At 44.8% G+C, this 57,671-nt stretch carries 58 protein-coding genes, 1 tRNA gene and 2 pseudogenes (2 of these 61 cut by a window edge); 18 read left to right on the top strand and 43 right to left on the bottom strand.

The features are described 5' to 3' along the window. A protein-coding gene (locus V7O63_RS11950) for a thiamine pyrophosphate-dependent enzyme (RefSeq protein ID WP_340818779.1) crosses the window boundary here: on the top strand, positions 1-1,255 show its 3' portion. Its footprint begins 287 nt before the window's first position; 1,255 of the gene's 1,542 nt are visible here — the last part of the coding sequence; the start codon falls outside the window, past its left edge; it ends in the stop codon at positions 1,253-1,255. Between the two features lie 137 nt (positions 1,256-1,392). On the opposite strand, the gene V7O63_RS11955 is transcribed toward V7O63_RS11950, so the two are convergent. The 20 genes from V7O63_RS11955 to V7O63_RS12050 form a co-directional block, all read right to left on the bottom strand. Beyond that, complete coding sequence (locus V7O63_RS11955; protein ID WP_340818780.1) at positions 1,393-2,373, bottom strand: methanogenesis marker 12 protein; 981 nt, start codon at positions 2,371-2,373, stop codon at positions 1,393-1,395. Between the two features lie 54 nt (positions 2,374-2,427). Next, complete coding sequence (locus tag V7O63_RS11960; RefSeq protein ID WP_340818781.1) at positions 2,428-2,775, bottom strand: DUF2103 domain-containing protein; 348 nt, start codon at positions 2,773-2,775, stop codon at positions 2,428-2,430. A 151-nt stretch (positions 2,776-2,926) separates the two neighbouring features. Next, on the bottom strand, positions 2,927-3,364 hold the full coding sequence (locus tag V7O63_RS11965) for an ACT domain-containing protein (protein WP_340818782.1): 438 nt from the start codon (positions 3,362-3,364) through the stop codon (positions 2,927-2,929). A gap of 55 nt (positions 3,365-3,419) precedes the next feature. Next, positions 3,420-4,724 (bottom strand): phenylacetate--CoA ligase, encoded by a 1,305-nt coding sequence (locus V7O63_RS11970; RefSeq protein WP_340818783.1) that lies wholly within the window; start codon positions 4,722-4,724, stop codon positions 3,420-3,422. 36 nt (positions 4,725-4,760) lie between these two features. Further along, entirely contained in the window at positions 4,761-5,756 is a 996-nt protein-coding gene (locus V7O63_RS11975; RefSeq protein ID WP_340818784.1) for a DHH family phosphoesterase, read from the bottom strand. A 58-nt stretch (positions 5,757-5,814) separates the two neighbouring features. Next, a complete protein-coding gene (locus V7O63_RS11980; RefSeq protein ID WP_340818785.1) occupies positions 5,815-6,168 on the bottom strand; it encodes a prefoldin subunit beta in 354 nt (117 codons plus the stop codon). Positions 6,169-6,299: 131 nt separating this feature from the next. Next, the gene (locus V7O63_RS11985) at positions 6,300-6,536 is read right to left on the bottom strand and encodes a KEOPS complex subunit Pcc1 (RefSeq protein WP_340818786.1); all 237 of its coding nucleotides are present in this window, start codon (positions 6,534-6,536) and stop codon (positions 6,300-6,302) included. Then, entirely contained in the window at positions 6,524-6,991 is a 468-nt protein-coding gene (locus tag V7O63_RS11990) for a hypothetical protein (protein ID WP_340818787.1), read from the bottom strand. The genes V7O63_RS11985 and V7O63_RS11990 overlap by 13 nt, the downstream gene beginning before the upstream one ends. Positions 6,992-6,997: 6 nt before the next feature. Beyond that, positions 6,998-7,135 carry a DNA-directed RNA polymerase subunit P gene (locus V7O63_RS11995; protein ID WP_340818788.1) on the bottom strand — a complete coding sequence of 46 codons (138 nt, stop codon included), beginning with the start codon at positions 7,133-7,135 and terminating at the stop codon, positions 6,998-7,000. Between the two features lie 7 nt (positions 7,136-7,142). After that, positions 7,143-7,436: a 50S ribosomal protein L37ae gene (locus V7O63_RS12000; RefSeq protein WP_340818789.1), complete on the bottom strand. Its 294-nt coding sequence runs from the start codon at positions 7,434-7,436 to the stop codon at positions 7,143-7,145. 49 nt (positions 7,437-7,485) lie between these two features. Continuing rightward, entirely contained in the window at positions 7,486-8,274 is a 789-nt protein-coding gene (gene rrp42, locus V7O63_RS12005) for an exosome complex protein Rrp42 (protein ID WP_340818790.1), read from the bottom strand. Then, on the bottom strand, positions 8,271-9,320 hold the full coding sequence (gene rrp41, locus V7O63_RS12010) for an exosome complex exonuclease Rrp41 (protein WP_340818791.1): 1,050 nt from the start codon (positions 9,318-9,320) through the stop codon (positions 8,271-8,273). Before rrp41 ends, rrp42 begins: the two co-directional genes overlap by 4 nt. Positions 9,321-9,375: 55 nt before the next feature. Next, positions 9,376-10,149, bottom strand: coding sequence for an exosome complex RNA-binding protein Rrp4 (gene rrp4 / locus V7O63_RS12015; RefSeq protein WP_340818792.1), 774 nt, complete (start codon positions 10,147-10,149; stop codon positions 9,376-9,378). Positions 10,150-10,158: 9 nt separating this feature from the next. After that, positions 10,159-10,851: a ribosome assembly factor SBDS gene (locus V7O63_RS12020; RefSeq protein ID WP_340818793.1), complete on the bottom strand. Its 693-nt coding sequence runs from the start codon at positions 10,849-10,851 to the stop codon at positions 10,159-10,161. 28 nt (positions 10,852-10,879) lie between these two features. Further along, positions 10,880-11,668, bottom strand: a complete 789-nt coding sequence (psmA, locus tag V7O63_RS12025; protein WP_340820844.1) for an archaeal proteasome endopeptidase complex subunit alpha — start codon at positions 11,666-11,668, stop codon at positions 10,880-10,882. Between the two features lie 65 nt (positions 11,669-11,733). Further along, positions 11,734-12,108, bottom strand: a complete 375-nt coding sequence (locus V7O63_RS12030) for an Rpp14/Pop5 family protein (RefSeq protein WP_340818794.1) — start codon at positions 12,106-12,108, stop codon at positions 11,734-11,736. Continuing rightward, positions 12,105-12,830 carry a ribonuclease P protein component 3 gene (locus tag V7O63_RS12035; protein ID WP_340818795.1) on the bottom strand — a complete coding sequence of 242 codons (726 nt, stop codon included), beginning with the start codon at positions 12,828-12,830 and terminating at the stop codon, positions 12,105-12,107. Before V7O63_RS12035 ends, V7O63_RS12030 begins: the two co-directional genes overlap by 4 nt. Then, on the bottom strand, positions 12,823-13,278 hold the full coding sequence (locus tag V7O63_RS12040) for an RNA-binding protein (RefSeq protein WP_340818796.1): 456 nt from the start codon (positions 13,276-13,278) through the stop codon (positions 12,823-12,825). Before V7O63_RS12040 ends, V7O63_RS12035 begins: the two co-directional genes overlap by 8 nt. Further along, positions 13,275-13,865, bottom strand: a complete 591-nt coding sequence (locus tag V7O63_RS12045) for a 50S ribosomal protein L15e (RefSeq protein ID WP_340818797.1) — start codon at positions 13,863-13,865, stop codon at positions 13,275-13,277. The genes V7O63_RS12040 and V7O63_RS12045 overlap by 4 nt, the downstream gene beginning before the upstream one ends. Positions 13,866-14,069: 204 nt before the next feature. Then, positions 14,070-15,179 carry a transposase gene (locus V7O63_RS12050; RefSeq protein ID WP_340817689.1) on the bottom strand — a complete coding sequence of 370 codons (1,110 nt, stop codon included), beginning with the start codon at positions 15,177-15,179 and terminating at the stop codon, positions 14,070-14,072. Positions 15,180-15,415: 236 nt separating this feature from the next. Between V7O63_RS12050 and V7O63_RS12055 the strand changes: the two genes are divergently transcribed. After that, positions 15,416-15,709, top strand: a complete 294-nt coding sequence (locus tag V7O63_RS12055) for a DUF4405 domain-containing protein (RefSeq protein WP_340818798.1) — start codon at positions 15,416-15,418, stop codon at positions 15,707-15,709. 35 nt (positions 15,710-15,744) lie between these two features. Here V7O63_RS12055 and V7O63_RS12060 read toward each other — a convergent pair whose 3' ends face one another. The 8 genes from V7O63_RS12060 to V7O63_RS12095 all read right to left on the bottom strand — a co-directional run bounded on the left by V7O63_RS12060 (position 15,745) and on the right by V7O63_RS12095 (position 24,198). After that, on the bottom strand, positions 15,745-16,506 hold the full coding sequence (locus tag V7O63_RS12060) for a response regulator (protein WP_340818799.1): 762 nt from the start codon (positions 16,504-16,506) through the stop codon (positions 15,745-15,747). Positions 16,507-16,710: 204 nt separating this feature from the next. Further along, a tRNA-Trp gene (locus tag V7O63_RS12065) sits at positions 16,711-16,905 on the bottom strand. Positions 16,906-16,987: 82 nt separating this feature from the next. Next, positions 16,988-18,064, bottom strand: coding sequence for a nicotinate mononucleotide-dependent phosphoribosyltransferase CobT (cobT, locus tag V7O63_RS12070; RefSeq protein ID WP_340818800.1), 1,077 nt, complete (start codon positions 18,062-18,064; stop codon positions 16,988-16,990). A 52-nt stretch (positions 18,065-18,116) separates the two neighbouring features. Next, positions 18,117-19,553: a proline--tRNA ligase gene (proS, locus tag V7O63_RS12075; protein WP_340818801.1), complete on the bottom strand. Its 1,437-nt coding sequence runs from the start codon at positions 19,551-19,553 to the stop codon at positions 18,117-18,119. Between the two features lie 162 nt (positions 19,554-19,715). Further along, positions 19,716-20,360, bottom strand: coding sequence for a ZPR1 zinc finger domain-containing protein (locus V7O63_RS12080; protein ID WP_340818802.1), 645 nt, complete (start codon positions 20,358-20,360; stop codon positions 19,716-19,718). Further along, a complete protein-coding gene (gene sepF, locus V7O63_RS12085; protein WP_340818803.1) occupies positions 20,357-20,737 on the bottom strand; it encodes a cell division protein SepF in 381 nt (126 codons plus the stop codon). The genes V7O63_RS12080 and sepF overlap by 4 nt, the downstream gene beginning before the upstream one ends. A 204-nt stretch (positions 20,738-20,941) precedes the next feature. Beyond that, on the bottom strand, positions 20,942-21,424 hold the full coding sequence (locus V7O63_RS12090) for an RNA-binding protein (RefSeq protein WP_340818804.1): 483 nt from the start codon (positions 21,422-21,424) through the stop codon (positions 20,942-20,944). Between the two features lie 182 nt (positions 21,425-21,606). Beyond that, positions 21,607-24,198, bottom strand: a complete 2,592-nt coding sequence (locus tag V7O63_RS12095) for a valine--tRNA ligase (protein WP_340818805.1) — start codon at positions 24,196-24,198, stop codon at positions 21,607-21,609. 536 nt (positions 24,199-24,734) lie between these two features. Here V7O63_RS12095 and V7O63_RS12100 point away from each other — a divergent pair. Genes V7O63_RS12100 through V7O63_RS12110 form a run of 3 tightly spaced genes read left to right on the top strand, consistent with a single transcriptional unit; the run spans position 24,735 to position 26,004 of the window. Then, positions 24,735-25,085: a DsrE family protein gene (locus V7O63_RS12100; RefSeq protein WP_340818806.1), complete on the top strand. Its 351-nt coding sequence runs from the start codon at positions 24,735-24,737 to the stop codon at positions 25,083-25,085. Positions 25,086-25,112: 27 nt separating this feature from the next. Then, positions 25,113-25,625 carry a ferritin gene (locus V7O63_RS12105; protein WP_340818807.1) on the top strand — a complete coding sequence of 171 codons (513 nt, stop codon included), beginning with the start codon at positions 25,113-25,115 and terminating at the stop codon, positions 25,623-25,625. A gap of 28 nt (positions 25,626-25,653) precedes the next feature. Continuing rightward, positions 25,654-26,004, top strand: coding sequence for a desulfoferrodoxin family protein (locus V7O63_RS12110; protein WP_340818808.1), 351 nt, complete (start codon positions 25,654-25,656; stop codon positions 26,002-26,004). A gap of 263 nt (positions 26,005-26,267) precedes the next feature. Here V7O63_RS12110 and ahbC read toward each other — a convergent pair whose 3' ends face one another. From ahbC to V7O63_RS12160, 10 genes are all read right to left on the bottom strand, one after another. After that, the gene (gene ahbC, locus V7O63_RS12115; protein WP_340818809.1) at positions 26,268-27,470 is read right to left on the bottom strand and encodes a 12,18-didecarboxysiroheme deacetylase; all 1,203 of its coding nucleotides are present in this window, start codon (positions 27,468-27,470) and stop codon (positions 26,268-26,270) included. A gap of 147 nt (positions 27,471-27,617) precedes the next feature. Next, positions 27,618-28,409 carry a uroporphyrinogen-III synthase gene (locus V7O63_RS12120; protein WP_340818810.1) on the bottom strand — a complete coding sequence of 264 codons (792 nt, stop codon included), beginning with the start codon at positions 28,407-28,409 and terminating at the stop codon, positions 27,618-27,620. A gap of 12 nt (positions 28,410-28,421) precedes the next feature. Next, complete coding sequence (cobA, locus tag V7O63_RS12125; RefSeq protein WP_340818811.1) at positions 28,422-29,189, bottom strand: uroporphyrinogen-III C-methyltransferase; 768 nt, start codon at positions 29,187-29,189, stop codon at positions 28,422-28,424. A gap of 232 nt (positions 29,190-29,421) precedes the next feature. Further along, positions 29,422-29,820: a DUF1699 family protein gene (locus tag V7O63_RS12130; RefSeq protein WP_340818812.1), complete on the bottom strand. Its 399-nt coding sequence runs from the start codon at positions 29,818-29,820 to the stop codon at positions 29,422-29,424. 103 nt (positions 29,821-29,923) lie between these two features. Next, a complete protein-coding gene (gene hisD, locus V7O63_RS12135; RefSeq protein ID WP_340818813.1) occupies positions 29,924-31,204 on the bottom strand; it encodes a histidinol dehydrogenase in 1,281 nt (426 codons plus the stop codon). 332 nt (positions 31,205-31,536) lie between these two features. Beyond that, positions 31,537-33,786, bottom strand: a complete 2,250-nt coding sequence (locus V7O63_RS12140) for an ATP-dependent DNA helicase (RefSeq protein ID WP_340818814.1) — start codon at positions 33,784-33,786, stop codon at positions 31,537-31,539. 1,145 nt (positions 33,787-34,931) lie between these two features. Next, positions 34,932-35,606, bottom strand: a complete 675-nt coding sequence (locus V7O63_RS12145) for a 4Fe-4S binding protein (protein ID WP_340818815.1) — start codon at positions 35,604-35,606, stop codon at positions 34,932-34,934. Between the two features lie 562 nt (positions 35,607-36,168). Further along, complete coding sequence (locus tag V7O63_RS12150; protein WP_340818816.1) at positions 36,169-37,467, bottom strand: TrpB-like pyridoxal phosphate-dependent enzyme; 1,299 nt, start codon at positions 37,465-37,467, stop codon at positions 36,169-36,171. 236 nt (positions 37,468-37,703) lie between these two features. Further along, positions 37,704-38,315, bottom strand: coding sequence for a sarcinarray family MAST domain-containing protein (locus tag V7O63_RS12155; RefSeq protein ID WP_340818817.1), 612 nt, complete (start codon positions 38,313-38,315; stop codon positions 37,704-37,706). A gap of 33 nt (positions 38,316-38,348) precedes the next feature. Beyond that, a complete protein-coding gene (locus tag V7O63_RS12160; RefSeq protein WP_340818818.1) occupies positions 38,349-42,404 on the bottom strand; it encodes a hypothetical protein in 4,056 nt (1,351 codons plus the stop codon). 293 nt (positions 42,405-42,697) lie between these two features. Here V7O63_RS12160 and hisS point away from each other — a divergent pair, with 293 nt between their 5' ends. The 12 genes from hisS (at position 42,698) to V7O63_RS12220 (ending at position 54,891) form a co-directional block, all read left to right on the top strand. Beyond that, the gene (gene hisS, locus V7O63_RS12165) at positions 42,698-43,933 is read left to right on the top strand and encodes a histidine--tRNA ligase (RefSeq protein WP_340818819.1); all 1,236 of its coding nucleotides are present in this window, start codon (positions 42,698-42,700) and stop codon (positions 43,931-43,933) included. Then, complete coding sequence (locus V7O63_RS12170) at positions 43,930-44,421, top strand: hypothetical protein (protein WP_340818820.1); 492 nt, start codon at positions 43,930-43,932, stop codon at positions 44,419-44,421. Before hisS ends, V7O63_RS12170 begins: the two co-directional genes overlap by 4 nt. 2 nt (positions 44,422-44,423) lie before the next feature. Further along, complete coding sequence (locus V7O63_RS12175) at positions 44,424-45,104, top strand: hypothetical protein (protein WP_340818821.1); 681 nt, start codon at positions 44,424-44,426, stop codon at positions 45,102-45,104. Next, a complete protein-coding gene (locus tag V7O63_RS12180; protein ID WP_340818822.1) occupies positions 45,079-45,582 on the top strand; it encodes a hypothetical protein in 504 nt (167 codons plus the stop codon). Before V7O63_RS12175 ends, V7O63_RS12180 begins: the two co-directional genes overlap by 26 nt. A 9-nt stretch (positions 45,583-45,591) precedes the next feature. Continuing rightward, positions 45,592-46,818 carry a hypothetical protein gene (locus tag V7O63_RS12185; protein WP_340818823.1) on the top strand — a complete coding sequence of 409 codons (1,227 nt, stop codon included), beginning with the start codon at positions 45,592-45,594 and terminating at the stop codon, positions 46,816-46,818. Between the two features lie 224 nt (positions 46,819-47,042). Further along, on the top strand, positions 47,043-47,501 hold the full coding sequence (locus V7O63_RS12190) for a 30S ribosomal protein S15 (RefSeq protein WP_340818824.1): 459 nt from the start codon (positions 47,043-47,045) through the stop codon (positions 47,499-47,501). Positions 47,502-47,679: 178 nt separating this feature from the next. Then, a complete protein-coding gene (gene glmU, locus V7O63_RS12195; protein ID WP_340818825.1) occupies positions 47,680-48,897 on the top strand; it encodes a bifunctional sugar-1-phosphate nucleotidylyltransferase/acetyltransferase in 1,218 nt (405 codons plus the stop codon). 14 nt (positions 48,898-48,911) lie between these two features. Then, positions 48,912-50,741 carry a glutamine--fructose-6-phosphate transaminase (isomerizing) gene (gene glmS, locus V7O63_RS12200; protein ID WP_340818826.1) on the top strand — a complete coding sequence of 610 codons (1,830 nt, stop codon included), beginning with the start codon at positions 48,912-48,914 and terminating at the stop codon, positions 50,739-50,741. Between the two features lie 40 nt (positions 50,742-50,781). Then, on the top strand, positions 50,782-52,083 hold the full coding sequence (gene glmM, locus V7O63_RS12205) for a phosphoglucosamine mutase (RefSeq protein ID WP_340818827.1): 1,302 nt from the start codon (positions 50,782-50,784) through the stop codon (positions 52,081-52,083). After that, the gene (gene glmU, locus V7O63_RS12210) at positions 52,080-53,288 is read left to right on the top strand and encodes a bifunctional sugar-1-phosphate nucleotidylyltransferase/acetyltransferase (RefSeq protein WP_340818828.1); all 1,209 of its coding nucleotides are present in this window, start codon (positions 52,080-52,082) and stop codon (positions 53,286-53,288) included. Before glmM ends, glmU (V7O63_RS12210) begins: the two co-directional genes overlap by 4 nt. Positions 53,289-53,320: 32 nt before the next feature. Then, positions 53,321-54,661: a DHH family phosphoesterase gene (locus tag V7O63_RS12215; protein WP_340818829.1), complete on the top strand. Its 1,341-nt coding sequence runs from the start codon at positions 53,321-53,323 to the stop codon at positions 54,659-54,661. Beyond that, a complete protein-coding gene (locus tag V7O63_RS12220; RefSeq protein ID WP_340818830.1) occupies positions 54,658-54,891 on the top strand; it encodes a KEOPS complex subunit Pcc1 in 234 nt (77 codons plus the stop codon). Before V7O63_RS12215 ends, V7O63_RS12220 begins: the two co-directional genes overlap by 4 nt. A 24-nt stretch (positions 54,892-54,915) precedes the next feature. Here the strand turns inward: V7O63_RS12220 and V7O63_RS12225 are convergent. Next, positions 54,916-55,110, bottom strand: a pseudogene (locus tag V7O63_RS12225) (IS1 family transposase); the annotation flags it as partial. A gap of 127 nt (positions 55,111-55,237) precedes the next feature. Between V7O63_RS12225 and V7O63_RS12230 the strand changes: the two are divergent. Beyond that, positions 55,238-55,642 (top strand): hypothetical protein, encoded by a 405-nt coding sequence (locus V7O63_RS12230; protein WP_340818831.1) that lies wholly within the window; start codon positions 55,238-55,240, stop codon positions 55,640-55,642. Here the strand turns inward: V7O63_RS12230 and V7O63_RS12235 are convergent. The 4 genes and pseudogenes from V7O63_RS12235 to V7O63_RS12250 form a co-directional block, all read right to left on the bottom strand. After that, positions 55,609-56,055 (bottom strand): hypothetical protein, encoded by a 447-nt coding sequence (locus tag V7O63_RS12235; RefSeq protein ID WP_340818832.1) that lies wholly within the window; start codon positions 56,053-56,055, stop codon positions 55,609-55,611. The genes V7O63_RS12230 and V7O63_RS12235 overlap by 34 nt on opposite strands. Before the next feature lie 26 nt (positions 56,056-56,081). Beyond that, positions 56,082-56,660 (bottom strand): hypothetical protein, encoded by a 579-nt coding sequence (locus V7O63_RS12240; RefSeq protein WP_340818833.1) that lies wholly within the window; start codon positions 56,658-56,660, stop codon positions 56,082-56,084. Positions 56,661-56,672: 12 nt separating this feature from the next. Beyond that, the gene (locus tag V7O63_RS12245; protein WP_340818834.1) at positions 56,673-57,173 is read right to left on the bottom strand and encodes a hypothetical protein; all 501 of its coding nucleotides are present in this window, start codon (positions 57,171-57,173) and stop codon (positions 56,673-56,675) included. A 363-nt stretch (positions 57,174-57,536) separates the two neighbouring features. Continuing rightward, positions 57,537-57,671: pseudogene (locus V7O63_RS12250) on the bottom strand (IS1 family transposase); its annotated part runs 63 nt beyond the window's last position; the annotation flags it as partial.

The following is a 57,671-nucleotide window of genomic DNA, read 5'->3' on the forward strand; positions in this document are numbered from 1 at the left end:
CACCACAGGTGCAGGGATCGTTATACTTGCAGGTGATGACCCCGGAGCAAAGGCTTCCCAGAACGAGCAGGATTCACGCTTCTACGGATCGATTTCGGAGACTGCCGTCTTTGACCCGGCAACACCGCAGGATGCCTATGATTCACTCAACATGGCCTTTGGACTCTCTGAGGAAGCAAAGGTTCCTGTCATAATGAGAATAACGGACCGTCTGGAAAAGGAAGAAGAACATATTTCCAGAGCAAATACCGGCAAGGTAACTGATGATCCTGAAAGAGGATTTGACAGGAACATCTGGAAACTCACCATGCATGGAAAGCATCAGCGGTTCCATACCGAGTCTGAACCCATCTTAAAACGTGAAGCTGAAGGTTCTCATCTCAACCGCAGGACGATAAATGGAGAGAAGGTTGGAATAATATCATCCGGTTATCCATCATCTGTCGTGGATGATCTGTTATCCACGCAGCTGGTATATTCGAACTATTCACATCTTGCACTGGGAGTAGTATCACCTTTCCCGGACAAACTGGTCAGGAAGTTCATAGACGAGCATGAACGCATAATTGTGATAGAAGAGAGTGAGGCTTTCATAGAATCACACATCAGCACATGTAACACCATTCTCGGAAAAAGGAGTGGACATCTGCCCACCGGAATGATAGAGAAGGAACATGTGGAATTCGCACTTGAGAACATCGATAAGGATGAAGTATCGAAGTATACAGAAATACAGACCATCATCACCAGAGGTTCAAGACCGATCTGCAGTGACTGTCCTTTCATGCCTCTGTACAATGTTCTGCATGATATCAGGCCGGTGGCAGGAGATATGGGCTGTTCCATACGTACAGCTCCTGACCCGCTAAATGCAGTTGACACAGGCTTCGCACTTGGAGGTGCGATATCCACTGCCTGTGGTTTCCCCGGAAAGGGCATAGCTGTCATAGGGGACTTCGGACTTGCACACTCAGGTATCGTCGGACTCATAAATGCAGTGGATGGTGGTTTCGACCTTCTCGTGATAATACTGCAGAACGAGATAGCTGCTATGACCGGAGGACAGGGCACACCGGACCTGCAGGAAGTTGTAAGGACACTGGTACCTGATATGATGACTATCGATATCGACAAAAGTATCAGTTCAGAAGGAACTGCAAAGACACAGGATATTCTCAAGGAACTCATAGAAAAGAAGATGGAAACAAAAGGTGTTTCCGTAATCTATCTTGAAGGAAAATGCATCAAGTTCTGAGCCTTTTTCAGACAACCTGACCCGATCATGATCAGGTCAAGTGATAACATCTGTTTGAAGTTTCAAATTCATTGTTTTAAATATATAGTTTTAAATTTATAATTTCAAATTTGAAATATCAAACAGTTATCTAATAATTAGCAGGAAAAGTTCACATTAAGCCCGAGAATCTCCACCGAGCCTTCGTGGATATCACGTGCTATTTCGGCACAACCGATAGCTGCACTCCACCTGTCCAGTACATGAGCCTTCACACCAAGATGCTTCTCTATTCTTTCCACCACATAAGATGCTTCACCAACCGAACCTTCAATGACTATCTCGGCCTCTGAGCCATAGTCCCTCATAAGGATCTGCATACCTGCAATCTCCATAGCTGCGAAAAGTGCGATACTGTCCAGAGCAAGTATTGCCTGCGGATCATCTTTTTCGGCTGCTTCAAGGAGATCATGCCGGTTCGAGAAAGGAGTGTTCTTGAGAACACCCGAACGTACAAATGCGTCGTTGGCACTCATCTTTCCGGAATCCACTTCCCTCAGTGCACGTACATCCAGTGGTCCGTGCTGCAGACCGGGAGCAAAGATGCAGGCATCTATAGCACCGATAAGCTTCCCTGCTGCAACGCCTACTGTCACGGTGTTTGAGCTAATATCGGAAAGAATGAAATCCCTTGATCCGAGAGAATAAGCATGATATGCAATACCGATCTTTTCAGGACTTGTGGAATGTGAGAATACATTAAGACGGGCATCCGTATCACTCCCGTCATGAATACCGGGTATGACCACAGCAGGGATGCCTGAAGCTTTGACAGCATCGAATACACGGCTTCCACCGCCGGTCTTTTGTCCGATACCTTCTATGCTCCTGACACCACGGTTCTCCAACGTCCTTATGTCCTCGATGTCACGTATTCCATCACCCATTGAATATGTCACGGCCATGAGAGATATATCCTCACGCTTCACACCGAAAGCCTCCTCCATGGATGCTACAAGCTGGGATTCGGTCATTTCGGCAGCCTCTGCCCGAGGGATCTCAAGTCTCAGCACATCCCCATCTGGAAAAAGTGCAGCAAAGCGCATTGCAGTAGTACCGTGATCGATCCCGACGAACATATTATTCCACCTTTGGCATGATAAGTCCAATAATTCTGATAACTCTGATAAGTATTATAATTCTGACAATAAGGAATTAATTTCTTCCATGATACGCTCGCCATCTGAAAAGCTGCCCACCGTGGTCACAAGGCGCAACTCCTGAAAGGATGTGCCATGTGAGATAAGCAGCCTGAGGTTTCCCCTGTCATCCGGTCTTAGTACCCTGGCAGTCAGGGTTCCACCTGAATTACCCTTGCCCTTGACCTTGATCACAGAGGGGATGATCTTTTTTACATCAGGATGTCGGCTTACTAACGATACTACCTTTTTACCAGTCCTGCCACCAATTATTGTAGTGTGGGAACCACCAAGTTTGGACTTTGGTCTGCTAACTTCTTTGCTACCGATAGTATCACTCATTTCAAAGGGAAAGATAAGAAGTAGTATAAAGCAATAGTGGTCAGGTTTTAAGGAGCGGTAACAGGAACCAGAAGAAAATATGAGAAACTGATAATGAAAGAATATTAGAACACAGGATATGTAAGAATAAAAAAGAGAATGACCTTTAAGATCATATCTCCTGAATGTCAGCCATATCGATAAGTTTGATCCCTGCGTCCTGCAGTATCTTTATGGATGCCTCGGTGTCACTCACCCTGAGAATGAGAAGTGCCTTCTCGGTCTTTGTGACAAAAGCATAGGCATAGTCGATATTGATATCTTTGTTACCAAGTACATCAGCGATCTTCCCGAGTCCTCCGGGAACATCCTCCATCTCGATACCAAGAACACTGGTCTCAGATACTGTGAATCCGGCATCATGCAGGACCTCATGTGCAGCATCGGGCCTGTCAACCACCATTCTGATGATACCGAAGTCTCCTGCTTCGGCGATGGTGAAAGCCCTGATGTTTATACCGGCTTTTCTGAAGTTCGCTGCAATGTTAGCAAGACGGCCTGGCTTGTTCTCGGCAAAAAGGGATATCTGCTTGATTATCTTCTCTTCCATGATAAACACCTGCGAGTTTCTTTAAATTCTATAGAAAGTTATGTCCTGTAGAATATTATAGCTTTCTGTTGTCCGTCACTTTCTTTGCCTTACCCATGGACCTTGGGATGGTTCCCTTCTCCACCAGTTCGACCTTCACTGCAAGGTTGAGAACATGCTTCAATTCGGTCTGTACCTTCTTCTCCAGAGCAATGATATCATTGACCCTGTCACTGAATGCCTCATCGGTCATCTCGATCTGTATGGTCATGGTATCAAGTTCGTTCACCCTGTCCACTATGATCATGAAGTGTTCCCCTACCTCAGGGATCGTCATAAGCACAGATTCAACCTGTCCGGGGAATACGTTAATGCCACGAACGATGAGCATGTCATCTGCACGACCCAGTACCCTCATGATACGTGGATGTGTACGTCCACATTTACATGTTTCCTTGTTGATGATCGTGATATCACCAATGCGGTACCTGATAAGTGGAAGTGCTTCCTTTGCAAGTGTAGTGATCACGAGTTCTCCGCGCTCACCGTCACCCAGTTGCTCACCGGTCTCCGGGTCGATGACCTCGATAAGGAACTGGTCAGCCCAGATGTGTATACCGTCCTGGTACTGACACTCCGTACAGAGAGGACCGCTGAGTTCAGAAGTACCATAGATGTCATAGGCCTTGATCCCGGTTGCTTCCTCTATCCTGGCCCTCATTTCCTCGGACCAGGGTTCAGCACCGAAGACCCCTGCCTTAAGATTCGTATCATTCTGTATACTGATTCCATTCTGCTCCGCAACCTCGCTCATGAAGAGGAAATAGGATGGCGTACAGGCGATCACACTGCTTCCAAGGTCCTGCATGAGCTCAAGTTGCTTTTCCGTGTTACCCGAACTTGTAGGAAGAACCGTGGAACCAACCTCCTCAGCACCATAGTGAAGTCCAAGACCACCGGTGAAAAGACCGTATCCGTAACTGACCTGAATGACATCACCACGTCCGACACCAATAGAGGCCAATGCCCTTGCAAGGGATGTGCTCCATTCATGTATATCGTTCTTTGTATATCCTACAACAGTGGGTTTTCCAGTCGTCCCTGATGAGACATGGAAACGAACAAGCTGTTCATTGGGTACACAGAACATGCCTGTAGGATAAGTGTCCCTGAGATCGGATTTATAGGTGAAAGGCAATTTCTTAAGGTCGTCAAGTGTCTTGATATCCTCTGGCCTGACACCTGCCTCATCAAATCGTTCCTTATAGAAATCCGAATGCGTGTAGACATAGTTCACCAGATTCCTGAGCTTCTTTTCCTGTAATTTCTCCAGTTCGTCGACTGGCATCCTTTCAACCATTGGGTTCCAATACTCTATCATCTAATTGCCCCTTGTCAGATAAATTAAAATAATTACTTAAGATCCTTCATTTTCCTCTTTCAACGAATCGCATATGGAGGGATTTGGTTTGCCTTTCAGAACATCACGTATCCTGTCCTTGCACTCCCCGATGATGGTATCCATATCTGCCACCACATCGATACCGGCAGCACCTGCATGTCCTCCTCCGGTACCATCATAGTTCTTGCTTATATCCTCCATTATCTTGCCCAGGTTGACACCTGCAGCAACCGCTTCACGCTTTGCCCTTCCACTTACCCTTATGTTCCTGTCACGGGAAGTGCCTATAAGAGCTACATCTGCCCCGACGTTAAGGAACATAGAGGAAGCAGCGCCTCCGAAGGAATTGACGTGGGAATCCACCAGGAGCCAGTCATCCACCCTTTCGATGGTTGCCCTGGTAGCACATTTCAGCATTGCGATACGCATCGATATGTCCTGTGGTGTTGCTGCCATCATTTCCAGTACATCTGCATATTCGACCCCGCTGCATGCTATGATCTCAGAGACGGTCCTGAAAGTGTCCTGAGTTGCATGTTTGAAATGGCCTGTATCGGTTATGATACCCGTCAAAAGACCCATGGCCGTGCGTCGCATTACAGGAGCACCCATGGAACGGAGTATATCGAAGACCATCTCTGCAGTGGATGTTGCATGTCTGTGAAGATAGAATTCGGCATTCTCAATAAGAGCCGTAGTTGCATGATGATCGATCACACAATACTTACCGAGCTTTATGTCATTAAGCTGAGAACTGGTGGAAGTATCAACTACAAGAGTAATATCATATTCAGATGGATCGGGGTTTTCGACCACATCTATAGCGAGTTTATCAATAAGTAGTGAAGCAACCCTGTTACAGCCATCTACAAGGCCGATGGTCCCACCAAGGGCCTCCGAAAGGGCAAAAGCACTGCTTACTGCATCTGGATCAGCATTCCGGTGGCAAAGATAAAGAATATTATTGTAATCCAGGAGTTTATTGAAAAACTCCGTTTCTTCAACTTGCATGGAAACCTCTGGACATCACCGGTCTTTCAACCGATAATGTCAACAGTGTAGGGAAGGCTTACTGGGCCTGGTTCCCCATGGACTGTTCGATCTGTTCCTGAAGTTGTGTGAAACGCTTTGAGATCCTTTCTTCCTGTCTGGAAATAGACTGTAATCTAAGTGAAAGTGTCTCTACCTTCTCATTCAATTTAGAAACTGCGTCTTCCTTACTGGACTTGATCTGCAGTTCGCCTACCGTGCGGTAGATGACAGCATCCTCAGGAACACTTTCAAGTTCTTCAAGTGCCATCTGGGATTCTTTCTGCAGGGATTCCATCTGGGATTTCTGCATAGCAAGGGACTGAGCCTGCTGCTGAACCTGCTGCAACTGCGCTAACTGGTTCTGTATCTGTGGGGGTATTTGTGTACTCATTTGGTTTCACCTGGCATACCAATAAACCTGAAGGGATTTTAATGTTTCTATATCCGGCAACACAAAAACAATGATGTGAAGATGGAATGGAGCCGCAAATAAAAAGAGATGACAGACTTATCACAGGATCGTCATTTCAGACATTCTGAGGTTTCAGAAGCCACCTGGATCAGACGTAACCAGGTGTTAAGTGTTGAACGCATGGATACAAGATCATCAGACCTCACGGTAAGTATAAGTGAGGAATCCTCAACACCCATATCCACGGATGAACGGTCAGTTACCTGACTCTCAAGTTCCGGTTTCAGAGAACGATAGATAGAAGAAGCTTCGGATGTCCTGAAGACAGACCTTGTTACAAGGAGCAATCCTCATCACCTTCATAGACCTTATAGCTCCTTATCTTCAGGCTAAAAAGGACCTTTTCCTGTTCCTTGAAGGTCATTATATTTTCTGAGATATCCAGCACAGGATGAAGCGAGCCCTGATCCACGTCACCTGTCAACAGACCTGCTATCAAAGGTACGAGCTCATTATCCCCTTCTATTACAGCACCCGAGAACCTGGAATATGAGACAGGTGCGGATAACATTGAGATATAAAGTGATAATATGCAATTACCCTTCGGACCATAGAATGCAATACTACCAGGGTTGCCGTGATATTCACCAACGACAATAAGAGAGGTGTCATGGGAAAGGCCAAGGACCTCACCCATACTCATCTTACCACGATTGGAATACTCACAACCGAAAAAAGATGCCAGATGCTTACATAAAGTACGCGTTCCGGCAGAAGGTTTGCGAGAAGAAGTGATCAGCATCGCTTCTTACTCTGCTTTGATGCGCTTGATGGTTGTTGGACGCTCTTTCACAAGGATACGGTGTCCACAGTATGGACAGCGGATACCTGTATACTCGTAGTCGATCTCAACATCCCTTTTGCATCTTGTACATTTATAGGCCATATGAACCTTACTCTGCTGCTGCTGCTTCCTTTGCCTTCTTTACAGAACGAGCTACAGTCTTGCCTACGTTGGTCTGAGGCAGGAATGTACCACCAGCGAATGTGTAATCACACTTGCTGCATCTCCATATACCTGTACCCATTCTCTTGACGGTAGGACGTGCACATTCCGGGCACTTGTGTGCTGCACGCATCTTCTCTTCAAGGTCCGCTACTAATTTACGGTCCCTTCTACCATAGCGAGTACCAAACCTACCGGCGGATCTGGATACTCTACCTTTCCTCGTATACTTTTTTGCCATGAATCTTATCTCCTTGAAATGTGTGGATATTATGATATTGATGTTTAGTTCAGATATTCAACAGATGGGCTTCCCTTAGTTCGGATGCTTTCTGGCAGGCCACTGAAACAGCCTTTAACAACTGTTCCTCGGTCAAAGGACCATCGCCACTCTTTTGCATACCGGATATTGAACCATCCTGATTTGAAACGATGGTAATACGTGTCTCACAGACGGTTTCCTCGTCAAGGCCAGGGTCTACCATCATCTCGCCGCCAATGTTCACCAGTGTTATGGCAACAGGCATGTCCCTGATAGGCATTGGCATATCCTCGCCCTTCCCTTCACGCTTACCGGGTACTGTTGCTGTCAACAGTGCTGCAATTGCGCCCAGAGAGGATGCATCCTGAATATTTCCGTAGTTATTGAGAACATGGACATCTATGAATACCATCCATACTTCTTCTCCCTCCGTAATACACAACTTATTTAAATCAATTGCGCCTGACTCACGGATTCCCCTGTCAGTTACACGGGCCATCTCTATTGCATTCTCCTTAGGAGGACCTGCTTCAAAATCAGGTGAAGCGAGAGGGTTCAGCTCCAGGCTGGTGATGATGACACCCTGGTCCGCAGAGTCCGGGAATGGAGTACCTACCTGAAGTTTGACACCAACAAGTACCTCTGTCTCTCCCAGCTTTACCCATGCAGAACCTTCTGCCTTCTCGATCACATTGGTCCTGATATCGATGTCCCTTATCTCATCAAATGTACGTCCATCCTCACGTTCTCCTTTGAGCATGAGGTTGTAAATATAATCCTTCTTAAGTACAGACATTACTTCGTTACCCATGATCACACCTCGGGAGTCTCTTCTTCATCATCTTCATCGAGATCCTCGAAGGAGGGACCTGTTTCAACGACCTCGACTTCCAGTTCATCAAGATCATCCTCATCATCCTCTTCAGCGTCCTCTTCGATATCTTCAATATCCTCATCGTCTGCATCAGAGTACTCATCTTCTTCATCTTCTTCTGAAGACTCTTCAACATCGACATCTTCCTCGTCGTCGACATCTTCCTCGACATCGCCTTCGATATCCTCTTCGACATCTTCTTCTGAGGATTCGAGAGTACTTTCAACAATTGCTGAGACATCCTCTTCATCATCCTCAGGGATCTCAACATCCTCGAGTTTTGTGAACTTGTTCTTGAGGGCCTCTTTCTGGATCTCAAGGATCTGACTGCATCCTTCCTTGCACATCTCAACGGCTTTCTTGAACTCTTCCTGTGTAACGTCACCATCCATCTGAAGGAGGGTGATCTCGCCATCTGAGGTAATAGCCATTGGGATATCCGCATCACCATAGTTGTCTTCAGGTTTGTTAAGGTCGAGTACCAGCTGTCCGTCAACCTTTCCTACAGCACATGCAGAAACAAGTCCCTTCATTGGGATCCCTGCATCTGCGAGAGCCACAGAGGCTGCGTTAATAGCTGCTGTACGGGTTCCGGCATCTGCCTGGAGGACCTCGGTAAGGACATCTATCACAGCACCAGGATACAGGTGAGTGAGGATCACAGGCTCGAATGCTTCCCTGCTTACCTTTGATATCTCGATGCTCCTTCTGCTAGGTCCCGGCCTTATGCGGTCCTCTACAGAGAAAGCTGCCATATTATAACGGTATCTTATATATACAGAATCTGCCTTCTGTAATCTTCTGGGGTGGAGTTCCCTTGGGCCATATACTGCCGCAATCACCTTGTTCTTACCCCATTCCAGATAACATGAACCATCAGCCCTGGAGACCACACCGATCTCTATCTTCATAGGCCTGATCTCATCAACACGCCTGCCATCCAGACGTAATCCATTTTCATCAATGAACTTTTCAGGTTTATCACTCATATTAATTCTCCAATGTTAGCACATTCCCCTATCGATAGAAAAGAGACCATCCAGGTCAATTATCATCATCCAGAAGTGCATCTACTTTTCTGCAAGTATCTTCCCTTATCTCGCATTCATCTTCTGCATCTTCAGCAAGATCGGTCTCCAAAACAGCTTCATCCTTCTCTAAAACATCATCCTCACCTTTAAGGAAGTGAGATACCCTGTCCGTCAGACCGGATGTGTGAGAATGTTTCATTATAAGCTCAATAGCTTCTGTGAGAAGGTCCATTTCACTATCTTTACCTTTTATCCATATCCTTCCATTCTGACCCACGAATATTTCGCAACCAGTCTCTTTCTTAAGCATCGATACCATAGAACCACCATGTCCTATGATACGCGGAACCTTCGTAGGTGATATCTTAATAACGCGGCCAGTATCAAGTGACCTCAGACCACGCTCTCTCATGGTCAGTTCGACCTTCATGGATGAATTTACATCTTTTATACGAAGCAATACGGAAGTTCCGAAGTCCATCTCTTTTATCATCTTATCGGAATCCACACGTCTTGGATACTCCGATACGTGCAACAGCCCGTCATAGGGTGATGAAATATCGAATATCCAGTTAGAAGGAGTAACATCGATAACTGTACCGATAACATAGTCCCGGGGTGATGGAATATACTTCCCGGAAAAAGGTATTACAGATATCTTCTTCTTTGCGTTCTTTACTCCGTATAAAAGTGAGTAGACCTTTCCGTCCTTTACGTAAGTACCCGGACCGGAATCAGCCTTGTTCTCGGACAGTAGCTGCCCCGGAATTACAATTTCGCGCTCCATTATGCAGCCTCATAACAATTTAGTTTCAGCGTCCCCTTTGGTAAGGTGATTGACAAGACCATAGAAATCATTCTGCAGACCCGCAGGCATCCTCACAACCGCCACCCATGAACCGTCGCTCTGCCACTCGTTCTTCATTAGAGTTGCAAAACCTGCGACCTCACCATAGGCTTTTGCTGCGTAGTCTCCCGGGATCTTCACGGCAACGTCGACCTCCTCGAACCTGATAGGTATGATAGGACGGATCGCCTTCATTACAATGGTAACCTGTTCATCAACACCTTTGAGTGGATCGATATGGACCTTGGCCTCTTCCATTGCCTTTTCGATCCTTCCCGGTGGATGTGGGGCTCTTGTCTGGGGGTTTATGGCATTCTGTGCAATGGTCGTTATGACCTTTCTTGTCTTCTCTTCCAGAATGTGCTTCCTCTGTTCCTTTGTGAGTTGCAGGTCACCATGAACAAGGATATGTTCAGCGACCTCCATCACATTACTGGTATCAAAAGTGGTCAGCAGGTCAGATTCAGCAACATGGTCCCCTTGATTCGCATCATAGAATATGGATTCTACAGCGATTATATCTTCGATATTGACCTTCTCTCCCCTCTTCAGCGCAAAAGCACCATCGGGTTCCACAAGGACTTCGAAATTATTCTTTCCTTTCTTGAGCCTTGCAATAACAGCCTCATCAAGAGATACCATATCAATTCACCCCATCATTAAATATTACTTATTCAGTTGGTCCTTCCTGGTCTTCCGATTCTTCCTGGTCTTCTTCTTTCACTTCGTCCTTGAGCTCTTCACTTACCCTTGACACAAAAGTTGAGACCTCTTCCTCGGAAAGTTTCCTGAACTGGCGGTCCTCAAGTGTCACAACACCAAGCTCAAGGGTTGCAGCATCCACCTTTCCTTCTGCGGATTTGTAGAGTGCCTTCATACCAAGCATAATGGCAGCATCTATGTCCATATCTTCAGCATAATCTGCCTCGAATATCTCCATGAATGCATTTCTTCCGGCACCTATAGCTGTTGCCTTGTACTCAAGGAGTGCACCACTTGGATCGGTCTCGAACAGACGTGGACTGGAATCGTCAACACCTGCTATGAGAAGAGCGGTACCGTAAGGACGAACACCACCATACTGTGTGTATGTCTGTTTGTGGTCGCAGATCTTCTTGGCAATGACCTCAACACCAATTGGCTCATCGTATGAGACCATGTTGATCTGGGCCTCTACCCTTGCCCTGTCTACGAGTGAACGGGCATCAGCTACAAGTCCTGAAGTTGCAACGCCGATATGATCATCGATCTGGAATATCTTCTCAATGGATTCTGCCTCTATCAATCTGCTTGTGATCCTCTTGTCTACAAGCAATACCACACCGTCCTTTGCTTTAACTCCGGCTGCGGTCGTGCCCCTCTTTACAGCCTCTCTTGCATATTCTACCTGAAAGAGACGTCCGTCCGGACTAAAAACTGTAATAGCACGATCATAACCCATCTGTGGTGTCATTTGCATCTTCACTTCATCTCCTGATTGATCATTAAATAATTTATATACAATAACTTACTGAAATATGCGTTCTACTCATTTATATGTGACTGTCTTTCGGGATTAAATACATCTGCACCCTCTAAATACTTTGTTGTTGCACCAAGAACCGTACCGGATACACCAAGTATATGGAAACTTACCCTCTTACCCTTTATATGAGTGATCGTGGCAAGTACAGCACGTGTCTCACGGACATGTTCCCTGTCACAACTGATGATCCCCTTAAGGTCCTCAAAGGCAAAGAGCCATATATTACACTCACTGGAACCAAGATCACCAAGAAGACTGCCCGACGCGGAGAAGATCTCCTTTATCACTTCATCCCTGCTGATATCAGCCCCTGTGATCAGTTCGAATGCAAGATATCTTTTATTCTCCCGCATTGTAGGAGGGAGCACTTTCATTGTCCATCACCGCCTTCCGATGGAACATCAACGATCTCCACACCTTCAAATACATGATTTTCAGAAGGACGGTTCCTTTTCAGGATATTTTCCGGCACATCAGACAGTCCCTTTAACGCCTCTTCGCGAGTCATACCAAAAAGAGATGCAAGGGCCATAAGCTCACGAGGAGCACGCATATCATACAATGAACCTGCATTGCTTGTGAGAACGAAAGGAACATCATATTTGCGGATGATCCTGAGATCATTCCTGAAATTAGAAAGGGCCCTTACCCTTCTTCCACCTCGCAGACCTATGATATGGGACAGGTCAAAGGATATCGCAACATCGTTGTCACTTGCAGACTTTGCAAGGACGTGATTCAGGCCATTATCCTTCATGGAACCGAAATTAGAAAGAATATCTACATTGGAATTCTCAACCGCTGCACGATTGATGCTTTCACTGCCCCCATGAACAACGATCACATCGACCGTCTGGCGGAACTTCCCGACTAAACCGTGCAACTTTGAAGCATTCTCCGTCCTCAGTTCAACCCCGCTGATGATATCGAGACCATCAATTACAGTTGAACGTTCTGGTTTGCAGGAATTGAAAGGATTTGTGACGGCAACGCCCGTATATCCAAAGTGCTTTGCAAGGGCAGCCATTTCTTCTATCGTGTTCTTTCCTTCGGGAACGGTGTGGACATTCAGGTCGTAGAATCTGGTACTAACCAAACAATTCCTCCACGATATGCCCTGCCTCAAGACGGTTCTTGGGGTAAGTGGCGATCTTTACCTTTACAGTGATAGAATCGGATGAAGAACTAAGTACTATATCACCAAGGAAGGCAGACTGTTTATCGAACCTCATATGGAATAGCTGGTCATCATCCAGCCTGTCGGGCATCTCACTGCGCAGGGTCTCTACATCCTCTGGAGACATATTCCCCCGGATGAACCTGGCAAGCTTTACAGAATCCGATCTGCGGGTGATCTGGGAACTGAGCATCACAGAGGAATTACCATAATGACCTTCAATATCAGTTACATCAACAAATTCATCGGTAACAGCATCATCAGGCATGCCCATGGCATTCCGTAAAAATAGGTCCAGGGCAGCACGTACCCTGGAAAGATCCTCAGTAGAGTGCGCGATCACGCGCAGGTTGATATAATGGATCACTTGCCTCTGTTAAGGTTTGATCTGATACTTGGCCTGTTCTTCTCAGTACCTGTACCACGTGACATCATACCTCTACCCTTGCGACCTGCACTGGTCTTACCGCGCTGTGCACGTCCCTTCTGGGTGTTAGCACAGATCCAGTTGAGGTTCTTGTCGCTCTTGATAACAGGATGGCTTGGGTCTACGAGAATGACCTCATACCACTTTGATCTTCCGTCCTGACCAACCCAGTAGGAGTTGAGGACTTCCATGTTAGGGAACTTCCTTCCGGCACGTTCTTCAGCGATCCTCTGGATGCTCATTCCACCGGATATCTTGTTCTTACCCATGCGCTGTGTACGCCTTCCACGGATGTACCTTGACTTTCTAAGGCCACCTCTGCGTACCTTTACACGAGCTACGACTATTCCCTGCTTTGCCTTATATCCAAGAGAGCGTGCACGGTCGATACGGGTTGGGCGTCTGATCTTTGTGACTGATCCCTCTCTTCTCCATTCCTGGAGCCTTTCCCATCTGAGTTCGTGGACATATGTGTTGTCCGGGTCTTTCCATGCGTCCCTTACGTATGCATAATATGATTTTGACAATTAGTTCACCTAAGTTCCATTTCTAGTTTCACGGTTCAGCAACCCTTTATGGTAGCTACATTCCCACGGGACTTGTCCCGACAATGAAACAGGACTACTACTTAACGTGATCTAATTTAAACCTTTGCACCACAACAGCAGAATGAAATGGAGATTATCAAATTAGCTCATCTTTTTCTCCATTCTAATTTGACAAGCTTTTTCTCACACATAATTTGCAAATGAATTTGGATTTTTGACCTTGTTTTGCAAATTTGCAATCAGCATCAATTGATAAACAACAAAGTTCATGGTAACATAGAGTTCTCTGCTTCCTTTTCTGATTGATCTAACATCAAATTTGAGAATATGCTTCACATGCTTGTGAAACCTTTCACAATCTTGTCTTGTCCCTTTTTTCTTCTGGAATTCTGCATCCTCCATGTTCTGATTTCTTAGATACATTCCAACTTGCTTTGACCTTCCATGTTTGTAGAGGAACTTCAATTTTCTGTTAAGTGGAAAGTGGGGGTCTCCCCCACTTTTCCACATCTTGTTCATCCAATGATTGATTCTCTCTATTCTTCCTTCCTCACTGACAACAGCATCAGAAGGAAGGGATATTGTAGGATTCACATTAAGATCATTCCAGATATCTGCGTAGTTAGTGAATGAATCATATGCACCATCCAAAGCATATGAATCAACTTCAGGATTCAATCTTTTCAAGAACTCAATATGCTGTTCCAGTTGTGGAGAATCATGTGCCAGTCCCTTTGTATACGTCATGTACAATGGACAAGTTCCGATTAATGTGATATGCGCTTTATCCATTTTACAGTTATAATGCGGATTATAATCACTATGCTTGTCGTACCTAGAAGCTTCAATAGGTGTTGAATCTGTTTTTAGGTCCTTTGAAGATGTTAGATCTAGTATTCTCGAAGCTACTTTTTGCATTATTTCCCGGAATCCATTTTCTCCTAACCTGTATTTCACAAAGTGGTGAAGTGTTGCTCCAGTTGGCATTGAAATATCATCGTTCGTATTAACAAAACGAAGAAGCAGAGCTTCTTCATCTGTTAGCGATGAGATAGTTTTGTCAAATGAGAGTTTTCTGAAACACATGACAATGGTGAGTTTTATCATAGAAGAAACACGATACTTGAAATGCCAGTCTTTATTGGAATAGTAGTTGTTTTCAACATGCTGTGCGATATCATCGATATTAAGAGAATGTAGCAACCGGCAAATTGACACATTATCTTTACCAACGTAGTTTCGAATGGAGTCCTCAAAGAGGACTCCTTTATACACAGTACAAATATCCTCCATGAGACTGGCCAAATTTATACTATATGAATCTATTGACCTAGCTACTGTTTTTTTTGGGGGGGGGGGGGGGGCGAGGTCTTAAAGAAAAAAGAGGTAAGCTTTTAAGTCAAAATTCTAATTTGATGGACTCGAAATGAATATTGGAACATTATACAATACCGGCAAAACAAATGATATACTATGAACATGGTATATAAGTCCAGTTCACGAAGGATCAGGATACACAGAGGGATCAGATGAACAGGATGAAGCTAAACTATTACATAGACCTTGTTTTGACAGTACTGTTCCTTATAGTTGCAATAACAGGTTTTGTCATGTACCTTGTAATACCCTCTGGAGTACCAAAAGGACGATATCAGGAATATCTGGGGATCACAAAGGCCACATGGACACTCATACATAACAGGTCAGCGATACTGATGACATTGTTCGCAGGAATCCATCTTGCACTACATAGAAAATGGATTTGTTGCACAACAAAGAACATAGTCGGAAAAGAGAAAGATGATGAATGTGACCTGGAATAAAGATATTCGGCCTCACATCAATAGTGATCAGACACCTACTGGAATTTGCTCAGATCCTCACCTGAGCGCAGTATTCCGGTAACATTACCATTATTGTCCTTTAAGAGAGTATCATACCAGCGCATTGGGATCTCATTACCATCCTTTGTGATCGCAGGCAGCTCAATGAACTCAGGCAGCTCATCCTGACCTTCCAGCGCCTTTGAGAACTTCTCCCTGAGATTGGTCCTTTCTTCCTCAGGCACAAGCAAGTTGATAAAGTCATGCCCTATAAGTTCGAACTCACCATAACCAAGGACATCATTGCCTTTACTATTGACAAGATGGATCTTCATATCATTGTCAATTACAAAGACAATAAAACCGGCAACATCCAGATAGTTCATTGCCTCATTCCTTTCAGCAAGTATCTTATCCTGAAGGTGTTTTATTCTTAAAAGAGACCTGACCCTGGTCACAAGCTCGAGACGGTTCACAGGTTTACCCAGGAACTCATCGGCACCGACCTCAATACCTTTGATACGGTCATCCTTACCGGACAGTGCAGTGACCATCACAACAGGAAGGAACTGTGTCTCCACCGATGTCTTCAGTACACGGCAGACCTCATACCCGTTCATATCGGGCATCATCACATCAAGAAGGATAATATCAGGTTTCTCACTTTTGACCTTATCCAGTGCTTCCTTGCCACTATAGGCAGGGATCACTTCATAATCGGACCTGAGGTAGAGACCCATTAACTCAACTATAGCTTGCTCGTCATCTACTATGAGTACTTTATCCCGGTCTTGCATGGATCATAGGCTCCCATTTTATATATGGCTTGAATAAATTCATTACAATATAAATCTAATGCTTATAATACATTATCTACATACATTATATAGGTAAAATTATTATTTTAACATTAACTATTAATTATATAGTTCTATCCACATATAAAGTTTAGGCATAAAAAAGAGTACCCACCTTGCAGATATCACTGCAAGGATAGAAAGTGGGGTTGGTGAGATTCGAACTCACGATCGACGGGTCTCTCCGAACAGCTGCAAAAAACAGCTTAGGTTCTTGAGCACACATCAGTGCTCCAACGGTTCCTCACAGACCTACCCCGTCGGGTTGGTCTCAGTAGACCCGTTGTTCATCATTTATCCGCTGGAGCCCATCGCCATGCCGGGCTAGGCCACAACCCCATATTTTCGGGCAGTACCCCCTCAATACATCTTATCAAAGATATATTTAGCGGTACCACTCGCTCTTCTTTACCATAAAACCTTATAATTCTTCATCAGCAACCCTGTTAAGATCACCGAATTTGCATAATTCGTCACAGAGATCCTCTATCTTTAAGCGGAGCTCTTCCATTGTGTGACCGAACATGCCTGTCAGATATATTGCGCCGCCTGCGCCCACACCTTCCTTCACGAATCCGACCTCATACTGTTGCAATCCCTTGAAACCGGACTTGCCGAACTCAGGGTCAGCACCTTCGAATTCAGCACCTATCTCAGCAGCGAGTTCCACAAAATTGGCAGATTCATCACGTACCACATAACTGGTAGTGACGATCTTGATATTATCAGTGGAATAGCCCATATGTTTGATAACAGCGAATATAGAGGCCATCTGAGTTCCACCTGCAAGTATCACAGGAGTATCACCAAGACCTGCAGCGATCCCTGCAACTGCCACCATCATCGGATCCCCTACAGATTCCACAGCCTTAAGAGGTTGCTCACGCAGTGAACCAAAAGTGATACCAGAAGACCTCATTGCTTCTGCAACGACTTGTTTTTTAAGGTCAAGTGGATTTGAACTGGAACTGCTGCTGACGTTACCATCATAACCAAGTGACTGGAGTACGGCGTTTGCAGTTGTCGTACCGGCAGGAATACTTTCACCGATCACGATAAGGTCATGTTCCTTTGAAAGCTTCTCACCAAGCTTGAAAGCATTTTCAAAAACACCCTCAACGTTGTGCACAGCTACCTGTTTCCTTATATCATCACCGGGTTTCCCACCAATATCGATAAGTGGGACCTGTTCCGCAGGAAGGACACGCAGACCTGCATTAACGAACACATGGGGAATACCTGTGATCGAAAGCGCTGCACGCGTGATAAGGGCAGGCGTTGGTGTATCATACGGAGGGGTCATCGGGAGAATAGGAATATCGATGATAGTTCCTGTCTCGAGGACCTCAGCATCGCCTGCTGGCGTATAATCTGTCAGTTTTGCAGTCTTGCCGGCTGCAGAAAGGCCTTCTATGTAGGCCGTTTCCGTGTTTCCAAGAACGCACACAAACAACGGATTTTCAGGTATCCGGACTTTTTCAGGTGCTAATATATCCATGCCAATCGCCTAGATGTATTTTACAGGGTGTATATGACCTTTTCCAGATGGATCAGTATGTCCTTGCAACATATACCTGGGTATCTGCGTCCGAGCCACATACAGGACATTTGCCGGAGCATCCCTCTTCCTGGTCCGTTGGTATTCCAAGTATACCTGCCCCGATCTCATCCTCGATCTTAAGGCCACATTCCTTTTCACCACACCAGAACACCTTTGCGATTCCCTGAGAAAGTTTCTCCTTGATCGTCCCAAGGTCGGCACAGTCGAATATGCGCTCTTTGACACCCGCCATTGCCCTTTCATAAAGACTTTCGTGGATGTTATCGAGCAGTGCCTGGACATCCTCTGTGATATTGTCAAGAGATACCTGTTCCTTCTCACCGGTATCACGGCGTGCAAGCATTGCTGCATTGTTCTTGAGATCCCTCGGACCCAGTTCAAGTCTTACAGGAACACCGCGCATCTCCCACTTGTAGTACTTTGCACCAGGACGGCTGTCACTTGCATCCATGGTTACACGAATACCGGCTGCTTCCAGCTTTGCCTTGACCTCTTCACATGCCTCAAGGACACCTTCAGGCTTCTTGAAGATAATAGGGATTATGACCACCTGTACAGGAGCAACAGCAGGAGGAAGTACCAGACCCTTGTCATCGCCATGTATGGAAATGAGGGCAGCTATAGAACGTTCGGAGACACCATAACATGTCTGGAAAGCATAGACCTGCTCGCCTTCTTCATTCTCATAGGTGATGTCGAATGTCTTTGCAAAGTTATCACCAAGATGGTGAGCAGTACCGACCTGAAGGGTCTTGCCATCCGGCATAAGAGCATCGGTTGCGATGGTGTAATCCGCACCAGGGAACTTGTCCCATTCAGGCCTCTTAGAAGCAAGCACAGGAACAGCGAGCTGACGATAGAACTCGGTGTAGATCCTGATACCCTCATCCACCTGTGCAGCCGCATCATCCCATGTAGCGTGGACAGTGTGAGCTTCCTTGAACGAGGTGATCTCACGGAGCCTGATAAGAGGACGTGTGTGCTTTGTCTCATACCTGAACGTGTTGACGATCTGATAGAGCTTCAGTGGCATGTCCGCATGTGACCTGATCCACAACTTGTACATAGGATAGATAGCAGTCTCACTCGTAGGACGCAGGGCCAGTTTCACATCAAGAGGAGAGGTTCCTCCATGCGTTACCCAGTAGACCTCATCCTCGAATCCCTTGATGTGTTCAGCCTCTTTCATGAACTCATTCTCAGGGATAAGGAGAGGGAACATTGTTTCCTGATGGTCCTTATCAAGCAGCTTACGCATGATATCGTAAACATTTCTTCTGATATTGAAACCGAATGGGAACCAGACATACAGACCCTTTACAGGGTAACGTACATCCATGATCTCGCCTTTCTGGAGCAGGTCATTATACCATTCGCTGAAATTCTCTTTTGAAGGAAGCGCAGCCTCTTTTTCTTGCTCTGCCATATATTCACCTTTATAATTGGATAATGGCTACATTAAATGATACATTGCTTATAGCCATTTCCTTTACAGGTGGAAATAAAGAGCAGAAATTAGCAGATGATAGCTGAAATAATATGGATAAAAGAAGAAAAGAAAAAAGAGATCGATGAAGGAAACGATATTTCATTCCTTCAATTGATGCTCACTGTCACTTGCATCAAGCTCGACATCTGAAGTAGTGGCATCGAAGACGATCATTCCGGTCTTCAGGCTTCCTGCCTCGTCCTTATCAAGAACAATGGACTGCGCCTTGTCAGAGATTATGGCACTGTTACCGAATGGGTCCTCGATCACAACAGTAAGAGGACGCTTGCCTTCAATGGTTTCCTCCAGATACTTCTGTATCTCAAGTCCCTTTGAGTGTTTTTCCTCGTCACCATCTTCTTTTGCCCATTTGGTTGCAGTGATGACTACCTTGTATATCCGGTCAAGTACACCTTCGATGTTGGTAATGTAAGAATCGGAGATCGATCCGGGTTCAACATCTATCCCGAGTTCCGGTATCCTTATGGTGCCTGATGTGGAACGTACGACCCTGCTGTTAAGGTCCTCAAGGTTCTCCACTCTGAGCACATACCTCATCGGCTCCTTCTGGGTAAGGATCAGTGTATCCGCAAACCTGAAACTGCACTGGCACGCCGCAGTGACATACATCACTTCGCCAAAATAAGGGATCTCATCACCCTGCCACCTGATAATAAGCTCTTCATGGCAGAGCGGGCATGATGACCGCGTCTGAAAACTTCGGCAGGCTTCGGTTTCGCTCAATATCTCCCACCGAGGATCTTGGATCTGTCGATCTTGATTCCTGTTGGAGTTACAAGGACCTGATCGTCCTTTATACCGGCGATATCGCCATGCACATCAAGTACAACTTCCTTGAGGTCCTTCAAAGCACGGTCAAGCAATAGCTTGTCAACTTTGATATTGGAGATATCGATCATAACGATGTTACCATCATAGACCTCTTTCTTAAGAGATGTGAGTTCATTCAGGTTTGTGAGTTCTGCAACCCTGATGTAGGTCTCTGCAGGCTCATCATCCAGAACCTCCTCATACTTGGTGAGGTCAAGTTCGGTATATTCATCCTCAGGAGTTGAGCTTTTGCTGCTGCCGCCAAATAATTTGTTCACGATATTTGCCATAATTCGCCCTCATGTATTCAAAAGTATTGTTATATTAATAGTATTCCTACTTAAAATGTTACCGGACTGCCGGACCATCATATGAACTGCCATCACCATCAGATGTTCTTTAGTGCTTTTCAATGCTCTTCAGTGATATTTTCCGCTATTTACCGATAATTATATTTATTTCTATTTAAACTCATACTATTTTAATGATATCTTTTAGATGTCAAGGTTCCAGAGCTTGTCCCCTACATAATGGATAGACTTCACACCCTTGCCTTTATTGCCCTTCATCTCCGGACCTGGCATCAGAGCCCTGCCGATAGCAAGTGGTTTGCTGTGTGCTTCCTCGATAACTATAACAAGATCATTCTCCTTGATATCCGGATCCGCATTGACGATACCCGGACACATGATATCCGCACCATTCACAACAAAGCGAACTGCACCGGAATCCACAGTGACGACATTCTTCATCAGACCCAGTTTCAGCACGCCCTTTATAGTGGGGAAGTAGAACCCTTCTATCTGGAAGAGCAGCGGTTCTCCATCAACAAGGACAAGGGACTGGTCATCTATGTTTGCCGTTTCAAACTTGCTTTGTTCGAGCTTTTCGACCCCTTCACTAAAAATGGAACCTATATCGCTCAGGAGCTGATTCTTTGCTGATTTCCTTAACTGTACCCTGGACCTTACTTTCAACTGATCACCTGTCAAACCGATGGATATTGATGATATTCTATACTAGATTTCTAATTACGTAGCATTATTGTCATTTGTCATTCATTATTGATATGACAATTATTCAATTGACATGATAAAATAAGGGATGGATGCTTTTAAAGTTTATGCGGGCATTGCCCACATAACGCATCCATAGAAGCTTATCTCACGATCACAACAGGGACACCATTGATGTCAAGTACATCCACGGCCCTTCCTGCTGAGACGACTTCCTTCTCGATATCAACACATTCAGGATCAAGCTCAAGCATATCACCATTCACCTTAACGGTGATCTTGCCATTTGCGATCTCATCAGCGATCTTCTTCGGATTCTCCTCTGTCAGAGCATTGATGATGTCCTTTGCCTGTCCCCTGAACTTAGGACCAATGACACCCATATTGGGCTTGACATTGACAGGAACATGCTCGAAATCAGGCTCACCTGCAATAACCTCTACAGGAGAGTTGGTTGCACCCAGTACATCGGTTATGTCTGCGAGCGTGCCATATATCTCGATCTTCTCAAGGGGAGCGTTGAGTGCCATGCCATGCTCGGACTTATATCTCCTTACACTGCTGGCAATGTCCTTAATGAACTCACCTGATGCCTCGATATCAGAATTGATGAGAGACTCTGAAGACTGTGGCCATGACTGTACGTGTACACTGCCTTCACCTATACGGGAGAACATCTCCTCTGCAAAGAACGGAGCGAATGGTGCAAGCATACGGGAAAGAGCATCGATAGCAACATGCAATGTGTATCTTGCAGCCTTCTTCCCGGCTTCATCATCACCATAGAGACGTGCCTTTACAAGCTCGATATAGTTGTCCGCAAGGACATCCCATGTGAATCCTCTTACAGCTTTGAAAGTCTCATCGAACTGGTAGGCTTCCATTGAGTCCGTTACTGAACTGATAAGCCTGTTAAGGTTACTGAGCAGCCACCTGTCAACGATCTTCAGCTCGTCAACATCCATTTCGCTGTGCTCATATTCCTCAAGATGGGACATACTGAACCTGTAGATACTCCACATCTTTGCGAAGAACCGGGATGCTGAAACCACATCCTTCCAGCGGAACATCACATCGGAACCTGGTGAACCTCCAATTGCAGCCCACTGCCTGAATGAGTCAGCACTGTAATCCTTGATGACCTCTTCCGGTGAGATGACATTACCAAGTGACTTGCTCATCTTGTGTCCATCCTCACCAAGTACCATACCATTGATCAGTATGGAATCCCATGGCCTCTTGCCCTGTATCGCCATGGAACGCAGTATTGTGTAGAAAGCCCATGTCCTGATGATATCATGTCCCTGCGGACGGAGCTGTGTTGGGAGTCTCATCTCGTGGTCTGTGAGCCATCCTGATACATGGAGTGCGGTAATGGATGAGTCCATCCATGTGTCGAGAACGTCCTCTTCTGCCTCGAACTCAGTACATCCACAGTTACAGGCTTCCGGTGGCTGCTGTGTTGTCGGGTCGATAGGCATCCATTCTTCCTTTGCCACCATTACCTCGCCACAGTCCTTACAGTACCATACAGGGATCGGGGTTGCGAAAAGCCTCTGGCGGGATATACACCAGTCCCATTCCATGGTGTTGTTCCAGTTATCGAGTCTGACCTTCATGTACTCAGGTAGCCACTCGATCTCATTTGCAGCCTTTGCGATCTCTTCATTATCGATCTTTATGAACCACTGGCGTTCGGAAAGGATCTCAATAGGAGTGTCACATCTCCAGCACTTACCGACATTCTGCTCAAGTGGCTTCTGTTCGAACAGATAACCTTCTGCTTCAAGGTCATTGATGATCGCCTGCTTACATTCAGGAATGGTCATTCCTTCGTATTTACCGGCAATTGCGGTCATCAGACCGTTCTTGTCAATGGCCTTTCGTAGTGGAAGACCGTGTTCTATCCACCATCTGACATCCTGCTTGTCACCGAAGGTACAGATCATAACGACACCTGTACCAAATGCAGGATCGACATCCTTGTCGCCAATGACCTTGACATCATGACCGAAAAGAGGGACCTTTACAGTTGAGCCGAGATTCTCCTTGTAGCGGTCATCCTCAGGATTGATAGCAACAGCAACACATGCTGCAAGTAATTCCGGTCTTGATGTGGCTATCTGAAGACCATCGAAATGCAGGTAGTTGAGCTTTGTCTCCCTTGAATCGTATTCCACTTCTGCAAAGGCAATTGCTGTTTCACATCTTGGACACCAGTTCACAGGGTGCTCGGACTGGTAGAGACGGTCCATGTCATACATCTTCCTGAAAGACCTCTGGGTCTTGGAATAGTACTCAGGCTCCATTGTCACGAACTCATTGCTCCAGTCTGTGGAAAAACCGAGATTCAGCATGGTCTGTCTCATCTTCTCGATGTTACCGACTGTAAGCTCATGGCACATCCTCCTGAACTCTTCTCTTGGAACCTCGTTCTTGGTTATACCATGGATCTCCTCTACCTTTACCTCAGTAGGAAGACCGTGGCAGTCCCAGCCCTGTGGGAACATCACATTGTATCCGCACATGCGCTTGTATCTTGCAACGAAATCTATGTAACACCAGTTAAGGGAGTTACCGATATGGAAATTTCCTGTAGGATATGGAGGAGGAGTATCGATTATGTACTGGGGTCTGCTGTTATCTTTCCAGTCAAAGTGATACATGGACATATCCCATGAATCGCGCCATTTAGGCTCTATGATATGTGGGTCATATTCTTTAGGAATGGTCATTGTGACTCTCCGGTCAATGTGATCAGTTAATATTAGTATTAGGATCGGATCATAGTGGTCGTGTTTTTTATCCTAAGTGGTGTAAGATTATTTAAATTATCTGGTTAAGAACAGGATGAGATCCGGCAGGACACAAATGGAATACAGTAATGGGATGTTCCTGCGAAATTCAACATTAGAGGCTGCCCCTGCACAAAGGACCATCCTGGAGAAAGACCAATACCTGACAAAAGGTCATTGGTGTACGATAGAAAGCAAACTTTTTCCTTACGAATGGATGATAATACCACCCGGAATATATGCGTTCTTTTGCCAGGCGACGTGCAGGTGGACGAGCCGGCTGTTGGAGGGAGTATCTGGTATATCAAGTTTACTATTCCATCCTCATAAAAGACACATATACAATAAAGGCAGAATGAAGACAGTACTTCCCCATTTTCAATATTGATAGCAGGAAACCGAAAACACTTTATACAAATCTATACCATTTTAGAAAGGGGAGGCAGAGACGAGTGATCGTCGAGGTGAGGTGAACAATGATCAGGAAAGTAGCTGTTTTTGCATTTAACGGAGAAGAGATGTGTTTCATCCATTCCCTGATGAATGCACTTGACATGAAAGAGAAAGGCTATGATGTAAAACTGGTGATAGAAGGTTCTGCGACCCGTCTTGTGAAAGAAGCAGAGAATGAGAAACGACCCTTTACCAGCCTTTACGAAAAAGCAAAGGATGCAGGACTTATAGACTGTGTCTGCAGAGCATGTGCAACCAAAATGGAAAGTCTTGAAAGTGCAAAGCAGCAGGAACTACCATTATGTGATGAGATGTTCGGACACCCCAGCATGGCAAGATATATGGATGACGGCTATGAGATCATCGTGGTCTGATCACCAAAACAACAATGGAGGAATAAAATGATAAGTGAGAAGATGACAGAAGCCCTTAACGGGCAGATCAACAAAGAGATGTATTCTGCATACCTCTACATGGATATGTCAGCCCACTGTACCTATGTAGGACTTAATGGTTTTGCTAACTGGTTCATGGTACAGTACCAGGAAGAGATGAGCCATGCAATGAAGATATACAACTACATTAACGATCAGGGTGAAAAGGTCATCCTTGATGCCATCGAGAAACCACCGGAAGACTTCGGTACTCCATTGGAGATGTTCGAGGCAACATTGGAACATGAACAGTTCATAACGAAGTCCATTCATGAACTGGTAGACCTTGCAAACGAAGAAAAGGACTATGCAACCCAGATATTCCTCCAGTGGTTCGTAACAGAACAGATAGAGGAAGAAGCAAACGATAACGAACTGATAGCCAAGCTCAAACTTGTCGGAGAGGACGGAAATGGTCTTTTCATGCTGGACAAGGAACTTGAAGTAAGGACATTCAAACCTCCTGCAGAAGAGGAATGATCAATAGAAAGTAATAAAAGGTGAGAGTATGGAATTCGGTGAAATACTTAAAGGAAAGGATGTCGAAGGTAAAGAGAAGCATGTCCCTGCAATAGACATCATCAGAGAACACGGACATGCAAAGGCTGATTATGTACGTGTGATCGTAGGAAAGGAAGTACCACATCCAAACACTGTGGAGCACCATATTGCATGGGTGGAACTCTATGGCACCACCAAAGAAGGAAAGGTCGTTAACTTTGGTAAGATGACATTTGAACCAGTATACACGGAGCCTACTGCCAGTTTCCACGTAAACAACATTGACGACTTCAAGTCATTCTGTGCACTCGAATACTGCAACGTTCATGGTGTCTGGCAGAACTGCATAGAGGTTTGAGACAAATACTCGAAAATACATGTATTGTGGCATCTGTTGCCACATCTTTTTTATATGTGTTCATTTTCACCTCTACATAGTATAATACGATCCTGTGTAAAGTAAAGAGGTGAACTTCATGTTGGTACAACTTGTAGCTAAATTAACATTCCTTGCCCTGATAGCCGGGCTTTTGACATATACGCTGCTGACCTACATGGTCCCATACATGTCTACCTGAGCAATAACAAAAAAAGAAGAAGAAGAAGAAGAAGAAATTGGGGTCACTCTGATCCTTCGTAACCTATCTCTTCCTTTGTCAGATAGCATGCCGGGTCATCCGCCCAGACATTACCATAGACAGACTCCGCTCTTACGCGGAAATTGCCATTACAGACATCGAACCACTTACATCTGGCACATCTGTCAGCGTTCTCCTTGATCAGAGGCTTACGATCCTTAAGACCTGCCATAAGCTCGTCACTGGTATCCTTCCATATCTCACTGAACTTACGGTCCTTTACATTACCAAAGGAGTAATGCCTCCAGAACTGGTCAGGGTGTACTGAACCATCCCATGAGACACAACCAAAGCCGATACCTGTTGAATTGCCTCTGTTCATGTTCAGGAGTTCAAGTACCTCGGCAGCCCTTTCAGGGTCCTCTTTCAGAAGACGCAGGTAGATGTATGGACCATCACAGTGATTATCCACCGTAAGCACCTCTACCATCTTACCCTTACTATGGAGTTCCCTTGTCTTATCGATAAGAAGGTCAACTGTCTGACGACTTTCCTCAAGGGACAGATCCTCATTGATCATATCGGAACCACGGCCTGAATAGACCAGATGATAGAAACAGATACGAGGGATGTTCTCTTTTTCCATAAGGTCGAAGATCGCAGGGATGTCATGGACATTGTGCTTGTTTATCGTGAACCTGAGACCTACCTTGATACCTTCTTTCTGGCAATTGTGAAGACCCTGCATTGCCCTGTCAAAGGAACCTTCAATACCACGGAACTTATCATTCGTCTCACGCATTCCATCAATGGATATGCCAACGTAGGACAGACCGATATCCTTTAGCTTCTTTGCTATCTCCTCTGTGATCATGGTACCGTTGGTGGAGATCACAGCCCTGATACCTTTTGAGGTCGCATAGCCCGCAAGTTCAGGAAGGTCCTTCCTCATCAGCGGCTCTCCGCCTGAGAACAGGATAACGGGTGTTCCGAAATCAGCAAGGTCATCTATGAGCGCCTTACCCTCCTCCAGGGTTAGCTCATTATCGTACTCAATATCCTTTGAATGCGCATAACAGTGAACACAGCGAAGGTTGCAGCGCTTGGTCACATTCCAGACTACAACGGGTTTTTTATCTTTTGAGAACTGGAGCAGGTGGGATGGGAGTTTCTTTGAATCACGCCCATAACGAAGAGCATCAGAAGGCTCCACGGTCCTGCAATAGAGTTTTGAAATTCCTATCATGATCGGGACTCCGAAATAAAAGAATAGAAGCAATATGTAAAACTTGTTTTAGTATATGCGAACACCTATACCATCATCCTATATTATACTATGGTAGACAGGTAAATAATACTAAAATAGATATTAAAAGAGATGGTGAAGGAATGCTCATTCAAGCAATTCCTGAACCTTTTTGAGAATATCCTCGAATGTGAACTTACCGGGTGTCACTGATACATTGACCCCGAAACTCTCGATAGTCCGGGCTGTCGGGATGCCTATTGCAGCAACAATAGAGTTGTTCATGACCTCAATTACCTCTTCTTTTGAGGACTGTTCCATAGCATATTCGAAGAAATTACGCACCATCATTGAACTTGTGAATGCGAAAACATCGATCTCACCGGCAAGCGCTCTGGAAATAAATTCTTTCTGTTCCTTTCCTTCGGGTTTTGTCAGTGTGTAGACATTGGTCTCATGCACCTCGGCACCGCATTCCTTCAGACCCTTGAGGAGAAGAGGAGAACCGTAGGAGCTTCTGGCAGTGTCAATTATCTTGCCCTTTATATCAGGACAGAGGAATTCAACTATTCCTTCTGAACTATAGACTCCGGGCATTCCGAGCACGTTGATGCCCAGTTCCTCCAGGGCCTTGCTGGTCGTAGGACCGATGGAGATCACCTTTGTGGCATTGAGGGCATCAATGAAAGCATCCCTGTCCTCGATCTTGTCCAGAGTGAAGTCAATACCATTTGCACTTGTAAAGATAACATAGTCAGGAACCCCTGACATGACCCTCTCAACAAACCCATCGAAGTATTCGTCCTTCATATCTGCAAGCTCGATCATGGGAACCGCAAGGGGGGAAAAGCCCATCTTCTTTGCCAGTGCAACTGAATCGTCCAGATAGCGTTCCGGACGCATGATCGCAAGTACGGGTTCTTTGACTTGTTCTGCCACAGGTAACACTCCCTAATCAAAACTTGCAGGCGCCTGCTCGCCAAGTTCCTCGTGAAGTGTCACGACATCCCCTATTATTGTGATAGCAGGAGTCTTAACACCTCTTTCTTTTGCAACTTCGGCAATGTTCTCAAGAACACCAACGGTCACACGCTGATCAGGTCTTGTGCCTCTCTCGATAAGTGCCACCGGGGTCTTAGGGTCCTTTCCGAACCTCATGAGCTCACCGACATTCCTGCCGAGCATCTTGACACCCATGAATATGACAATGGTACCATCGAACTTTGCAAGGGTCTCCCAGTCAAGAGCACTTTCCTCTTTTGTGGGATCCTCATGACCTGTTATGAACGTGACCATGGAAGCATGGTCCCTGTGGGTAACTGGTATGCCTGCATATGCAGGAACAGCTACTGCGGATGTAATGCCCGGTACGACCTCGAACTCGACACCTTCGGCCATAAGTTCCTGAGCCTCTTCACCGCCACGACCGAACATGTATGGGTCTCCGCCCTTAAGGCGCACTACATTCTTTCCTTCCTTGGCCTTCTGAACGATAACGGCATTGATCTCATCCTGAGTGAGTGTATGGTCCCCCGCATGTTTACCTGCATCGATCTTCTCCGTGCTCTGAGGAATGGAATCGATTATAGCCTTTCCCGGAAGCTGATCATACACGACAACCTCAGCAGTATCCAGCAGACGGCGTGCTTTGAGCGTTAATAGTTCCGGGTCACCCGGGCCTGAACCAACCAAATAGACTTTACCATATTTCTGGGACATGTTAGTGAGATCCTGTTTATCTTTTTTAGAATGGTAATGAACTTACCAACTTATAAATATGCATCGTCCCGAATTACGCACCAGAACAAGATAACTTTATCTGTAAAATAAAAGCAAAGCTGCTTAAGTGGAAATATAAGGAAAGTGTTGATATGCCTATCAATTTACTTTATTTAAATAAAAAGTAGTGCCGTACCTCTATTGATACCGCACCGATCCAACCCGTTAGAACCTATTTCTTGCTCAATATATAGAACAGCATTTCCTTGTTCAATTTCCCTTCACGTTCCAGTTTATTGACTATATCCTCATCAGACATTCCTTCAGACTTAAGCTCCTTTATCTTGTCAAGCAATGCAGGTGCGATACTATAGTACTCATTAATATCTTTCCTGTGGCCCCACACATCACCCTCGATAAGCTTGATATTCTGCATGGTCATGAACATCTCGATGGACTTAGAGACGGTACGCCTGTAAGAACTCGGGATCTGGATAACTTCCACTTTAGGACAGGTCTGGACAAGTGCAAATATATCCTTGTTCGATGGTCTGAATGCAAGATGGATGACCTTCTCATTTGGATTCAAATGAGGTATCTCCTCTCGCGAACTTACAACTCTTATTTTCATAAGTCTCCCTCACCTCCGATTAACTGAGAACTTATTAAAATAATGTATGTATTCACCTATTAAATAATTACCGATTTATAGCCTAAAAAAGTAAAAGGGTATTCTACTCGAATCTGGTTCTCACAGAATCAGCATGCGCCTGCAGACCTTCCTTTTCAGCCAGCGAGATGACAGGTCCTTTCAATGTCTCAAGGCCCTTCTTGCTTATTCTCTGTATGCTTGCGGATTTCATGAAATGGGCAAGGTTCAATCCGGAATATAGTCTGGCGTAACCGGCTGTAGGCAGAACGTGATTGGTACCTGATGCATAATCACCTACCGGGACCGGAGCATAGTTGCCCACGAATATGGAACCTGCATGTTCTATACCCTCAAGGACTGCATCCTCATCCTCCACCATTATCTCAAGGTGCTCCGGGGCAAACTCATTGGAAAAAGTGATGCATTCATCCATGGAATCGACTACCAGTATTGCGGCGTTCTCAAGTGAAGTATTGACGATCTCAGTCCTGAGGGTTTCCTTTGCCTGCTTCAATACCTCAGCCTTTACGTCTTCTGCAAGCTCCTCAGATGTCGTTACGATCACAGAGACCGCATTAGGATCATGTTCCGCCTGAGCGATCATATCCGATGCCGCCATCCTCGCATTACAGGAATCATCGGCAATGATAAGCACCTCGCTGGGGCCTGCCGGGAAGTCGATCTCAGCCATGTCCCTTACCTGCATCTTTGCAGAGGTTACAAAGACATTGCCCGGACCTACTATCTTGTCAACCTTCATTACAGTTTCAGTACCATAGGCCATACCGGCAACTGCCTGCACACCACCCACCTTATATACGTGGTCTGCACCAGCCACCTTTGCTGCCGCGAGCGTCAGAGGATTGACCTTCCCATCCTTGCCAGGTGGTGTGCACATGACCACGTTCTTAACGCCCGCAACCTTTGCAGGCACTATGGTCATAAGGGCCGTGGAAGGGTATGATGCCCTGCCACCCGGAACATATGCCCCCACACTCTCAAGTGCGGTGAACTTCTGCCCCAGCTCGATCCCAGGGGACACCTCAATGAACCAGATCCTCTGAGGCATCTGAGCCTCATGGAACTTCCTGATGTTAGCAGCAGCAAACTCCAGGTTTGCCAGGAGTTCAGGGTCAATGCTCTTTGCAGCCTCATCTATCTCATCCTTTGAGACCTCGATAGCTTCGATATCGGCACCATCGAACTTCCGGGTATATTCACGCAGGGCTGCATCCCCATTATGCTTTACATCATTAAGGATCCCTGCAACCGTTTCTTCAACATCTGCAAGGTCCCCGCCACCACGGCCGATCAGTTTGTTCCTTTCTTCATCGGTAAGTTCGGATAGTTTCTTGTAAAGCATGTTATTTCCCCTGAAGGTCTGTAGAATTGTGATATGATAATGTTGATCAAGAATGTATTACTAAATGATTATGAATATTTCCTGATGCTTATACCTGTTCATCATATATAACGCTTAGAACGACTCTGGCTAAATACGCATATAATTAGTAAACCACAGATGAACACAGATAGAATTACTGTTATCTGTGTGACCTGCTGAAAGAAAGTTCAGCAGGCATCCAACTCCAAAGGAGATGGATGTATCTGTGTTTATCTGCGGTTCTATCAAAATTTGATTAACTGGAATATCCTACAAAGACTTTAGAACAAAGAGCTAAAAAGAGAAAGGGTCTATTTTTCAAAGTCACTGAAAGTGCTCTGTTCTTTCTCCATCAGCGAACCCATTGTCTGTGAATTAACCTTTCCGGGCTCCTCAGACTTAATATCAAAATGAAGACCTATCTCTTTGAAGAGCTTCCGGGCAGTCTTCGGACCGATAAGTTCTGAAACCCTCTCCAGACCTGAACTCTTGATAGCATCCACAGTCTTGATATCATTATCATAAAGCTTGCGGGCACGTACACGACCGATGCCCCTTATGCTGACAAGTTCGATAAGCTCTGGGGAGGCACCGTAGTGTATCCTTTTCTCTAGAAGGGCAGTGTGACTGGAAATATCAGCATTCTCGCTGCTCATTTCTGGAGCTATCAGGCCTGAGAGCCTCGACATTGAATGCATGAGCCATTCGGCAATGTCTGCAATGGCATGTACATCACCCTCGCCGACATTGAACTTCTTCGTTATGTAGTCAAGTGTCTTCTCACCTATCCAGTCCTGTATCAGAAGGGCGGTCTTCACCTCAGCAAGGAAAAATTCATAATCGATCTCCTTTGAGCGTGGAGGTATCTCCGCAAACTCGTCGCTATGGGCAAGGACAATGTCGTTGATCACCTCATAATCACCGGACCGCATGTAGAGCTGCCTCATATCCGGTGCCTTGCAGATAAGATGCAGAAGGGTGAGGTCTGTGATATTCTGAGGCTTAGCTTTTTTCAGGCCATCGACCATGTAAGCACCTGAAAGCGGGTCGATGTAAAGTGTGGATACCAGTCTCCCGAGAGCGGTTGGAAGCAGGCTCTCATCACCTTCAAGCATTCTGTTATACCTCAGGAAATCAAGACATTCATCCACCACATCCATGATGCCCCAGGTATCGTTCTGGTGGGCGAAGAACGTTGCCTCGATGAACTCCAGAAGTCCGTCCCTTGTGGTTGCAAAACCATTCACGACGGTGGAGAGGATGTGAGTCCTCAGGGCATTTTCGGAACCCAGTTTGGACCATATGTCCTCAGCATCGGAATCGATGTAATTGTCAAAGAGTCCTGTCATCTCATTATATGACTTCGCGATGAGCACGGATTCCCCATAGGGATCAAGATGCGGCCTTCCGGCCCTGCCTGCCATCTGCTTATAATCAAGGACAGGTATCGGTTGCATACCATAATTGGGGTCGTAACGCCTGTAACTCCTGATGATGACCCTCCTTGCCGGAAGGTTCAGGCCTGCTGCAAGGGTAGGAGTGCTGGAAATCACTTTTATCTTATTGCTTCTGAAACCATCCTCTACTATCTTCCGGTGTGCTGAGTTCAGGCCTGCGTGATGGAATGCCGTGCCGTCCCTTACACACTTAGCAAGCTCATTTGATGCCTCTGTCTCACCATTCTCGATTATCTGCTCCACAAGTTCATCAAGTGCATTGCGGGTCGGTTTGTCAAGTGTCTCTGAAACCATCCTGCCTGCTCTCTTTGCAAAGGAAACACTGTTCTTGCGGCTGCTCTCAAAGACAAGACACTGCCCACCGTCCTCAAGAGTGTCCAGCAGTACATTGACAGCCTCATCCTTTGTCCTGGCCTCAATAAGTTTCTGCGAACCATGGAAATTGATGTTGCCGTTCAGATAGACACCTTCATGCAGGCTCGTAGGACGCCATTCACTGAGCACGAGCTTTGCCTTCAGCCAGTCAGCGATCTCATATGCGTTACCAACGGTTGCCGATAGAGCGATTATCTGACAATCCGGGTTAAGCTTCATGAGCTTTGTGAGCGTGACCTCAAGTGTCGGGCCCCTGTTGGCAGAATCCAGCAGGTGCACCTCGTCCACAACTATAGTGGTTATCTCTTCCATCCACGTTGTCTCGTTACGCAAAAGGGAATCGGTCTTTTCGGATGTGGCGACTATTATGTCATTGGAACCGAGCCACTCATCCCTTGATTCGAAGTCACCTGTGGAGATGCCGACCCTGACCCCACCACTTTTTATGTTAATTGATGAAAATGTCCTGAACCTATCGAACTTCTCGCTTGCCAGTGCTCGCAGAGGTACGATGTAGAGAGCTTTGCCACCGTCTGCTATGGACTTTAGCATGGCAAGCTCTGCAAGAAGCGTCTTACCCGATGCTGTGGGAATTGCAGCGAGAAGGTTGTTGCCTTCGATCAGCCCTTTTTCGATGGCTTCGGCCTGTGGCGGGTAAAGTTCTTCTATGCCGGAGTCGGTGTAGAAACGGATGATATCTTCCGGCAGATCAAGGTCTTTTATTTGCAAGGAATCTTTGGAATGCAAAGATTTCTCTTTTTTGTTTAAAGTAGGACTTGTTCGTTTATCATCTTCAACTGTCCCATGGTTTTTTTGCTTTGATTCAGCAGGTAAAACTCTTTCTTTTATAGAAGATTCGTACAATAAATCTTGTTCAACTATTTGTGAGATTAAAGTATCAATACCCAACTTAATTTCATCATGAATAACTTCAAAAAAGACCTGTTCTTCTACGCACTCCTGAACAAGAGCATCATATATAATGTGGTGTTCCCTAAAATCAGTAAAAATACCATTAAAGAAGGAATCTGCAAAGTTTTCAATAGCTTTTTCCTCATTCCTTTTATCTGAGTTTATTTGTTCAATCCACTTAGTTAATCCAGTAGAATAGGAAGGTAATTTTTTCAGACCCTTGCCTTTTAGCACTTTACTTATGAAATCAAGCTTAGAAATAGCACACCCATAACCACTTTTAGGAGAAAAAGCTTCTTTATGAGACTTATTTGGGAAATAAAGAATAAGATCAAATCCCACATCCAGAAATAATGGTTTTGTTGTACAAAGAATCTGCTTACAAGGCCGTTTCCAATTATACGAAAAAAATGCTACATCTGATTTAATATCAAAGTCTAAATCAATATGGATTTTTCTTAAATGTTTTTTATGTTTAGTTTGTGGCTTTTTTTTGTTTTGATTTGTAGCATCATACAACCAAACCATATTGTCATAAAATTCTTCTCTATCACTAATAACATCTGGATTTATGGGAGAGTGTTGGAGTTCTATTACCAAATCATCTGCATTTTTGATATCTGCAATATGTTTTTTCCCATCTTTTTCAAGCAGACACTCACAAAATTCTTTATCAACTGATTTTTTCCAGCTTATATGCCAATCAGTCTCCTTACCATACCCATCGCAAGCTGTACCAGGGTAATGAGAAAAATAATCATTTGTTTTGACTTTTACTATATTGTAAACTAATGGTGTTTCACATTTTGGCCAATCACAAAAAGGGCAGTAAGCGTTTATCCCTTTTACCTTATTTTCAGCACTCGCTTTTATTTTTGTGCCACTAAGTGTTATCCCATAAAGCATTTAGTGTGTATTTGAATTAATATTATTTTACTCTTGAGTAGGTGCATTAACATTTTTCACTCATCGATATAGAGTGCATCCAAAGGACATGCCTGTACACACTTAAAACAACAGACACATGAATGGTCTGTCACAATATACCTCTTCGATACGTCTATCCACATAGGACAGACCCGGTCACAAATACCGCATGAATTACACAGGGATGCATCCCTTCTGATCTTCTTTCTGCTTACAAGGTTCAGCAGTCCCGCAGCCGCCCCTTCCTTGCAGAAATACTTGCATGCCGCCCTGTCCACGAAAAATGAAAGCAGTATCGAGACTATCATTATGGCCACCAGTCCTTCAAGTATGAGAATTCCTGTGGACTCAGGAAGAAGGTCAAGTTCTGAAAGGATCAAAGTCACCAGAACAAACAGCATCAGTGCGTATCTGGAATACATCAGCCAGGGATGGAATTTCCTGGGAACTGCAGCATTGTATCTTTTGCCAAGAACCCTTCTTCCCAGCCTTGCAAAGATATCCTGAAAAAGTCCCCTTGGACATATCCAGCCACAATAGACCGGTCCAAAGAGCAAAGCCAGAGGTACGCTTAGAAGTATAACGTATATTGTGGACTGGCTGCCAAAATAAACAAAGATTGCCAGTCCGGTCAATTGCATAATCAACCTGAAAGCTTCAACGGACTTTCGTCTGGCAGAATCTGATAGCAGATCATTGACGTTTTTCACAATATATCCTAAGGTATATCTGATTGAAATATCCTTTTGCTCTAAAGATTCATTGATACAATGCCCAGATCAGATCCTGTGAATAAAAGAAGAAAATGGACTCTGTAGCAAAAAAGTTGAAAGCAACCATCCGCCGCAGGCGGCACGTTCCTTCACCGCCATGAAGACTATTAGAAGAGTGCAGTTGTTTAAAATTGATTTGTTCAAAGTTAACATTCATAGGAAATAATACGCTGCAAGGGGAAAATAAACGCTCTGGAATGTCTAAAAGTTATCATTCCTCTGCATGAAGATAACATTTTTTGGTCAACTATCATGTATATGAAAATACTCGTTTGCGGGCAGAAACAAAATTAAATTCATAGAACATTTTTTACACTTTTTCGGATTGTGCCGGCTTCGCCGGACCCTTCGGGATGGGGCAAGTCATCCATCTTCTACAATTTATCAAAATTGTTGCTCTCTACAGAGTCTTTTCTGTAAAAGAAGTGATAATTGTAGTATCGGTTAAAATTGAATAAAAAAGTATGTGGCATGAGAAATGCCACTTATTTTAGAAAAATCAGTCGTTGCTCAGCTCACCGCTGAAGTACTTGTCATAGGAACCCATGTCGAAGTGACCGTGACCACTGAGGTTGAACAGGATGGTCTTCTCTTCGCCGGTCTTCTTGCATTTGAGTGCTTCATCGATGGCGCATTTGATCGCATGTGATGATTCTGGTGCAGGAGCAATACCCTCGCTGCGTGCGAATTGGACTGCTGCGTCGAATACCTCTACCTGGTGGTATGAGGTTGCTTCCATGATACCGTCAGCAACGATCTTGCTTATGATCGGTGATGCACCGTGGTACCTGAGACCTCCTGCGTGTATTGCAGGTGGGATGAACTCTGAACCAAGTGTGTACATCTTGAGCAATGGTGTCTGCTGTGCCATGTCACCGAAGTCGTACTTGAACTCACCTGATGTGAGTGTTGGACATGCGGATGGTTCTACTGCAATGAACCTTGTGTTTGTCTTGCCTGCGAGGTTGTCCCTGATGTATGGCAGACTGACACCTGCAAGGTTACTTCCACCGCCACAGCATCCGATAACTATGTCAGGGTAATCCTCTGTCTTGTCGAACTGTGCCTGGGTCTCAAGACCTACAACTGTCTGGTGCAGACTGGTGTGGTTAAGCACACTGCCAAGTGCATATTTGGTGTTGTCGTTAAGAGCAGCTTCCTCGATCGCTTCACTGATAGCTATACCAAGACTTCCTGTTGTGTCAGGATACATCTCAAGGATCTTCCTTCCGAACTGTGTCTCATTGCTTGGGGAAGGAACGACATTTGCTCCCCAGAGGTTGATAAGTGACTTACGGTATGGCTTCTGGTAGAAGCTTGAGCGTACCATATAGACCTTACACTCGATATCGAAATAGTTACAGCAGAGCGATAATGCACTGCCCCACTGGCCTGCGCCGGTCTCTGTGGTTATCCTCTCGGTACCTTCCTTCATGTTGTAGTATGCCTGTGCGATCGCGGTGTTAGGCTTGTGGCTTCCTGCAGGACTGACACTTTCATTCTTGTAGTAGATCTTTGCAGGTGTTCCCAGTGCCTTCTCGAGCCTGTGTGCCCTGTGAAGTGGTGATGGTCTCCAGAGCTTGTATATCTCCTGGATCTCATCAGGAATGTCAATGTATTTCTTGGAGCTGATCTCCTGTGCTATGAGCTCTTTCGCAAATATTGGCTCAAGGTCCGCAGGGTTCATTGGCTCATTGGTTGCCGGGTTCAGTGGTGGTTCCACCGGAAGGTCTGCAAGTATGTTATACCACTGTTTCGGCATCTCATTCTCATCAAGTAATATCTTTGTATGATCCATAGTTATACCTCTTTGGAAAAATTACGTCATAAATGTATACTTGAGTACATTTTTCTGTGTATTTAATGTTTTTGATGTAGCCAAAGTAACATATTTTCTGCTCAAAGGATGCAGATGATTATTTTCTACACAATAACTGTTGAGAACAGTTGTCAAAAAACAGGAATTACCCGGTTTCCTGGGCAAATTCCTATATATATTTTCTGAGTCTCCTTTTACTTGAGTTTAAGCAATCCTCAATAGTGCGATTTCCTCAAAACACAAACTACAAGCAGAACAAAAACCAGGGTTAAAGCACTAAATGCGGGAGTTGAAGGAGAATTGCCCTCACTTGATGATTCACCTGTGGGTTCCTCAGTAGTTACAGGACCATCGTAGTGCTCTTCGGAGATTGTGACGTAGGCGGCGGTGAACTCGCCATTAAATAATGATTCGGATTCCCCTTTCAAAACTGCTGAGTATATAAAGTTAATAGGCATTGACCCTCCAGCCCAGTTCTCTGTTGCCTTTAGTGTCCATTCATAACTGTGAGTTTCATTTTTTGAGAATATTCTAACAGCATTCTGACCTAATTTACTGGGACCTTCGACTACTACAAAATTTTCCACACCAACTCCATTTCCAAGATCTGAAAGTTCAACTACTGCCTGACATTCCTGATTCATTGTTACATCAAATCGAAGGGTAAAAGGTTCTCCTATTTTAACAAGAGGCTTTGGAGTTGAAGTTTCTTCGTATAGTTGGCCATTATAGTAAACATCAATTTCAAAATAAGGACTTCCACATGAAGCAGGGACTGAAAGCAATAATACACAAGTAATAACTGCAAAAAAAGTTTTGATTAACATTTTCTTTCCTCATAACATGATATAAACTATTAACTAAATTCCATTATATTCTGTAAATAAGTCATCGTATGCTTCAGACTTTTCATCCCTATCTCCAGTTTTATCTCCAACACCTTTTGGGCCAGTACCTACAATAGTGGCTGCATATCCATTGAAAGCAAAGTAAATTGGTTTGTTGTCCCCTAATATTATCGAATACCCATTTGAGTCCACTTTTGTAGGATGGTAAATTGTGTTTTCCTCCCTCACATACACCTGCGCATCATGCCCAAAATAAGGATTGAACATACATTCATTATCATTATCGATGACCTCGAAGCTCTTGTATTTCCCGATAACCTCGTACTCCCACACATTCACAGTACACACCCAATGAGGAGGAATCACCGGCAGACCACAGGGAATCATCTTCATAGACCTCTGCAACCTCTGGTCAATCTTATCCGCGAGTTTGCCTGTCAGTTTCTCACCGGACTCGTCCAGTTTGGCTTGTAGTTCACTGTTGATGTTGGCGAAGCACTCATCGATGGCCTCCTGACAGAGTTCGATACCTTTGCATACACCATCAGCAATACCGATACGCAGGTCGGCTTCAAGACGGTACAGAACTGCGTCCATCTCATCAGAGGCCAGCGTGGGATTTTCATCCATGATCCTTTTACTTAGCAGGATAAGGATCTCATCCTGTAAGGTGTTGTCAGCAGCCATACTTACGATCTCCTCGTCGGAGAGGGAATCCAGATATGCTTCCGTTATTAGAATGACATCAGAGCTGCTTATCCATGTACTTAGAACAGGGTCATTTGCTATCTCATCAGCAATTGTTGCTGGCACCTGTTCCCTGATACTGCTGCTGTAGGTGGTCATCATCCTGGTACGGTTCTCCTCGATGAGTTTCATATCGGTTGACATGCCGCTCATGGTCAGATTCACACTATCTTCCGCAATATCATCCAGCAGGGAATTCACCTCTGAGTTGGCATCGGCTATGCTCTGGCTCATAGACTGGGAGATTGCATCCTTCAGTGGTTCTGTAGCTTCAGAAAGCATCTCTGCAATATCGTCACCGATACCTGTGGAGAATACACAGACGTTACGGACGGCCAGCGGATATACTTCCCTGCCAGATGTATCAGTCCACTTATATTGACCCTGAAGGTCGAATTCCGGGTCATGATAGAGATAATCAGGGTACTGGTCCACAACCAGAGTGATGTTCTCGGTCCAGCTGTATTTGCTTCCTGGCAGGCCGATCACATCCATTGTCTCAATGATACCCATTTCCGCAGCCAGTGCGGTGGAAGCCTTATCCATGGCAGGATTGTTGAAGATGACATCGGTGGATACCTTATTGTTCACAAGGTCGAGGAGGGAATGACCCTGCTCATCCTCGAATGACTTCTCGATATAGTCCTCGAACGAATCCTCTATCTCCTTGTTCCTCTCCCGCAGTTCCTCGAGCAGACGGTCGTATGCCTCATTCTTTGCAATGGCACGGCAGGCATCACTACTTGTATTGAACTGACCGGCATTCATGTACTGGGACTGGTCGATGAACGAATCACGCTTTGAAGCATCAGCCATCTCGTCAGCAAGCTCCAGTGAAGCTTCCTGTATCAGCGTGGTGGGATCCTTCCCGAGGTTCTCACCAAGCAGGGATACTTCCCTTGTGGGGTTATCCTCATTGATGGCATCGAACATAGACTCCATTTCATGGGTCATGTTCTTGTGAAGCCATGAGGGAATGTCGCAATAGACCTTCTCATCGGGAAGATATGTCCCATCTGTGTAAGTTGAATATCCCTTTTCTATCTCATACAGGTCGATATACAGGTCACGATACTTATCTGCCGCATCACTGCACCCGGAATCATACTGAGGAACACCATTGATCATCATCGTTGTGTTCCTGTAATCACTGGAAGTTCCGGGACCATAGGTCGTATCGATACCAGAATATCCACCTGATGGAAGATACTGGTGATAGACGATACTTATGTACTCTGTCTCGGTCTCTGTGTGAGATATGAAGGATGTCTCTGAAAAAGAGACTTCAGTTGAAGTGGAATTAGAGTGACGCACATAGTTCAGGCCAACTGCTTCGTACCAATAATAAGGATAACTTATCTTCCACTTACTATCTACCTTAAACTGAACCGTGTACTTGATGTCCCAATCAAAACTGCGATTCTCATAGAGAAGATAATCATCCATACGAACTTCATCAAGCAAAGCATCGTTACCGATGTACGTATAATCAACATCTATTCCAGTACACTGGACATTACTTTCCAGAAGCGCAACATTGACAGATCTGAATTCCCATTTACGGTAAGATGAGGGGAATGGGGTCACGTAGACCTTATAGTTCACATCCAGCACATCATTCAATGTATGATCAGGGCCCAGAGCCGACGTATGTGAGATAGAGATCGGACAATGACTGCTCCATTTCACATATTTGGGCCTCCATGTAAGTTTACTGTATTCTTCATATGATACCGAATCATAGGTAGTGGAACCCACCCACAGACCGTATGGTACAGCTGTGTTGAACCCATCCCTGAATACCTGCCCCTGTATGGTACCACTGTATACCTCGTGTGTAACATCGTGCAACAGGTCAGGGTTGTCATTGCTCCATTGGTCGGCATCGTTGTAGACCCAGTTGCTGTACACCTCACTGGTGAAGTTGGAAACGGAAACTACTATCTTAGAATTGTTAGAGACGTCCTCCATGCTGACATTGGCATCCTTCATGGACTCGTTGATCCCCTGAGAGATGCTTATGTTGAACCTGCCTTCTTGCGAGAGGGAATCATATGTTGTACTGAGGTTCTTTGCCTTCTCATCCTCATAATCAGCCGTATCGTGCTTTACATCATCGTAGAGAACCTTGCCGTTGTAATATGTAGTGTAAGTAAGAGCCCAGGGGTCCACGGAATCGAAAACCCTCTTCTGGGTGTACAAAGTGCCGGCATTCACAGAGGCGGATAACGAAGGACCTGTTACGATGTTCAGTGGTCCGTTCATATAATGCTGCCACGGACCATAGATGAAGGTCCTGATATTGGTAGCACCCAGAACTATATCGGATGTCACTCCTCCGTTCAGTTCATCCTCATATTCATTTACCAGTTCTTCAAGTAATGGTTCCCTTGAAGTTATCAATGCCGTGACGTTCATCGATCCATTCCGGGAAGAATTAGCAGTCAGGTCGACCATGGTGTAGTTCAGGTCCTCAACGGTCATAGTATAATAGATAGGGTAACCGGGGTCTTCTGACGGGGACCTGCTTATCTCCCTTTTCAGTGTGCCATTTATCCTGTCTATCCTGATCTGCAAAGGATCAACATCCGGCTCTATGTTGATGGCATAGTTGTTGAAAGTGTGCTGGTTCTCCTGATATGATGTCCCCAGATACTCATTGAAATACTCTGCTGTTATGTCCTTCAGGGGACTGCTGCCCACATGGAACCAGTTCACTGCTTTGGTCTCGCCATCATACTCAAGGAAGAGATAGGCATAGCCATATTCGGCATTCTCAGGAATGACCAGTTCCTCTTCGAACTCAGAACTTGTCCAGAAGGAATGCGTCTCATCGTAATCGATCGTCTGGTAGACAGCACCGGAATCACTTTTCAGTATCAACGTTCTGGGTTTGTCCGAAAAGAGACAGGATATTGCCTGGAAGACATCGGATGGTAGTGTAACGGATACTGTTACAGTATCCCCTGGTTCTGCATCCCTTGTGTTGGAAGACACAGAGAAGCCATCAGAATCCACAGGTTCGTATGCAACATCCTCCGGCTTTATCACCGGATGCTCACCCTGCCATGCAAGAGCTTCCATTCCTGCATAGTTAAGGCAGCGTGCAAGGTCCGCTGAAGCAAATTCGATCGCGTTCTCTTCCATATTCGTAGTATCCGTCGTATAGATGACCTCTGCCAGTTCATAGTCCGTCTTGGCGATGTAGACCGATGAGATCACAGCAAAGAGAAGGACGAACACACCGATAACAGCGAATGGGATATATGCCCGGGTGTCCTGACAAAAGCTCCGTTTTTTATTCAAAGTACCTATTATCATGAACGAACCTGTTTTTGAGCTGTGTTACGATACGAACTGAGCAAAGCAGGATAAGAGAATATTTAAACTTTGTTATTTTGTTCTATTTTGATGTAAAATTTATAATCTATTTTTGATATTCATTGATGAATGGTCCAAAATTGAGCAAATATTAGCGCAGGAAGAAATTTAATAACAACTAATCGAAACTGTAAAATATACTACCCTAATACTACCAGACATAACTTATCAGTGATCAATTCATAATTCATAGATCCATGATCCGCAACTCACAATTATCAGGTTGACACAAAATGAAGATAACTAAACCACGAGGCACACGTGACTTCCTCCCGGAGGACACCAGGAAAAGGAGATACGTAGAGGGCATATTACGCCAGGTTGTAAAGAACTGGGGGTTCAATGAGATCATCACACCCACATTCGAGAACCTTGAGCTCTTCACACTCAAATCCGGTGAAGGGATAATAGGGGAACTCTACAACTTCAAGGACAAAGGCGACAGGGAGATGACCCTGCGTCCTGAACTGACGGCTCCTGTCATGAGGATGTATGTCAATGAAATGCAAGCATACCAGCGTCCGTTGAAACTATTCTATTTCGAGAATTGCTTCAGGTATGAGAGACCACAGAAAGGACGCTTCAGGGAATTCTGGCAGTTCGGTGTGGAACTCATAGGAAGCAAGCAGATGGATGCAGATTCCGAGGTCATTGCACTTGCAACGGAGATGCTTAAGAGCGTGGGCATCAAGGGTGAACTTCACGTGAACAATCTTGGTGTCATCAGGCACCTGCTCAGCGTACTTGATACCGAACACCAGAGCAAGATAATGAGACTCGTGGACAAGAAGGACGATACAGGACTCGATGACTTCCTTGAGGAGATCGATGCACCTGCCAGCCTTCGTATGAAACTCATCGAACTTATCAGCCTCACCGGAAAGGATGCCATTACAAAGGCAAGGGAACTTATGGGCGATATCCCTGAGATAGAGGATTTCCAGGAACTCCTTACCCTGCTGGACGCCTATGGCGTTGAATACATCATCAACTTCGGGATTGCCAGAGGACTTGATTACTACACCGGAACGGTATTCGAGATATATGCAGAAGGACTCGGTGCACAGAACCAGGTATGCGGTGGCGGTTCATACCAGCTCATCAAGCTCTTCGGCGGTGGCGATGTTCCATCCACAGGATTCGGCCTTGGATTTGACAGGATAATGGAGGTCTGCGAGCTTGAAGCACCAGATGATGTACCGGTTGTCATCATTGCCAAGGACAGCACCCGTCTTGAAGCTGTGAAGACCGCAACGGCACTAAGACCGCATATGCCTGTCTACAATGACCTGATGAAGAGGAACTTCAAGGCACAGCTCTCCTATGCCAACAACATCGGTGCAAAGCATGTGATCATCATAGGCGAGAAAGAGGTCGAGGACGGAAAGGTCACGTTGAAGGACATGAGCAGCGGTGAACAGGAACTTCTGACCGTTGATGAGGTCATTCAAAAACTCACGGACAGATGACAGGTAGTTTCCTGAAAGAACTGATAGATAATGAGAGGGCAGCGGATGCCCTCCCCATGAGAATGGTGGCAGCGGTAGTTGTCATAGGGGCATTGATGCTTCTGCTTTCCACCGGCATCCACTCGCTCCTTGAAAAAGAGGAGAACTACGCTGCCCGGGCAGTCATATCTGAGATCGAGGCACATGCAGAACAGATGTCCTCAAAGGGAGCGGGCAGTAACATCACGCTTGACATAGATGTTCCTTCCAATACTGAACTTATTCTTGGAGCCATTCCTGACAGAGAAACGGAATGGCCTTCAGATGCACGTAACTATTATTTTGAGATCAACGGAAAGCAGACGATAGGAGAGTCTGCTGCATACTATTCTAACTCCACACTTGACGGTTGTTTTATTCTCAGCTCCGGACCACATGTAATTACAATGGAAAGTGTTCGTGATCAAAATGGAAAAATTTTTATTGCACTTAGTGATAAGTCGCAATAATTATGGGAAAAACGAAAAAACAAAGAGAAGTTAGAAGAAGTGCCTGCATCGATCACCCATACCGGCGACCTAATGGTCATCGCTATCTGATCGATGATGACAATGCATGGGCAGACCTGATCCTTTCAAAAACGGCACTCATCCTTGCAACAGTGATCATCCTTACTGCTGTGTATGCACTGGCCACCAGTTCATCTGAGATCATCGAAAAGGATGAACTGGAAGTATTGACCATGGACATTGCATCCAGCATAGATTCTGTGGGGAGTGTCCGTTCCGGGACCGGGAATGTGACACGAACATACACTTTCGATACCCATAATGAACTGATAATTGATTACAAAAGGCTGAATATCTCGGTTTCCGGGGAATATGTGACCGCCGGTTTTGATGACAACGGTAATACAGTCCGTGCCGCCAGAGCACTTAGCTACAGGACGTTACCATTCAGCAACGTAGAACTGAGGGGGCTTCTGAAAGATAGGTTCGCTGCAGAAGGAACAGAAAATCAGCCCATCAATTCAGCATATCCATTTACCGATGTGACAGAGTTCCTTTCCATTGAAGCTGCAGATGCAATTCATCTGAACACGAGCATGGATGTGCTCATCGAAAAGGTATCGGTATTCGTAACGGGCGGAAGTGAGGTGAAAGAACTTGAGTATATCCTTGTTCATCAATGATGAGAGGGCTTTCCTTGAGCCTAACAATGACATACTCGCCACTGCAATGGTAGTCATTGGTTTTGTCGTATTTGCGGCCATTCTTTCAAAGACGTTCATCACTTTCGATGACAATTCCCATGCCCTTGAGAGCTACGAGCAGGCTGCCATGATAGCAAAGGACATCGCAGCCTACCCGCCACTTCAGGGGAGCAGACCCGAACTTATCTCCGCCGAAGCACTGGACAGGATAACCGCACCCTCCGCAGATAAAGACAGATACATGTTCTTTCAGAGATTCTCCGCTAACCTTGACCTTTATGTAGAAGCTGCCACCGATGACGGGAACTTTCGCTGGACGATAGATGACGATAACAATGCTAATAATGGCAGGGACGTTATCGCGGCATCAGTACCGGTTGTGATAGAACTTGGAAGCAGTGCCAGATGTGTTCCGGGAACGATAACCGTGAAGATAACCCAGAACGTGTGGAATTGAGGTGACGGGATGAGGAAGAATTTGACATTGCATAAGAACAAACACTACAAAAGCACCGGAACTGATATCCTGACAGATGAAAGGGGGTTCTCATCCAGTATCGATGCGATCCTTTTCCTGATACTTGTCTCCATTTCAGCGGTCATTCTCATGCCATCTCTCGTGGCTGATGAACAATACCGTTCAGCTTCCTACACCTCGGCACAGGACATGGACACATACCTGCTTAACACCATCATGAGCAGTACAGTGGATGATTTTGGATACACCCTCAAACCCACCGAACTGGCAGGTATCGATGTCAACCTCTCAGAGCACTCGATCCTTGAAGATGCCGAGAAGACGATATTTGAAAAGGAACAACAGCATCGTACCTTCTCAGACCTTGTGGCAGAGGGACTTGTCCTCAGCCTGTATAAGGAAGAGAACGGCACCCGGAAGGCACTCAACCCTATGACGAAGATGCAAGGCATCGAGACAGAGAAAAGCATTGAAGCTCACCTCGAAAGGACCATAGGACAGAGATACGACTACAGGTTCGAAGCCCACTGGCAGCCGGTCACAGGGTACATAGTGCAGAGTGAGATTATAGCCGGAGAGGAAGCACCGGTGAACGCTGTCAAACAGAAAGCGAGGATCACATTACCCGTCACCTATTCCATTCCAATGGATGATATATATGGACCCTTCAACGAGAGCACCATCTATAGTGCCATCAATTCCCCTGACCCTGATAAGGAACTACATGACATGTTCAACAAGAGCATTCTGATCGCGTCAGAGGGAAGTGCTCTGATCATCACAGACATAGTATTCCCTTACGAGTATCTCTCCTCACTTAACGGGACTGAATTTTCGGTAGACAGTGAACAACTGGCATGCCTCACCGGACCAGCGACACAGAACTACAGCAACCCTGTGATACAGAGCGTCCTTGGATGCATGAACTATACCGTGAACGACCTGTACGGACTCAGCATAACGATCGACCCCGAGGAGCAGAGCATCAACCTGGACCTTGTGGACACCGTCAACACCCTGATAATAGATGAGAACACCAGACTCATCTCCGGTCATATCAAAGACCGGCACTCCGATGATATCGACCGGACAATCGCAATCATTTGCAACGCCACGGACAACAGTACCAGATATGAGCTTGCGAGTTCTGAGCTGGACGAGATATACAGGACCGCCAATACCGGTGGTGCCGACATTGTGCTTATGATATGGTGATAAGAACCATGTCATTAGGGAAGGTATTCGATCAATCATAACATATATAAGAGATGATCGACTTCATAGGTAGCACTTCGCCAATCATATTTACATTCTATCAGGACGTCTCCCAAGTTCAACGGCCTGATAAGGGACTTATCTAACCACAATATAGAATCGAACTTTAAGCATATCTGAAATTTAAACTTCAAACTCGAATTATAATTATCAGGAGGAATCTTATGGCAAAAATGCATACCCGTAGGAAAGGAAAAGCAGGTCCTACAAAACCAGTTCGCACAGAGGCACCAGCATGGTCCACAATGACCAGCGACGAGATCACAGAAGTAGTGAAGGACCTCTGGAAACAGGGAGTCAGCACAAGTGAGATCGGTATGGTACTCAGGGACAAATACGGAGTACCTGATGTCAAGATCGCAACAGGCAAGAAGGTCACAAAGATCCTTAAGGACAACGGCGAGAGCTTCGCAGTACCTGAGGACCTCTACAACCTTATCGTAAAGGCAATCGGAATGAGGAAACACATGAACTACAACCACAAGGATGTACACAACAAGCGTTCCCTCCAGAACACCGAGTCCAAGATCAGAAGATTGGTAAAATACTACCAGTCCACAAAGGTCCTTCCAGCTGACTGGAAATACAAGCCAGAGACAGCTGAGATGTTGATCACAAGATAAACAGCCTTTACAGATGTTTGGCCGTTTCGGTCAAACCCAATCTTTTTTTAGATATTATTGATGCTTACTTCTTAATTATCCATTCACCCAGTGGGAACTATATATACATCACATTCTCACCTTATATCAAATACTTATGAAGGTAACTTATAAATTGTTTTAAAGAGCATTATATCCCATGAAAGCTGTCGTTCTCGCAGCCGGTGAAGGTAAAAGGTGCCGGCCTCTCACGCTCACAAGATCGAAGGTAATGCTACCCGTAGCTAACAAACCAATACTTGAGCATGTGATCAATGCTCTGGTAAAGAATGATATCAAGGATATCATACTGGTAGTGGGATACAAAAAAGAACGTATCATGGACCACTTCGAAGATGGAGTGGCTTTTGGTGCCAACATCAAATATATCGAGCAGAAAGCACAGATCGGGACCGCACACGCCATACTGCAGGCACGACAGTTCATTGGAGATAATGAGGACAGTTTTATCGTCGTAAACGGGGACAACATCCTGGGTGCTGACGCAATATCCGACCTGATCGAAGGTGCACAAGGCGACGCCACCATCCTTACCTGCAAAAAGGACGATGTGACCAATTACGGAGTTATAGTTGCAAAGGGCAGAAGTGTACAGGAAATAATCGAAAAACCGGAGACACTTGTCAGTCACCTCATCAACACAGGAACCTATCTTTTCAGACAGGGAATATTCGAACTCATAGAGCAGACACCCATATCCACAAGCGGAGAATACGCGATCACAGATACACTCCAGCTGATGATCAATAACGGAATGGATGTGACCATGGCGATCACCAGCATGGAATGGCTTGATGCAGCCTATTCATGGAACCTGCTGGAAGCAAACACGATCGTACTAGGGGACCTTGAAAGTGACCTTGAGAAAGGCAGGATAGAAGAAGGAGTGAATATAAAAGGAAACGTTTCCATTGGCAGTAACACCATCATCAGGGCAGGTTCCTATATCGTTGGTCCGGTAGCGATTGGTGATAATTGTGACATCGGACCGAATGTAGTTATACTGCCATCAACAAGTATAGGGAACAATGTGTCGATAGCCTCATTCTCATACATCAAGAACAGTATCATCATGAACGATTCCCGCATCAGCACACATAGCAACATATCCAGCTCGGTGCTGGGAAGTAATGTCTCGACAGATGCTAATTTCATTACCGAGGAAGGTGAAGACCTGCTTATTCAGATAGAAGGAGATCTTCATGGTGCACGAAAGCTCGGTACTGTCATAGGAGATGATTCGGAGATCGGTGGTAATGTCCTTGTCCGTGCAGGTAACATGATATTCACGAACAGCAAGATCAGTTCAGGAAAGACCATCTCGGAAGATGTACCGGCAGATTCGATAGTGATCTGAAAGGGGGGTTTGCAATGTGTGGAATAGTTGCATATATAGGGGATGGAGAGGCCGTACCTGTCCTGATAGATTCGCTCAAGATGCTGGAATACAGGGGATACGACTCTGCAGGAGTTACGGTATTCAATGGAAAACTGGAGACCTACAAGGTTGCAGGAAGGATAAAGGAGCTTGAGAAAGTAGTTCCTGAGGATTTGAAGGGAAGTGTTGGAATAGGTCACACCAGATGGGCGACCCATGGTAAACCGGAAACAAGGAACGCTCATCCTCATACATCATCAAATATATCAGTGGTCCATAACGGTATTATCGAGAATTATCTTGAACTCAAAGAAAGACTGATCGGTCTTGGATATGAGTTCCTGTCCGATACAGATACTGAGGTCATCGCACATCTTCTCCATTTCAATATGAACAATAATGGGAAAAAGTGTATGCTTGACGGACTTGCAGAGACAGTGAAAGAGCTTGAAGGTTCATATGCGATCGCTGCCCTGTGTGATGAAGAATCCAATATCATAGCCTTTGCCCGAAAGGACAGTCCCCTGGTGATCGGCATTGGTGAAGGAACCAACTATGCTGCTTCTGATGTAACCGCTTTTCTAAAGCACACAAAAAAAGTCATGTTCATAAGTGACAATGAGATAGGACTGCTAAGACCGAATTCTATAGATATATTCGACCTTGAAGGGAACGTCGTCACAAAGGATACGGAAACTATTGAATGGAATCTTGAGGCTGCTGAAAAGGCTGGTTATGAGCACTTCATGCTCAAGGAGATACACGAACAGCCGACTTCCATACAGAACACCTTTGCAGGTAAGTTATCCGAACTGGAAGGCAATGTTACACTTGAAGAGCTCTACCTCACAAAGGAAGAGATCAAAAGGCTCAGAAGAGCTACCATCATAGCCTGTGGGACATCATGGAACGCAGGCATACTTGGCAAGTACCTGTTTGAAGGACTTGCAGGCCTTCACACTGATATTGAAACTGCATCAGAGTTCAGATATGGCAACCCAGTCCTCTGCGGAGAGGAATTGACAATAGCTATCACGCAGTCAGGAGAGACCGCTGACACCCTTGCTGCTGTCAGGAGTTCAAGTTCATACGGATGTCGTAGCGTGGCTATCACTAACGTTGTAGGAAGCACCATCACAAGAGAATCCGACAGCGTGCTCTATACAAGAGCAGGACCTGAGATAGGAGTTGCTGCAACGAAGACCTTTACAGCACAACTAATGGTACTTTATATGCTTGCCATCAACCTCGGGAGAGCACGTGGGGTTATCAGTGCCAACGAGGCAAAGGACCTCATAGTAGCGATCAAGCGTCTCCCCGGACAGATACAGAAAGTACTCGGCAGGAAGGATGAGATCAATGAATGTGCGGTCCAGTTCGCAGATAAGAGAGACTATTTCTTCATAGGAAGATACCTCAACTTCCCTGTGGCACTTGAAGGTGCGCTCAAACTGAAGGAGATATCATACATCCATGCCGAAGGATACGCAGCAGGCGAACTGAAACACGGTCCCCTGGCACTTATCACAGATGAGACACCGGTGGTTGCGATAGCAACGAAGGGACATACATATGAGAAGATACTGAGCAACATCAAGGAAGTGAAGGCTCGTAACGCCACAGTGATCGCAGTTGCCGATGATGACGACACTGAGATCGAGAAGTATGTGGATGTGGTCCTTCGTGTACCATCAACCCATGAACTACTGGCACCAGTACTATCTTCGGTTGCATTGCAGTTGCTTTCATATTATACTGCACTTGCAAAGGGTTGTTCCATCGATAAACCGAGGAATCTTGCAAAGAGTGTGACCGTTGAATGATCATCTTATTTTTATTTTCATTTTAAAGAGAGGATATGGAATGAAGTTATTTGGTTCTTCAGGCATCCGGGGACTTGCAAATGTGGAAGTCACCGTGGACCTGGCACTGAAAGTTGGAATGGCTCTTGGCAGGTCAAAAAAGAATGCTGTCATCGGAAGGGACCCCCGTGTCGCCGGGGAGATGATAGAACTTGCACTAATCTCAGGATTGATGTCTTCGGGTTGTAATGTTACCCGTGTTGGTCTTGTCACCACACCCACACTCGCATACGCAGCACGCAACTTTGACTGCGGAGTGATGATAACAGCGTCTCACAACCCTGCAACAGATGTAGGGATCAAACTCTGGAACCCTGATGGGATGGCATTCGACTCCGCCCAGCAGGAAGAGATAGAGAACATCATAGAGAAAGAGGACTTCATCCATGTTCCCTGGAACATGGTCGGTAAGATATCCACATATGAGAATGCAGTCAGAGATCATATCGATATGATACGCAGCCACTCCACCGGTGCACCGATCCGTGTTGTCGTGGACTGTGGAGGAGGAGCAGGTGGAACCATAACACCTTTCCTTTTACGTGAGATGGGATGTGAGGTCATTACACTCAACTCCCAGCTTGACGGACACTTCCCGGCACGTAATCCCGAACCAAAAGAGGATAATCTCTGGATGCTGATAAAGGCGGTGAAGGAATTCGATGCGGCCCTTGGTATCGCCCATGATGGTGATGCGGACAGGATGATGGCCGTTGATGAGAACGGAGGATTCCTTTCAGGTGATGAGATGCTTGCCATCTTTGCACGCTATGAATGTAAAGGAGATCCAAAGGTCGTTGTTCCTGTTGATACATCAATGATAGTCGATGATGCACTTCCGGGTTCCACTGTAATTCACACAAGAGTCGGCGATGTATATGTTGCCGAGGAAATGAAGGAACAGAAAGCAGATTTCGGAGGGGAGCCCTCAGGAAGCTGGATCTTCCCGAGGATATCCTATTGTCCCGACGGTATCTATGCAGCTGCCCTGCTGGTTGATATCGTGAAGGACAGGAAGCTCTCGGAACTAAGGGATGAACTGCCGAAATATCCGACACTCAGAAGCACAGTAGCATGTGACAATTCCAAGAAGGAAGCTGTTATGGAAGCTGTCAGCTCGGGATTGAAGAACATGGGTGAAGTTTCCGATATTGACGGCATCAGGGTAGATATGGAAGACGGCTGGGTACTTGTCAGGCCATCTGGAACCGAGGCGAAGATAAGGGTCACAGCTGAAGCCCGTAAGGATGTTGAAGAACTCCATGCAAAGGTAGAGGATATGGTAAAGGAGTGTCTAAAATGAAAGTGGTCATACTTGCTGCCGGTGAAGGCACACGTATGAGGCCATTGACAGCTTCAAAACCGAAGGTGATGCTTCCCATAGCTAACAAACCCATGATGGAGCACACCATCGATGCTGCCGTGAAGGCAGGGGTGAAGGACTTCCTTATCGTGACCGGGTATCGTGAGGATGCCATAAAGGACCACTTCGGCGATGGCAGTGAGTTTGGTATCAATGTGGAGTATGTACGCCAGGAACAGCAACTTGGAACCGCGAATGCGATCGGATGCGCAAAGGGCTTTGTTGAAGGGCATTTTATTGTTCTCAACGGTGATATGCTTGTAAGCACCGAACACATCAGTCATCTTCTTTCAAGGACCGAGGATGCCATCATCAGTGTCAAGGAAGTGGATGAACCGTCTCATTTCGGTGTCATTGAAACAGATGGCGAAAAGGTTACCCGGATAATCGAGAAACCGAAGAATCCACCAACAAACCTTGCAAATGCAGGGATATACCTGTTCGGTGATGTCATCTTCGATTATATCGACAGGACAGGGAAGTCACAGAGAGGTGAGTATGAGATCACAGATTCCCTCCAGATGATGATAGATGACGGACTTGCCGTTGGTTATGAACTCCTGACATCCGACTGGATAGATATAGGCAGACCATGGGATATGCTGGATGCGAACAAGGTACTGCTTGAGAATATCGATAATACCCTTGAGGGTATCATTGAACCCTATGCTACCCTGCATGGGACCGTAAAGGTTGGGAAGGACACTATCATCAGGAATGGTGCCTACATAATGGGACCGGCCATTATCGGTGACAACTGTGACATTGGTCCGAACTGCTTCATCAGGGCATCAACTGCAATTGGAAATGATGTCCGGATCGGCAATGCGGTCGAGATCAAGAACACGATAATCATGGATGGGACGAATGTGGGTCACCTGAGCTATGTTGGGGACAGCGTCATTGGCACGAACTGTAATTTCGGTGCCGGAACAAAGATAGCGAACCTCCGTCACGATAACAAGAATGTTAAGTCGGTTGTCAAGGGCGAGATTGTTGATACCGGACGCAGGAAACTCGGAGTCATCATGGGTGATGACGTCCACACCGGCATCAATACAAGCATCAATATCGGCAGTGTTATGGAGCCTGGAAGTTCCACCATGCCGGGTGAGGTAGTGATGCACAGAAGAAAAACTAATTAAGACACATTGCATTCTGTACACCGGTGATCCGTATGAACCTTAACATAGAGATGCAGAAACTCAAAGACCTGGCCAGAGAGGCAGCGGATGTTATTGAGAAATACGAACATGTCCGTGTAATCTCGCATAATGATGCAGATGGCCTGACCTCAGCAGGGATAATCTGCCAGGCACTCCTGAGACAGAACATCCGTTTTCATACGACGATCGTACCACGTCTTGACAGTTCGGTCGTGGAGATGATCAAAGAGACCACTGCAGACGATGACCTTGTACTTTTCTGTGACATGGGCAGCGGTCAGTCAGACATCATTTCAGAACTCAAGCAGGATATAGTCGTGCTCGACCACCATGTTCCGGTTGGTGAGACACCTGCAAAGGTCCTTGTGAACCCGCACCTTGTAGGAATCGATGGTGCAATGCATATATCCGGGTCGGGAGTGACTTTTTTTGTGGCAATGGAAATGGAACCTGCAAATGTGGACCTTGCTGGACTTGCCATTGCAGGTGCAGTTGGTGATAAACAGCTTTTCAGCACCCTGAACGGTCACATTCTGGAAGAAGCTGTTAATGCAGATGTCGTTTCAGTTAAGAAAGGACTGAAGATCGGTGATGGTGACATCGCTAAAGTGCTCGAATACACGCCTGAACCCTATCTTGATATAACCGGGGACAGCGAGAAGATAAAGCAATTCCTGGATTTCCTCGGGCTTGAAGGAAATATCGAGGACCTTAACCCGGACCAGACAAAGGCCCTTACTTCGGCTGTTGCACTCAAACTTGCAAAGAATGCCAGTCCTGAAGCCGTTGATGCGGCAATTGGCGATGTATACATCCTGAACAACGAGATAGTATCCAACGTTTACGACCTTGTAGCTATTCTGAACACCTGTGGCAAGACCGAGAAATATGGCATGGGAATGTCCATCTGCATGAAGGACAGGACACACCTAGAGGAAGCAATTGATATGACCATTTCCCAGCAGATATCCATTGTCGAGAATATCAAAAAAGGAATGGATATGGTAAAACAGGGAAAGAGTATCGGTTACCTGATAGGCGAGGACCTGGAAGGCACAGGTCTGATAGCCAGCACCTTTGTCAGGTACGTTAACCCGGATATGCCATTCGTTGCAGTCAATCAGGTAGATGAACTTGTAAAGGTCTCTGCAAGAGGCACCCGTGCACTTGTAGAAGAAGGACTTGACCTCTCTTTTGCCCTTCGTGAGGCAGCAGCATTGGTTGGAGGACAGGGCGGAGGCCACAATGTAGCATCAGGTGCATCGATCCCACCGGGAACCGCCGAAGAGTTCATTGCAAAGGTCGATGAGATAGTTGCAGAACAACTCTCAAAACAGGAGAAGAGTGAATGAAAATTGAGACCACCATCGAGTTCAAAGATGAAGGTGCCATGAAGGTGGCTAAGAGGATTGCAAACTCACTGGCCCCCGATAATCTTACAAATATGCATACTGTGGTCTGCGAGGATAGTATGTGCATTCATATCTCAACTGAGAAGATAACGTCGCTCATCGCCACGGTGGACGACCTTCTGATGAATGCAAAACTGGCAGAAGAGATAGCTGAAGATTTGGAAGAGTAAGTTTTGATTGTTATTTTTGGCATTGTCACCCAAACATAGCTGCTTGTTATTTCTGGATTTCACTAATAGCAAAACGGAATGTTTCAACATAATAAGACTCTTTACATACCACTTTGACTTTCTCTTTAGTCTTGTCAGAAAGTGCTTATATATGCTGTTATCTCCTTCAACAGTATATGTTTCTGTCTTTGAACGAATACAAATAGTTCTGGGGAGAAACACCACTTACAAAACAATTGGAAGACTTTGCTGAGTTTTAGTTAATTGCATTTAGAACTACTGAAATAAGGACTTCATCATTGACATAAAGTTAAAATTATATATAATAAATTGGAATAAGATAACTATGGTGATTTCGGATTTGTTACTCGATGCTGGAGCTACAATCATAAATATTGCAATTGCAATTTTTGCAATTACGGTATGGATTCTTCAAAAAAATATGTACATGCATGATAATTTGATATCCGTATTATGTGTACAGAAGTCAATAACCCATGATTACTTTTACTTGTTGAGAGCTTCTTTCGCATTGACTGATGAAGAAAAAGCAACACAGGTATATAGTTCAACAAATCTCAAAAATGAAGAAATTGAAAAACTAAAAAAATATTTAAAGGAGAGGAAGAATTACCAATTTGTAGAGAAAATTACAATTGGCTCCTTTGCTATTGGATTAGGACTTACTTTAACATCACTAGCAATTAAACTGTTAATCTATGTATTACCATCAGTTACAACTAATTCTTGAGATACATTGTATGAGGAATAAAAGAAAGTAATTGAACACTGGATGAAAGCATCAAAAGATTCTGAATCTATACTCTTTTTTAAACATTCAAGATAATCAACATATTCACTCTTGTATTCCACTAGAATTTTTTCATTCACCACAGTGAATTCTTTTTTTGAACATGCTTTCCCAACTGTTTCAAATATTTGGAAGATGCCCCACGTAATATAGCTACTAAATCTATTTTCTTCAGTATTTGTGAAATCTGCAAGTGTCCTTAATGACCTTCGAATTACCTCTGATTTCTTTGAAGATAAAATGTAAAAAGATGACATATTAGACTCTTCATTTGCAAAATTAATTGAATCATCTATAGACTTCAATAAAGTACTTTTGAAATCTGCTGTAATCGAAATTGCTCCATTGACCATACTTTACTCCTCGTTTATTATATATTTTATACAATAGTATTATAATTTTCCATACAAGTGTGTGAAAAATCCTTAAAATCATTGCATTCAATAATAGAATAGCAATCCATATTCAAATTTGATTTCTGAACACCGTTTTCAATTAAATATAAGCTTTGATTTTTACAAGGCGAGTAATCATCTAATAATACCCTATTATGCGATAATCCTTTTGTATGTACATCAATTATTGAATTAAAATCATCAATACTAGAAAAGCGATGAGAAATCAGTGATTTGTCCTTATCAACAACACATCCACCAAACATGGGCTTTTTAGTATGAGAATCCTGAAATAAATCAGAATTTATTAAATATTTATTAATTATATTGGATAAGTGTAAACTATAAGTGTTACGATATGCCGGAGCAATTGAGACTTTATCCCTTTCATAGCTATCTTCAAATTTAGAGAGGGTTTCTAATATAAAATTAGAAGTAATTGTTTCTTGATCAGAATTCTCAAACTCACTATCAAGTAAATCTGAAAATTTTTTGAATTTATTATATGCCTTCTCAAACAACTTTTCAAGCTGTTCCTCATTAAACCTTGTTAAATCAACCATATAATTTCCACTTTAGAAACTGTCAGCAAGCAATGAAGTATTGCATGACTTATAGATGCTTTCTGATTCGTCCAGAATCATTTTTGCATGTACTCCTCTTAAAGTTGTTCTTGCACTTAAATCTTTGTATTTTTCTTCCAAAAGTTTTTCTTCTAACAAATTTAACATGAGTTGGACAAATTCTAATTTTAATATATGACATAAACTTTTTTTGTTAGTTACTGCTAAAATATTTGGGTCATTTTTTATATAGTTATAAAGTATTAGATTTTTTACCGCGACAAATGTAGTCATTTCATAACGAATAGAAGAGTGCAGCATTTCCTTTATTGGTAAATAAGAAACTTTTCCATCTTTAGTACAACCCTCTATACAAAATATTCCTGCAGTACATAAATGCTCTGCAGTATCAAGAGATTCTGAAATAACAGTGTACCCATAGTCAGTTAATGATCTTGAAATAATGTCCATATGTTCAATTTTATTTCCATCATAATTGAAATATACAACCATTAAGAGACACTCCAGATAGAATTTCTGCATTTAATTTATAATCCTAATTGTACAAGTTTGTAGGAACATATCCGAATTAAGTTTACTAGTTCATAAATATTTTGATACCAAGAGAAACTAGCCTACAATCCATATTTTTCAATATAATTTAAATCTTTTTCCCTAATTACATAAAATGCATGCGTTAATTGAATCTATGCTAATGTAACTATTAAAAGTTAAGAACCGATTATGGCACTTAAGTAGCAACAAGCATTATTGATTTGTTAAGTTTAGGTTCGATAAAACCTCGTAATCAACCCAATAGAGAAGAGTATTTGTCATTATCACTCAAAAATAGCTAGCTCATTGTTTCTGTATTCAAACATGACTAACTCCTAAAAAATGTCCAATTGAACGAAATCCTAATCCTTCAAGATAAAGTTTTAAAACTGGTCATTTAACAGATATAGAGCCAGCAGCTGATATCATCTCTACTGAATAATTTAAACTACATCA

Source organism: Methanolobus sp. WCC4 (assembly GCF_038022665.1).
Taxonomy (GTDB): domain Archaea; phylum Halobacteriota; class Methanosarcinia; order Methanosarcinales; family Methanosarcinaceae; genus Methanolobus.

Coding starts and splice junctions, on each gene's coding strand:
- V7O63_RS11955 (WP_340818780.1), bottom strand. CDS start 2,373: ATGTTCGTCGGGATCGATCACGGTACTACTGCAATGCGCTTTGCTGCA.
- V7O63_RS11960 (WP_340818781.1), bottom strand. CDS start 2,775: ATGAGTGATACTATCGGTAGCAAAGAAGTTAGCAGACCAAAGTCCAAA.
- V7O63_RS11965 (WP_340818782.1), bottom strand. CDS start 3,364: ATGGAAGAGAAGATAATCAAGCAGATATCCCTTTTTGCCGAGAACAAG.
- V7O63_RS11970 (WP_340818783.1), bottom strand. CDS start 4,724: ATGATAGAGTATTGGAACCCAATGGTTGAAAGGATGCCAGTCGACGAA.
- V7O63_RS11975 (WP_340818784.1), bottom strand. CDS start 5,756: ATGCAAGTTGAAGAAACGGAGTTTTTCAATAAACTCCTGGATTACAAT.
- V7O63_RS11980 (WP_340818785.1), bottom strand. CDS start 6,168: ATGAGTACACAAATACCCCCACAGATACAGAACCAGTTAGCGCAGTTG.
- V7O63_RS11990 (WP_340818787.1), bottom strand. CDS start 6,991: ATGCTGATCACTTCTTCTCGCAAACCTTCTGCCGGAACGCGTACTTTA.
- V7O63_RS11995 (WP_340818788.1), bottom strand. CDS start 7,135: ATGGCCTATAAATGTACAAGATGCAAAAGGGATGTTGAGATCGACTAC.
- V7O63_RS12000 (WP_340818789.1), bottom strand. CDS start 7,436: ATGGCAAAAAAGTATACGAGGAAAGGTAGAGTATCCAGATCCGCCGGT.
- rrp41 (WP_340818791.1), bottom strand. CDS start 9,320: ATGAGTGATAAACCTGAAAAGTTCATTGATGAAAATGGATTACGTCTG.
- rrp4 (WP_340818792.1), bottom strand. CDS start 10,149: ATGGAGCGCGAAATTGTAATTCCGGGGCAGCTACTGTCCGAGAACAAG.
- V7O63_RS12020 (WP_340818793.1), bottom strand. CDS start 10,851: ATGGTATCTCTTGATGAGGCTGTTATTGCAAGGCTCAAGAAAGGAAAG.
- psmA (WP_340820844.1), bottom strand. CDS start 11,668: ATGCAAATGACACCACAGATGGGTTATGATCGTGCTATTACAGTTTTT.
- V7O63_RS12030 (WP_340818794.1), bottom strand. CDS start 12,108: ATGAAAGTGCTCCCTCCTACAATGCGGGAGAATAAAAGATATCTTGCA.
- V7O63_RS12050 (WP_340817689.1), bottom strand. CDS start 15,179: ATGGAGGATATTTGTACTGTGTATAAAGGAGTCCTCTTTGAGGACTCC.
- V7O63_RS12055 (WP_340818798.1), top strand. CDS start 15,416: ATGAACAGGATGAAGCTAAACTATTACATAGACCTTGTTTTGACAGTA.
- V7O63_RS12060 (WP_340818799.1), bottom strand. CDS start 16,506: ATGCAAGACCGGGATAAAGTACTCATAGTAGATGACGAGCAAGCTATA.
- cobT (WP_340818800.1), bottom strand. CDS start 18,064: ATGGATATATTAGCACCTGAAAAAGTCCGGATACCTGAAAATCCGTTG.
- proS (WP_340818801.1), bottom strand. CDS start 19,553: ATGGCAGAGCAAGAAAAAGAGGCTGCGCTTCCTTCAAAAGAGAATTTC.
- sepF (WP_340818803.1), bottom strand. CDS start 20,737: ATGGCAAATATCGTGAACAAATTATTTGGCGGCAGCAGCAAAAGCTCA.
- V7O63_RS12095 (WP_340818805.1), bottom strand. CDS start 24,198: ATGACCATTCCTAAAGAATATGACCCACATATCATAGAGCCTAAATGG.
- V7O63_RS12100 (WP_340818806.1), top strand. CDS start 24,735: ATGATCAGGAAAGTAGCTGTTTTTGCATTTAACGGAGAAGAGATGTGT.
- V7O63_RS12105 (WP_340818807.1), top strand. CDS start 25,113: ATGATAAGTGAGAAGATGACAGAAGCCCTTAACGGGCAGATCAACAAA.
- V7O63_RS12110 (WP_340818808.1), top strand. CDS start 25,654: ATGGAATTCGGTGAAATACTTAAAGGAAAGGATGTCGAAGGTAAAGAG.
- ahbC (WP_340818809.1), bottom strand. CDS start 27,470: ATGATAGGAATTTCAAAACTCTATTGCAGGACCGTGGAGCCTTCTGAT.
- cobA (WP_340818811.1), bottom strand. CDS start 29,189: ATGTCCCAGAAATATGGTAAAGTCTATTTGGTTGGTTCAGGCCCGGGT.
- V7O63_RS12130 (WP_340818812.1), bottom strand. CDS start 29,820: ATGAAAATAAGAGTTGTAAGTTCGCGAGAGGAGATACCTCATTTGAAT.
- hisD (WP_340818813.1), bottom strand. CDS start 31,204: ATGCTTTACAAGAAACTATCCGAACTTACCGATGAAGAAAGGAACAAA.
- V7O63_RS12150 (WP_340818816.1), bottom strand. CDS start 37,467: ATGGATCATACAAAGATATTACTTGATGAGAATGAGATGCCGAAACAG.
- V7O63_RS12155 (WP_340818817.1), bottom strand. CDS start 38,315: ATGTTAATCAAAACTTTTTTTGCAGTTATTACTTGTGTATTATTGCTT.
- V7O63_RS12160 (WP_340818818.1), bottom strand. CDS start 42,404: ATGATAATAGGTACTTTGAATAAAAAACGGAGCTTTTGTCAGGACACC.
- hisS (WP_340818819.1), top strand. CDS start 42,698: ATGAAGATAACTAAACCACGAGGCACACGTGACTTCCTCCCGGAGGAC.
- V7O63_RS12170 (WP_340818820.1), top strand. CDS start 43,930: ATGACAGGTAGTTTCCTGAAAGAACTGATAGATAATGAGAGGGCAGCG.
- V7O63_RS12175 (WP_340818821.1), top strand. CDS start 44,424: ATGGGAAAAACGAAAAAACAAAGAGAAGTTAGAAGAAGTGCCTGCATC.
- V7O63_RS12185 (WP_340818823.1), top strand. CDS start 45,592: ATGAGGAAGAATTTGACATTGCATAAGAACAAACACTACAAAAGCACC.
- V7O63_RS12190 (WP_340818824.1), top strand. CDS start 47,043: ATGGCAAAAATGCATACCCGTAGGAAAGGAAAAGCAGGTCCTACAAAA.
- glmU (WP_340818825.1), top strand. CDS start 47,680: ATGAAAGCTGTCGTTCTCGCAGCCGGTGAAGGTAAAAGGTGCCGGCCT.
- glmS (WP_340818826.1), top strand. CDS start 48,912: ATGTGTGGAATAGTTGCATATATAGGGGATGGAGAGGCCGTACCTGTC.
- glmM (WP_340818827.1), top strand. CDS start 50,782: ATGAAGTTATTTGGTTCTTCAGGCATCCGGGGACTTGCAAATGTGGAA.
- glmU (WP_340818828.1), top strand. CDS start 52,080: ATGAAAGTGGTCATACTTGCTGCCGGTGAAGGCACACGTATGAGGCCA.
- V7O63_RS12215 (WP_340818829.1), top strand. CDS start 53,321: ATGAACCTTAACATAGAGATGCAGAAACTCAAAGACCTGGCCAGAGAG.
- V7O63_RS12220 (WP_340818830.1), top strand. CDS start 54,658: ATGAAAATTGAGACCACCATCGAGTTCAAAGATGAAGGTGCCATGAAG.
- V7O63_RS12230 (WP_340818831.1), top strand. CDS start 55,238: ATGGTGATTTCGGATTTGTTACTCGATGCTGGAGCTACAATCATAAAT.
- V7O63_RS12235 (WP_340818832.1), bottom strand. CDS start 56,055: ATGGTCAATGGAGCAATTTCGATTACAGCAGATTTCAAAAGTACTTTA.
- V7O63_RS12240 (WP_340818833.1), bottom strand. CDS start 56,660: ATGGTTGATTTAACAAGGTTTAATGAGGAACAGCTTGAAAAGTTGTTT.
- V7O63_RS12245 (WP_340818834.1), bottom strand. CDS start 57,173: ATGGTTGTATATTTCAATTATGATGGAAATAAAATTGAACATATGGAC.